A 57,671-nucleotide genomic window follows, 5' to 3' on the forward strand; every position below is an offset into this window, starting at 1 on the left:
AGCACTTGGTATTCAAAATATCGTTCTGGCTGGGTTTATGACCCATATGTGCGTTAATTCAACCGCACACGGTGCATTTAATTTAGGTTATGCCGCCACTATCATTGCCAGCGCGACTGCTACCAGACCACTGATGAGTACAAATGGCAGAGTTTTAAGTGCTGAAGAAGTGCATCTGGGTGCGCTAGCTTCTACCCGAGATTTATACGCAGTTGTGCTAGATGACATTGACGCGCTATTAAATCAACCTAAATAGGTAAAGACCTAGTGAGCTAAGACAAGTCAGCTAAGACAAGCCAGAGAAGAGTAAGTCAGCTAATTTATATTAAATATAAGATATATAAAAAATATCACTGATGACCTAATTTTTGCTTGATTTGCTAGCCTCTAAGGTTTATTGTTGAGTTCGGGCTTATCTTCTAAACCCCTTTGTTTATAAGGGGTTTGCAAGTATAAGCTGGCTTTTAAACATAATAAAAACAGCAACGAAGTAATGCGGTTTTACAGATAGAAATACTATATTAACTACAGCAAAACTAGAGGAGTCAGCATGAGTTTAGATCTACTAAAAGGCCTTGGCGTTAAAATACCTTACAAAGCCAAATATGATAATTTTATTGGCGGCAAATGGGTAGCCCCAGTCAAAGGTGAATACTTCGATGTTATTTCGCCGATTACAGGTAAGCCTTACACACAAGCGGCACGCTCAAGTGCAGAAGATGTTGAACTCGCATTAGATGCGGCTCACGCCGCAGCTGACAAATGGGGTCGTACAGCACCAGGTGAGCGTGCTAACTTGATGCTTAAAATTGCTGATCGTATGGAGGCTAATCTTGAGCTTTTAGCAACGGCAGAAACAATCGATAACGGCAAACCAATTCGCGAAACAATGAATGCCGACATTCCGTTAGCGATTGACCATTTCCGCTATTTTGCTGGCTGTATGCGCGCTCAAGAAGGCAGCTTGAGCGAAATCGACGAGAATATGGTGGCTTACCATTTCCATGAGCCTATTGGCGTTGTTGGGCAAATTATTCCTTGGAATTTCCCTATCCTGATGGCCGCTTGGAAACTTGCTCCAGCAGTAGTTGCCGGTAACTGTGTGGTAATGAAACCTGCAGAATTTACGCCTGTTAGCTTATTGATTCTCATGGAAATTATCGCCGATATCTTACCTCCAGGTGTCATTAACGTAGTTAACGGCTATGGTCGTGAAGTAGGTGCTCCACTTGCTAACAGTCGTCGTATCGGCAAAATCGCATTTACCGGCTCCACTGTCACTGGCCGCGTCATTGCCCAGGCAGCTGCATCTAATTTAATTCCAGCCACGCTGGAATTAGGTGGTAAATCACCAAACGTGTTTTTTGAAGACATTGCTGATGCTGACGATGACTTCTTTGATAAAGCAGTTGAAGGTTTAGTATTGTTTGCCTTTAACCAAGGTGAGGTATGCACCAGCCCATCACGTGCGCTTATTCAGGAATCTATCTACGATAAGTTTATGGAACGCGTTTTACCGCGTGTTGCCGCAATTAAACAGGGCAACCCGCTAGACCCTAATACTATGATTGGTGCACAAGCCTCTCAGGATCAATTAAACAAGATTATGTCTTACATGGATATAGGCAGACAAGAAGGTGCGAAAGTGTTGATTGGTGGCGAGCGCAATGTGCTTGATGGCGCGTTTGCTGAAGGTTACTACATTCAGCCAACATTGCTTAAAGGCCATAACAAGATGCGCGTATTCCAAGAAGAGATTTTTGGCCCAGTGCTAGCTGTTACAACATTTAAAGACGAGGCTGAAGCCCTTGCAATCGCCAACGATACTGTGTTTGGTCTGGGTTCTGGCGTTTGGACTCGTGATGGCAGTCGTGCTTACCGCATGGGTCGCGGTATCAAAGCAGGCCGCGTATGGACTAACTGTTACCACGCCTACCCTGCGCATGCAGCATTCGGTGGCTACAAAGAGTCTGGTATCGGTCGTGAAACACACAAAATGATGTTAGACCATTACCAACAAACCAAGAACTTATTAGTAAGTTATAGTCCTAAAAAGCTAGGCTTCTTCTAAATATTGAAATATTAAATTAGCAGCGTAATATTTAGAAGCGTAATATTAAGAGGCGGTTTTCACCGCCTCTTAATTTTTAGCACTTTAATACCTTTGGAACGGGAGATTTAAGTAATGGCTGAACGTGTATCTGCAACCCCTGCCGCTATTGAGTTAATTCACAAACTTACCGCCCAACATGGTCCGATTCTATTTTTACAATCCGGCGGATGCTGTGAGGGAAGCGTTCCCTTATGTATGCCTGCCAATGAATTCAAACCTGGCGCTTCAGATGTAATCGTAGGTGAAATTGAAGGCGCGGTATTCTACATGGGACACAATCATTTTCAATTCTCAGAAAATACACACACCATATTAGATGCTATGCCAGGATCCAGCGGTTCATTTTCATTAGATTGTGGCACTGGCATGGCTTTTATTACGCGAGGACGCTTGTTTACCGACGACGAATTAAAAAGCCTTCCTCCAGTGATTACCTACGGTCTCAACTAAAAAAATTATGATTTAAATAATACCAATCTATTCAAACAACTCCGGCTTGGCAACGCCATAGCCCTGCGCGTAATCAACGCCTATCTCTTTCAATATATTGATAATTTCATTATTCTCGGCAAATTCAGCGATAGTATGTAAGCCCATCACATGACCCACATTATTTATGGACTCAACCATCGCACGGTCGATTTTATTATTAACAATCGCTTTAACAAACATACCGTCAATCTTAAGAAAATCCACTTCCAAATTTTTCAAATAAGCAAAAGAAGATAAACCACTACCAAAATCATCGAGTGAAAAACGGCAACCAATTTCACGCAAGGCATGCATAAATTGTCGCGCCTTGTTCAAATTAGCAATCACTGATGTCTCAGTAATTTCAAAGCAAATACGACTTGTATTTACCTTATGTAATTTAATCTGCTCAATGACATATTCAAGAAACCCTTCTTCAGACAATGTCTGGCCTGAAAGGTTAATAGCACATACATAAGGAAAACTGGCTCCTTTGCGTGCAATGATAGAAAGTGCTTCGCCTACTACCCAACGGTCAATTATAGGCATCAGGTGATAACGTTCTGCCGCAGGCAAGAAGTAGCCTGGCGGGTAATAGCTACCATCCATCGCCTGCATGCGAATCAAAAGCTCACAATGAAGCTCAGCGCCTGCTGTCAGGCTTTCCATACGCTGAATATATAAAACAAACTGTTTTTTCTCTAACCCTAGATGAATACGAGACACCCACTCAAGCTGGTTATTATGCTCTTTGATATCCTTGTCATCTGAACGATACACATGGATACGGTTACCGCCTTCTTCTTTTGCTGTATAGCAGGCAGAGTCTACTGTACTTAATAATTCACTTAATGTGAGGTTATGGCTTGGTGAAATTTCTGTCAGCCCGACACTGGCACCAATCTTGAATACTTTATCATCGAAAGTAAGACGATATTCTCTAACTACTTGTAGCAAGCCATCAATGATTTCATGGGCTTTATCTAAATCGCAACCCATTAATAGCAGTGCAAATTCATCACCACCCAAACGTGCTAGTGTATCAGAGCTACGCACTTTAGCTTTAATATGATTCGATAATTGTTTTAACAATACGTCGCCAGCCATATGACCACAGGTATCATTGACAATCTTAAACTGGTCCAAATCGATATAGGCGAGACAATGAACACGATTTTCTGTTGCCGCATCATCAATGGCTTCCTGTGTCTTACGGTCGAACTCATAGCGGTTGATGAGTCCCGTCAGCTGATCATGCCTAGCTTGAAACGATAATTGATTTGACAGGTTTCGCAGCATGGTGACATCATGCAGCACGGTAACGATAGCGAAGGTATTGCCGTCACTATCATATAACGGGGACGCCGACTTGCGAATAACGAACTCTTCCCCGTCCACGCGTACAAGCACCACCTCTTCCTGAGCACTATATGAATCTGTTAGCCACGTGCTGTTCACTGGTGTGGTTTTGTCCTCCGCCATCAAGCGAAATAATGACTGCAATGTCTTAGTCTTCACCTCACTTAAAATCCACACCAGTCAGTCGTTCTGCGGCTGCATTCATGTACAGCACAAAGCCAGCCTCATTGCTGGTAATCACCGCATCCGCAATACCTTCAAGTGTCACTTGGGCACGATCTTTTTCTAACTGCAATTCATATTGCGAATCTTCGATACGTTCCAGCATGCCATTGATACCATGAGACAAGCTCGCCAATTCATCTTGTCCGTTTAGCTTTCTCACACGCGCTTTTGTATTTGCTGACTCGCCAATACGTTTTACATCCTCACTCATACGTTCTAAGCGAAGCAAAACCATTCTATCGAAAATCCAGCTGATGCCGGCCAACATGAGGGCAATGATTGAAGTGGACCAAGACAGAAAGCTCAGGGTGTATTCACCTTGTGCAAATATTTCGCGGCCGCTCGATGTCGCTACAACAAGATTAGCATGTTCATCCACGCTCTTCATCATTGCGTAACCTGCTACTTGCGTGTCGCTTAAAGGCTTAACTACAACAGCATTATTTGCCAGTATTTGTTGCATATCAGCAAACCTGTCTTTTAACATCGGCTGAATCGTGAGCTTCGCGCCTATTATTTTTTCTACATGCGCTATCAGAGATTGGTCTAAATGGCGCACCATAATCAGTGTACCGCGGCGACGCAAGCCATTTCCACCGCTAGGCAACACATCAGTAGCAGAAACGATACAGATGCCCTCTGGTGTCCAGAAAAAACCCGACAAATGATCTTTAGATGGATCTAAAAACAAGCCACCTTTACTTACTGCTTGCTCTAATAGTTTTGGAATTGGCCACAACTTTCCAGTAGAAAAATCAAAGCCTCTTTTGTATATAGCCTCGCCCTCTGAATTTACGAGTACGATGGCCTTTACTTTAAGGTTAGCAAATGTTTCATTGGTGTAATTGGACTCGATATAGCGCGAATCTGGCTGCACCATGTATTGATAGGTGTCGTCCCAGCGCCCATACTCACTCACTATGCCGTCTAACTGCTGAGTCTGCTCTTTCAAAAGCGTGATCGCACTATTGACCTGAATGACAGTTTTGTTTGATTCTAGCTTGGAATAACCATCAAGCAACACCATTCTTGCAGCAAGAAATAATATTGTGAACAGCAGAATCATGCCTGCCGCTACAACCACCAACATCTTGACTCGCAGTCCTGTAAAGTGTTTTTCTGCCATTTAATTTACCAATGAGTGACTGTAATTAGTGAGACAAAACCGCCAGTCATCAGCGGGTTTAGCATATCTTTAATTTAATGAATTACTGACTAGTTCGTATATCGATGTTTAATTAATTGATGCTTAATAATTAGAAACCTAAACTATCAAGCAGATCATCCACCTGCTCCTGACTGGCCACCACATCCACAGCATTCGGGTCAATCTGCGGACCATTCATCAATACCGCATTTGTATCAGCCTCTTTTTTAGTGGAAGTAGGCGAAAAATCAATCAATACTTGTACCAGCTGCTTTTCCAACTCTTGCGCGAGTCCAGTAATTTTTTTAATTACCTGTCCCGTCAAATCCTGGAAATCCTGAGCCATCATAATATCCATCAACAGCGCTTTGGTTTCAGTGGTATTTTTTCCAGTCAAGGTTAAAAATGCCAACGTTTCATCGGCAACCTGGTTATATTCGGTTTTTAATGAAGGCTTAACTATTGCTTCATTCCAGCGCTGCTCAAGTGTCATGGCTACAGCAGCCAATTCGGTTTGTAAAGGAATCGCCGCGTCGGTAGCATTCAGTACACGCTCTGCAGCTTGCTCTGTCATGCGCGCTACATAGGCAAGGCGATCGCGAGCATCTGGAATATCCGTGGCCACCTGTTCCAGTATCTTTTCTAATCCTAATCCCCGTAAACTGTCATGCAGCGTTCTCGTAACATGGCCAATCCGGTTAAGCATCTCATCATTAGGATTCATTGCTGGCATAGATTCAACTTTTATCACCTGTTGCTGTAAAGACTCGCTATTCATCACTAAGCCCCCGCTTTTTCAAGCTTCTCAAATATTTTAGATAACTTCTCATCCAAAGTAGCCGCTGTAAATGGTTTAACTACATATCCATTAGCGCCTGCCTGAGCAGCTGCGATGATATTTTCTTTTTTAGCTTCTGCTGTCACCATCAACACTGGGATTTTCGCCAATTCCGCATCAGCACGAATATGCTGTAATAAGGTCAGACCATCCATGTTAGGCATATTCCAGTCTGAAACAACAAACTCAAAACCGCCACCTTTCAATTTGCCTAGGGCGACTACGCCATCTTCTGCCTCATCAACATTGGTATAGCCCAGCTCTTTAAGCAGGTTACGCACTATTCTGCGCATGGTAGAAAAATCATCTACCACAAGAAATTTAGTATTTGGGTTAGCCATGCATTACTCCATTAAAAATAGTCGTTCTTAGAATTCGAAATCAGCATCGAATACATCAAATGACTCATTCTGATTCTTTCATCGTTGATTATTGCTTACTTTGCCTCAAGTTTTATTCGAGATTAGCGGCACAAAAGCTTCGCTTTTCTAAGCTACACACGCAATGCGCGAGCACACTTTCATGGCTACACTCGCAAAGCGCGAGCGCTATTTGCCACTAAATAATTCAGCACCAGCTTTGGCAGATCATTCAAATGCGCCACTTCATGAACCCCGCCATGCGCTACAGCTTCCTTAGGCATGCCATATACCACGCAACTTTCCTCATTTTGTGCAAAGTTATAAGCACCTGCATTTTTCATTTGCGCCATTCCTGCAGCGCCATCCTTGCCCATTCCAGTTAAAATTACACCGATAACATTTTTGCCTGCATACTCAGCGGCCGATTCAAATAAAACATCTACAGAAGGTTTATGGCGATTCACAGGTGGAGCATCACTCAACTGAGTCACATAATTGGCACCACTTTTAGCGAGTAAAAGATGTTTATCCCCTGGCGCGATATAGGCATGTCCAGGCAAGATACGCTCGCCACCTGCGGCTTCTTTTACAGAAATCTGACACAGCGAATCCAGTCGGTTTGCAAAAGATTTAGTAAAGCCGGCTGGCATATGCTGTGTAATCAAAATGCCTGGGCAGTCTGATGGCATCTGCAATAAAAATGATTTAATCGCCTCAGTACCACCTGTCGAAGCACCAATAATGAGTAATTTCTCACTACTCACTAAGGGGTTGCGTAATAGAACTGGCGATACATTGCCATTCTCTGGCGTTGCATGGCGTGATACTCTAGAAATTCTGGCTTGAGAAGCGGCAAGAATCTTATCTGCAATAATATCGGTATATTCACGCATACCATCAGAAATAGACATTTTAGGCTTGGTCACAAAATCAATCGCCCCAAGCTCAAGTGCACGCATAGTGATTTCTGAACCGCGCTCAGTCAAAGTTGAGACCATCACAACTGGCATCGGCCGAAGGCGCATTAACTTTTCCAAGAAGTCCAGGCCATCCATCTTCGGCATTTCCACATCCAAAGTCAGCACATCCGGGTTAAGCTGTTTAATCATGTCGCGCGCAATCAGTGGGTCTGGCGCGGCACCAATGACTTCCATATCAGGCTGACTGTTAATAATCTCGGTTAACAGACTACGAATCAATGCCGAGTCATCAATGACCAGTACTTTAATTTTCATTTTATTATTCTCCCAACGCATGAATTTCAATGAGCACACAAGGAAATGCAAGACGAATGGCTGCAGATATAACAATCAGTTCAGCGAAGCCAGTCAACATAGTATTCATATGAGCACTCATACAATTCATCAAAACAAATCGATTTCACCGCCTACATCACTGACTTTCAGTTTGCTTGCATAAGCCTCTTCGCGTTTGACTAATGTGTCGTTGTGCATATTTTTCAACTTTTTAACCAGCACCCTGCCTGTTTTTGGGAAGTAGTAAACTTTTCTAGGATAAATATCCAGCAGGTCCTCACTAGTCACTCGAATACGCTCTTCTTTTAAAAACTTGCGCACGAATATAGCGTTACGATCACCTACATTCATCGTTGTAAAGCTTTTCAGTACATTCCCACCGCCAAAAATCTTGGCTTCCAGATTCTCACGGCGTGCGCCATTACGCAGTAACTGGTTAATCAATACTTCCATTGCATAAGTGCCGTAACGCATAGATTCTGAAACCGGGCTGTCTTTATCGGCAGCTGCGCTATCTGGCAGCATAAAGTGATTCATGCCGCCAATGCCTGTAATCGTGTCGCGTATACAGGCAGAAACACAAGAACCCAGCACCGTGACAATGACCATGTCTTTATCGGTGAAATAGTATTCACCCGGTGATATTTTGGCCGCATTGCAATCAAAAGTACGGTCAAAGTAGAGCGTGGTAGAAACTTCTTCTTGTAACATACTCATACAATTCTTTCTTTAACCTGATTTGAAGTGCGTTTAGTATTTTTACCATCGCTTAATTCATATACAGTTTTCCCACGCAGATGAAAATCATTCGATACATAAAGGAAGTTTTCTGAATGTCCGGCAAACAATAAAGCATGCGCTTTCATCAACGGCACAAAGTGACTTAAGATTTTGGATTGCGTAGGTTTGTCAAAATAAATCATCACATTTCTGCAAAAAATCACATCAAACTGATCATTTAATGACCACTGTTCATCCAGTAAATTTAGCTGATCAAAAGTGATTAAACTGCGTAATTCGTTGCGTACACGCACTGAACCTTCATGTGCGCCTGTGCCCTTCTGAAAGAAACGTCTACGACGCTCGTCTGACAATTTGCTTACTCTCTCATACGGATATACGCCTCGAGCAGCAGTTGCTAATACATTGGTGTCAATATCCGTTGCTATAATTTCAACTGGCGGCTTCATGGTGCCAAACGCTTCGCAAGCTGTCATGGCGATGGTATAGGGCTCCTCACCGGTAGAAGCAGCAGAACACCAAATGCGTATAGGTTTTTTTAGATTAACAAGGTGCTCGGCAAGTATGGGAAAATGGTGTTCTTCACGAAAAAATGATGTGAGATTTGTAGTCAGCGCATTAGTGAATGCCTCCCACTCAACCGGGCTATTCTCACTTTCAAGATTATCAAGATAAGTCTTGAATGAATCAAAGCCGACTGTACGCAAACGACGGCCAATACGGCTATAAACCATATCAGACTTTGCTTCTGACAATGAAATACCTGCGTGTTGATAAATGAGTTTACGGACTCTGGAGAAATCATTTGGGGTGAAATCGAATTCACGTTCCTCCTGGCGTTTTTCTGTTAGCATCTTTTATCACCATATAATCGTAGAGACCACTTCGCTAGCGTCACAAAACGAATCCCATAAGGCTTTTAGCCCTACCGTGTTAATAATTCGAAAATAGCTGTCTTCAGAAAACAGCAAAGCAATTCCAGCACTTAATACATAAGCTTTTTCTCACTAGGAAGTAGCGTGATATCTACCGCGTTACTTCCTATGCATATAATAGAAAATTGTCGCTAATCTGTTGCTCTTCTTTTTTTCGATTCAGCATCTTTAACTGCAAACGGATGTATCGACTCTTTATAAGTCTTAAGTAATTCGGCAGCTTTTGGCTCGCGTGCAACCGCGCTTTTAATAGCCTGCTTAGTCGCTCTATAGTTCCATTCCTGCACCCTGTCATCCATGTCCGCTTTATGACAAATGAACACACCTACGCAAATAAATACGTCATCGGCTTCCTCAACCGGAATGGTGCCATCAGCCACACAGTCCATCACTGCCATGGCAATGCCACGCTGAGCCGGACCAAACATTTGCGTAGACTGTTTACTATTTCTAATGGTTACTTTGTTGAACATCACAGTATTAGGCTTCACCATCATGTTTGGAGCGACGATAGCCAGCAAGCCATTCACACCTTCTTTTTGGTCAGTTAAAGTGCGGCAAAATGCATCTTCAGCGGCACTGCCGCGCGGCCCCATAATAAGATCAATATGCGCTACGTTTTTCAAATCTAAACCACTACCATCTGGACGATCTTCAATTACTAATGCTTCACCAATTAAAACACGATCAATAACAGCCATTTTTATTCTCCTGAATATCAAAACTTACTGCTTATAGAATCAGCATCGCCAGTCAGCTTTGCTGTTGGTTTGCAAGATAAAAAGCATCTGCAATAAAATCATTATGCTCCAATTTGCAGTCTATTTTGATATAAAACCATCATATCTAATGTCAGTATCTGCAAAGGTATTGTCATCACTTTTTTGAAATTTCATCAATTGCAAAATTTTCAAAAACTACAGACATTTAATACTTATAACAGCACAACTAACGCTCCTTGTTTACATGTTGAATTATGTAGGCAGCGCAATCATTCGAATCTATTGAATAAACAGGTAAAAACCGTTTAAATCTCTGATGTCTGAAATCATATAGCCATGAACTTCAGGGTGGGAAAGAAACACTAAACTTGAAATGACTAGTAAAGCTTGTCCAAGCTCAATGAATAGTGTGTGCATCATATGACTAGCAAGGCCCATCAAATCGTCTTGACAAATGTGCCAATTTTTTTACGTGAATTTTTAAAATCAAAACATACCTTGAGTACTCACCGTGCATATAATCAATGTGGCGAATATCCCGCATGTCACAAGAATGGCATATATCGTTTTAATAAAGTAATCCATGAACAACCTCCCAATATTGTTGGTAGTCAACTTAGCTTTTCACCAATTAAAAATTAGCGAATCACGTAAAAGTGTTATCGGCAATAAATATGAATACTTAAGTATTTTTTAGATTTTTTAGGAAATGGTATATGAACATAGCGTTACCAATATATTTAACACCATACTTAGTATTCGACAGGGGTTTTAAGTCATCATTTAGGTATTTGAAACATGTTCAAATTTGAAGGGAAGAGTAAAATCACTTTCAACATTTTCACTCCGCTGCAAATAACTTTAGTGAGATTACTTTGAGCGCACAAAAACAAAAAAGGGGCAGTTCATATCTGCCCCTTCTTCTTACTTACTATTTTTCTTACTGCCTATTTTTCAAATTTGCCGCTATTCGCAGCCTTAAAGCATTAAGCTTAATAAATCCGCCTGCATCTTTTTGATCGTATGCACCTTTATCGTCTTCGAAAGTAGCAATCGTAGAATCGAACAATGAATTTGTCTTGCTATCACGCCCCGTTACAATCACGTTGCCTTTGTACAACTTAACGCGCACCCAGCCGTTAACAACTGTTTGTGTATGGTCTATCAATGTTTGAATTGCGATACGTTCTGGACTCCACCAGTAACCGTTATAAATCATGCTGGCATAACGTGGCATTAAATCATCTTTTAAATGCGCCACTTCGCGGTCTAAAGTAATTGATTCAATCGCACGGTGTGCTTTGAGCATAATCGTGCCGCCCGGTGTTTCATAACAGCCACGTGATTTCATGCCCACGTAGCGATTTTCAACTAAATCCAACCTACCGATACCATGCTTGCCACCGATTTTATTCAGATGAGCCAATAGCTCATGAGGCTTCATCGCCTCGCCATTCAAACTGACAGGGTCACCATTCACATATTCAATATCCAAATATTCCGCCGCATCAGGAGCCTTCTCCGGACTCACACTCCAACGCCACATCGATTCTTCAGCTTCTGCAGCCGGGTCTTCTAAATGACGGCCTTCATAAGAAATATGTAACAAGTTAGCGTCCATACTGTATGGGCTGCCACCTTGCTTATGTTTCATGTCCACAGGAATACCATGCGTTTCTGCATAGGCCATAAGCTTTTCACGGCTTAATAAATCCCATTCACGCCATGGTGCAATAATATGAATATTTGGATTTAGCGCATAAGCACCCAGCTCAAAACGTACCTGGTCATTACCTTTACCGGTTGCACCGTGTGAAATGGCATCTGCGTTAGTTTCACGTGCAATTTCAATTAAGCGTTTTGCGATTAAAGGGCGTGCAATTGAAGTGCCTAACAAGTACTCACCTTCATATACTGTATTTGCACGAAACATTGGAAATACAAAGTCACGCACGAACTCTTCACGCACATCATCGATATAAATATCTTGTTCTTTTACGCCGGCAGCTTTGGCTTTTGCACGCGCTGGCTCCAACTCTTCGCCCTGACCTAAATCAGCTGTAAATGTGACGATTTCACATTGATACTCATCTTGCAGCCATTTTAAAATGACAGATGTATCTAAACCGCCTGAATAGGCTAATACAACCTTCTTAATTTCTTTTTTTCCGTTTTTATTTACAGTACTCATTGCTTAAATTTTTCCTAATAATAAATATTCCATTAATGCTTTTTGAACATGCAATCGGTTTTCAGCTTCATCCCACACCACAGATTGCCCGCCATCTATAACCTCTGCAGCCACTTCCTCTCCACGGTGTGCGGGTAAGCAGTGCATGAATAGCGCATCTTTTGCCGCAACACGCATCATGTCGGCATCCACTTGCCAATCAGCAAAATCGCGCAAACGCTCTTCATTCTCAGCCTCAAAACCCATGCTGGTCCATACGTCCGTGGTCACTAAATCCGCACCCTTTGCGGCCTCCATGGGATCAGCGAACTCTTCATAATGATCATGGCCATACAGATTGGCGCGTTCAGCTTCAACCTCGTAGCCTGGCGGGGTAGAAACATGTACATTAAAATCAAGTACCTCTGCCGCTTGTAGCCATGTGTTGCACACATTGTTACTATCACCAATCCATGCCACCGTTTTGCCCTGAATCGAACCGCGATGTTCGATGAACGTAAATATATCCGCCAAAATCTGGCATGGATGATATTCATTCGTTAAGCCATTAATGACAGGGACTCGAGAATTAGCCGCAAATCGCTCGATAATTTCTTGCTCGTAGGTACGAATCATCACGACATCACTCATACGTGAAATGACTTGTGCCGCATCCTCTACAGGTTCACCCCGGCCTAATTGTGAATCACGCGTATTCAAATAGATGGCAGAGCCGCCAAGCTGCTGCATGCCAGCCTCAAACGAAAGTCTGGTGCGAGTACTGGCTTTTTCAAAAATCATCACCAATGTGCGGTCTTGCAACGGCCAATATTGTTGATAAGCCTTGAACTGACTTTTAATTAATCGCGTACGTTCAAACACATATTCGAGTTCGTCACGATTTAAATCATTGAATTGTAAAAAATGTTTTATTGCCATAATGTTTACCGCACTGGTTTTTATTGCTTTAGATTTCTAAGCTTCAATTTTAATCAAATTACCTAACTTGCCTTATGCTAATTATTGTACTGCCATTTATCGGCAATATAACTAGTTGTTTAAGAAAGTCTTAATCAGCGCAGCTAATCGGCGAACCAACTCATTCGCTTCAGCCTCATTCATGATTAATGGCGGCAACAAACGCACCACTTTATCCGCTGTTACATTAATCAACAGTTTTGCTTCCAGAGCCATTTTCACCAAATCACCACATGGTCTATCCAGCTCAATCCCTATCATTAATCCTGCATTACGAATGACCGTTACGCCTTTAATATCTTTAAACTCAGCTTCAAAACCTGCACGGATCAGATTGCCTATTTTTTCGGAATTTTCGCGCAAACCTTCTTCTTCAATAATGCACAAAGTTGCTAAACCAGCCGCAGTAGCTAATGGATTGCCGCCAAAAGTTGAGCCATGCTTACCATAGGTAAACACCTCCGCTGCTTTACCACTGGCTACACAAGCCCCAATCGGCACACCTGAACCTAAACCTTTGGCTAAAGTCATGACATCCGGCTTGATGCTGGTATGCTGAAATGCGAACCAGGTACCAGTGCGGCCAATACCTGTTTGGACTTCATCTAGCATTAGCAGCCAGCCATTTGCATCGCAAATTTCGCGCAAAGTTTCCAAGTAAGCACCTGCGTCTTTGGGAATGTTAATGCCACCTTCGCCTTGTACTGGCTCGACCAGAATGGCGACAACATTAGAGTTGCGTGAAGCCACTTGTTTAACAGCTTCAATATCGTCAAATGGAACGCGGATAAATCCACTCACTAGCGGCTCAAAGCCTGCTTGCACCTTACGGTTTCCCGTAGCTGAAAGCGTTGCCATGGTTCGGCCATGAAATGACTTATCCATCACAATGATTTCAGGTGTTTTTATGCCTTTATTATGTCCATAAAGGCGTGCCAGCTTAATTGCAGCTTCGTTAGCTTCACAACCAGAATTGCAAAAAAACACTTTATCCATGCCTGAAATTTCGCACAACTTATCCGCCAAAGCAGCTTGCTCAGCAATGTTATAAATATTAGAAACATGGATGAGCTTGGCAGCTTGCTCGCTTATGACTTTCACCAGCTTCGGGTGCGCATGACCCAAGCCATTCACAGCCACACCTGCAAGTGCATCTAAATATTTTTCACCTTTGTCGTCCCACAGCCAAATTCCCTCGCCTTTTGCAAAAGTAACTGGTTGGCGCATATAAGTATTCATTAAGTGATTTGACATAGAGGTTTACTGTGTATTTTTATGTGGAATTTAAAATTAAGCTTATCCTTGCGAGAGTAGCCGAAAACCTTGGTATTGGCAAGTTTTAGCAAGTAAAACTAGGCTGCTAATACCAATAAATATTACAATTATCACTTGAAAAAAATGGGAATTTAAGCAAAAATCGCCTCCCATTTAAATTTTTATATGCCTCGCGTTATTTATGGCTGCCAAGCCCTCACTTCCCCTTCAACACACACCACAAGCACAGTTACCTCCTGCCTGGTATGTCGACCCAAACATTTATACGTTAGAAGAATTGCATTTATTTCCTCAAGCGTCTCATTACCTTGGTCATGCTTTGATGGTGCCTAATATAGGCGATTATCATGTATTAGACTGGACAGGTAGTGCAAAAAGCCTAATTCATCAACAAGATGGAATAAGCGCGATAAGTAATGTATGCAGACATAGGCAAGCCATTATGCTTAAAGGTAGAGGACACACCAAAAATATTGCATGCCCCTTACATCGCTGGACTTACGATCTTGAAGGCAAGTTATTAGGTGCACCGCATTTTGATAAAAACCCCTGCTTACACTTACAACAAAAATCTCTGCAAAACTGGCAGGGATTACTGTTTGATAGTAAACGCAACATCGCACAAGATTTAGTCAACGTTGGATGTAAACATGACTTTAATTTTACCGACTATATGCTTGATCGCATAATGGTTGAAGAATACAACTTCAATTGGAAAACCTTTATTGAGGTCTATTTAGAAGACTATCACGTAGGTCCTTTCCATCCCGGGCTCAATCAGTTTGTAGATTGCAATGCGCTAAACTGGGAATTCGGTGCTGAATATAGCGTGCAAACAGTAGGCTTTAAGCAATCTCTAACTAAATCCGGCTCACCTGCATATCAACAATGGCAACAACAAGTCGCAAAGTATCATGCGGGAAATACGCCAAAATATGGTGCGATTTGGATGGTCTATTACCCGTTTCTGATGATTGAATGGTACCCTCACGTATTAGTAGTATCACATATCATTCCACGCGGTGTAGATGCATGTAGCAATGTGGTTGAATTTTACTACCCTGAAGACATCGTTCTGTTTGAGCGAGAATACGCCAGAGCACAACAAATTGCATACAATGAAACGGCAGAGGAAGATAATGAAATCTGTCAGCGCATGCACGATGGTCGACGCGCTTTATTCACGCAAGGCATTGATGAACGCGGCCCTTACCAACACCCAATGGAGTCTGGTCTTGAACACTTTCACCTATGGTATCGTAACCAACTTGAACAATACCTTGGTTAAACATTCATTTTGAAGCTTTCGAACTTACCACCACTCAACCCAAAACTTCCTAATTTAGGTAGTTTATGGATGTTAGTTGCCGCCCTGGGTTTTGCCATCATGGGCGCCTTAGTTAAAGTTGGCGCTCAAAAGTTTAGTGGTGGCGAGCTTGTTTTTTACCGCTCAATATTTGGGTTGTTGGTCATATGGCTCTATATTGCAGCAAATAAATTACCATTAGCCACGCCTGTTATGTACAAGCAAATGTCGCGTGCGCTGGTTGGGTTCGCCTCCCTTGTTCTTTTTTTCTATGCAATTGCACATTTACCTCTAGCTACGGCAATTACACTTAACTATACATCACCTTTATTTTTGGCTGTTTTCACACCTTTTTTGCTCCATGAAAAACCTAAAAAAACCTTATTCATTAGCCTGATTATTGGTTTTTTCGGCGTTAGCCTGTTACTTAAACCCAGTTTTAATAGTGCTGACTGGCTGGCTGGCAGCCTAGGTTTACTCTCTGGCGTCGGGGCTGCTTTGGCTTATGTCCATGTAAAACAATTAGGCAAAGCCAATGAACCAGACTGGCGCACGGTGTTCTATTTCACTCTTATCTCTACGATAGGTGCTGGCTTGTGGATGCTTTTTGCCAGTTTTCATCAAGTTGAATGGCAGGATTTACCTGTTTTATTAGGTCTAGGGCTATCTGCCACCATTGCACAATTAGCGATGACGCGCGCCTACCGGACTGGCAATACGCTTGTTGTGGCTAGTTTAGCGTATGTCACAGTCTTGCTGGCAAGCTTATTCGGGGTTATATGGTGGCAAGAGCACTTGAGCTTTGATGCGTGGATTGCAATCGCTTTAATTATTCTGAGTGGTGTAATTAGCATCCGCGCCACACCATGAATAATGGCGGCATATATTAAGCTACATCAATTAGGCATCCAGCAATCCGCTACGCATCGCAATCAGCGCGATTTCAGCGGAATTATTTGCATTGAGTTTTTGTTTGATATTGTAAAGATGCGTGCCTACAGTACGCGGACTTAAAAACAAAGTTTCAGCAATTTCATTAGTTGTTTTACCTTTTGCCAGTGCCATAAATACTTCAAATTCGCGCGGGGAAAGCACATCTACGGGGTTTTGGTCACCCGACAACTGCTGTATTGCCATTTGTTGCGCAACACTAGCCTCTAAGTATTTTTTTCCTGTCGCCACGACACGAATCGCTTTAATCATTTCTTCTGCCGCACTGCGCTTGGTTAAATAACCCATTGCGCCTGCGTTTAATACACGTTTGGGATGTACTGAATCTTCATGCGCTGACAGCACCAAAATTTTAGCCGAACTGTCTTTAGCCAAAATGCGTTCAATTGCTTCTAATCCGCCAATACCTGGCATAGTAATGTCCATCACTACCACGTGCGGCCTGTGTTCCATAAATCGCTGAATAGCTTGCTCGCCACTTTCAGCCTCGGCAACCACTTTAATATCTGCATCCGACTCTAGCAGCATTTTGAATCCCATGCGGACTACCGCGTGGTCATCCACCAGCATCACGTTTATTAAACTCATTATATTGTGTCCATTGTCAAAATTTAAGCGCGTAAATCTATGTGTTTACTGCTTGCGGAATATTAATATAGAGAGCAGTTCCAAGATTCGGTTCAGAAACTAAATTAAAACTACCATGAAAACCCTGCACTCGCTCACGCATCCCAAGTAAACCAAAATGCTGTGACTGATCCACCGCCTCTATGTCCATACCGACTCCGTCATCTTTAATTGTAAGCGAAATAGTCACCAACTTGGACTTGCTTGCATCTGCCAGTTTATTTGCATCTGATAACACAGTAAGTTTAATATCAATCGTATTCGCCCGCGCATGCTTTAGCGCATTATTAATGGCTTCTTGCACAATGCGGTAAATATTGATGTTGAGCGTTTCTCCAAGCTGATCAACCCCCCCTTCCAAGCTTAAGTTAATCTTCATTTCCGGATGCAAATTTTGCCAGTAATTTACCGCATCACACAACGTTTCCGAGAGACCAAGATTATCTAGCGCCCCAGGGCGCAATTTACGAACAATGTTGTGCATGCCGTCATAAATTTGGTTAGCTGCTGACACAATAGTTTGTGCGTTATTTGCAATGTCAGGCGATTTTTCTCTAGTTTTGTTCACAATTGCCACGGCAAAGGTTTTAATCGCAGTGACGTATTGCCCAAGTTCATCATGCAACTCTCTGGCCAAACTACGGCGCTCATCTTCAATATGGCTCTGAATAAGCTGGGTGAGCTGGCGATTTTCTTCTAACTGCCGCTCTGCAGCAAGCGACTCTGCCATGCGGTTTAGGCTATGTCCTATGCGGTCGAATTCTGGCAGTTTGAACGCAGGTAAACGCGTACTTAAATCGCCGCGCTCCATGCGATTGATAGACGCCAAAATACGATTAACAGGTCTAAGCGAATGGCTCAGCAGTGCATAAACCATTACATTCAATAATACGAAGAAAACTAAACCCACCCACATCAGCTGGCTAAATCCTGACCAAGCTTCGCGAATTGAACCAGCCGCACTGGACGACACAATTAAAGTGCCATAACGAAATTTACGTTCAACGATTTCCGTTTTTGGCTCAACCAACTTAGCAAACCACACAGGTGGATACACATCACTTTTGAATGTAGATGCTGGAGACTCGTAAAGCACTTCGCCACGCATATCGTAAAGCGCAATATGGCTACTGCGCACATACCCGAGAGATTGCAAAAAACTTTGCAACACTTTATGAGTTGGACCATATTCAGGGTTAAGAGCGGAGCTAACAATCACAGTATCCAACAACTGCACCGTCACGCGACTGGCGGCTTCTACCCGCTCACGAATTGAAGTTTGAGTTTCATTTACCAATATCGTACCAACCACCAATATAAAAGCTAAGGATAGCAACGTAATCAATAAATTTAGACGGAATTTTAAGCTCATGTGCATAAAGGGGCTAGATTGTAACGGGCGATGTTGTCATGACAAGTTAACATGTGTAGAGTTTAACAACTTTAATCAAATCACAATATAGTGTTATTCATGATATGAGAAACATATGAACACAGAATTCATCATAGAGGCAGCCAAAGCCATTCAGCAATCAATTTTAGCTAATGAACATACTTTGGAGTCGCTAGACCGGGCCATTGGCGATGGCGACCACTACATCAACATGAAACGCGGTGCCAATGTGATTGTTGAAATAGAAGCTGAATTAGCACCACTAAAGCCGAGCGAGGCGCTTAATAAAATCGGCATAAAACTACTCAGCACCATAGGCGGTGCTTCTGGCCCATTACTTGCCAGTTTTTTTATAAGCATGGCCAAAGTGCTTGAATCACAAGCACACGAAAATCAAGGGCTGAAAGAAAATGGTGACGAATCCACGCTAAAAATTGCCACTGCATTTGCAGCAGGTGTACAAGCCATTATTCAGCGAGGCAAAGCTAACCTTGGCGAAAAAACCATGCTCGATGTACTTATTCCAGTTTCAAATCAATTTGTTTTATTAACCACGCAGAATTGCGATATTAAGCTGATTTGTGCCACGCTCATTCATACTGCCGAACAAGGCATGCTGGCGACCAAAGATTTAATCGCCACAAAAGGCCGTGCCGCAGGGTTAGGTGAGCGTGCAATTGGCCACATCGACCCTGGAGCGAAAAGCTGCCAACTGATGATAGAAGCCGTATGTAAACTTTCTTTAAAAGAATTAAATGGATAAGCATATGAAAAAATTTATCAATAAAATTGATAACATCCTTATCGAAAGCCTTTCTGGTTTTGCAACAGCGCATAGCGATTTAGTAACCCTGCATTTAGACCCGAATTTCTTAACCCGCAAAAACAAAGCACAGAATAAAGTAGCTGTCATTTCTGGTGGCGGTTCAGGTCATGAGCCTCTGCATGCAGGATATATTGGCTATGGCATGCTGGATGCCGCCTGCCCTGGCCACGTATTCACATCACCCACGCCAGACCAAATGCTAATGGCCGCTGAAGCCGTGCATGCGGATAAGGGCATATTATTTATTGTTAAAAATTATGCAGGCGATGTGATGAATTTTGAAATGGCCGCAGAAATGTTGCCGTTCGAATCAGCGACAGTATTAACAAGTGACGATTGCGCGGTCATCAACAGCACCTACACCACAGGGCGGCGCGGTGTTGCAGGCACTGTCATCGTAGAAAAATGTGTAGGCAGCTTGGCAGAAACTGGCGCTGACTTACAAACCTGTAAGGCACTAGGCGACAAAGTGAATAACCGCACAGCCAGCATAGGAATAGCGTTAACCAGTTGCACAGTACCAGCCGCTGGTCGTCCCACTTTTGACATTGGCGATACGGAACTTGAAATGGGTGTAGGAATTCACGGCGAGCCAGGTCGTAGACGTGAAACCATGCGTGAGGCCGACGAACTTGTTAGAGATTGCGTAGATGCAATTCTGGCTGACTTTAAAGCTAGAGATTTAGACACTGCCAATAATAGCGAAGCCTTGCTGCTCATTAATGGCTTTGGTGCAACGCCCTTGATGGAGCTTTATTTAATCTACAACACTGCAGCTAAATTATTCAGTCAACACAGCATTCAGATTTCGCGCTCATTAGTGGGCAACTACACCACTGCCCTGGATATGGCTGGCGCCTCGGTAACTTTATGCTTGCTGGATGATGAAATCAAACGGCACTGGGATAGCCCTGTGCATACGGCGGCATTGAGGCATGAAAGGTAATCCTACAATTTAACTATAGCTCATATGGGCTATAGTTAAATTGACATGCACACCATAAAATGAAAAAATGAACCTATATTTCTATCTTTAAACCTCATAAGGAAAATAGCCCATATGAAATCATCTCTGGAATTAAGTCAATAGTGATGCTACAACTTCGCTTCAGCGCATCAAAAATACATGCCTTTCACAGCTGCCACACCCAATATAGAAGTGCTCTTCGTAGGAATTGCGTTGGCAACACCAACTGATTTTATCTCTAATTATTGTGAGTTGTCAGTTTATACTTTAACAAAAGGATTTTAAATAATGAATAACACACTCAAATCTTTATCATTAGCAATACCGTTAATACTCGGCTTTTCTAGTGGGACTGCAAAAGCAGAATGGGTCGAACTTGGTAACATTGACTCAGGGTACTCTTTCTATAGATCATTTAATCTGGATACCAGTGATTATGTTAGCGAAGAGAACATCGCCTCAAACTCAGTGACTTTCACTCTTTTAAACACTCAAACCGTTACGTTCTATGCAAACAGTTTTACTTTTCCTAGCCTAAGCACCGAATTCCGTCAGATTGACCTGCTGGATCAAGGATTGCAGAATGGCAACTTGCATGGTGTTAATTATATTGATGGTATTGGTGACTACTATGATGGATTAAACGGCCAAGAGGCAAGGTTTTTTAAAACACTTGGGCCAGGTGATTATCAGGTGAACTATAAGGTACTTGGTCAAGAGTTAGGCTATTCTGATAGCCGAGTGGTAGGCAAAGCCGCTCAAGGTCTGGGGAATTATCGTTTAGGACTGAGTATTGGCGGATTAATCTCACCGAACTTACCAGACGGACCCGCTGTATCACCAGTTCCAGAACCTGAAACTTATGCGATGCTACTTGCAGGCTTAATATTAATTGGCTTTACCGCACGCCGTCGTGATAACACTGAGCGTTTAAACTAAACTCACGCCCAATAAAACCAGTACTGCACTTGCTGGTTTTATTGGGCGTGCTACTTATATTTGGCGGTACTTAATATTTAGTGATGCTTACTAATTGTCAGAGTAGCAATTGGGTGTTTTTTACTGCCGATTCATCACAAATCAAAAATCATACAAAATAAAACATTACGCTTAATGAGCAAACCTATTCCGCAATGCTTCTAAATTAAGCTCTTGCAAAATCGCATCTAATCTAGCCTGAGCATTCTTGCGAGGCTGACCTGTATATCTAGCAATAATCAGCTCATTTTTCATGGAATGCTCCCAGCCGACTAACTCCGTCACCGTCACTTGGTAACCAGCAGCTTCCAACTGCAAGCAACGTAAGACATTGGTAATCTGGCTGCCAAATTCGCGGGTATGAATAGGATGGCGCCAAATTTCGCTTAATGGTGTTTTACTAAAACTTTCATTTTTATGCTGCCTTAACACTTCTGCTACTTCTGCCTGACAACATGGCACGAGCACCATGTATTTTGCTTGTTTTGTTAAGCCGAATTGAATGGCGTCGTCGGTGGCGGTGTTGCAGGCATGTAATGCTGTAATAATGTCCACTTTAGCCGGAATAGCACTTGAAGTCACTGACTCTTCCACAGTTAAATGTTCAAAACGCATACGTGTAAAGCCTAAATGCGCTGCCAGATTTTTGGATTTTTCCACCAACTCTGCCCGAGTTTCAATGCCTATCACTTCGCCAGAGCTTAATTGCTTTAGCAGTAAATCATACAAAATAAAACCCAGGTAAGACTTACCCGCTCCATGATCTACTAATGTGGGGTTAGGGTTATAGGTCAATACATCGTTAAACAGAGGCTCGATAAAATTCACCAGGTGATAAACCTGTTTGAGTTTGCGGCGGCTATCTTGATTAAGTTTGCCATCGCGCGTGAGTATATGCAGCTCCTTGAGTAGCTCAATGGATTGATTGGGCTTGATGTCTGATTTTAAATTTTCAGGTATTTGCATACGAGCATTTTAAGCGATAAACCATGCGCCAAAGATAAACTAAGATAAAAACTTGATTAGTAGTACTAAATGTTAAAATGCCTAACAATCCGCAATGTTTAATGCCTCGAAAATTGAAAATGTTTATACAAGACGAGGCGCGAAATTATTTTGGGTGCGCCGCATATGGGTTATATGCAAGCAACCAAAATCATTGAGCAACGAAGTATTGCGACATACGACTTTGCAAGTCCTTTCACGCACGAATAATGTGCTTTAGCACATATATTCTGCGGGGATGCCAAGCACTGGTATAGGGCTTAGCAAATCGGAGTACCCTTGTGGTACAACATTTTTGATTTTGAGGTGATAAATGGCAATTCAATGGTATCCGGGTCACATGACCCAAGCACGCAAAAAAGCCGAAGAAACAATGGAGTTTATGGACATTGTGATTGAGGTGCTAGATGCGCGCGTGCCGGAGGCGAGCCATAACCCCGTAATTAACGAAATGCGGTTGTTTCGCCAGCGCCCTAACTTAAAAATACTCAATAAATCTGACTTAGCAGACCCTAAAGCCACAGAAGCTTGGCTGAATTACTTTAACCGTCAACCCAATACTAAAGCGGTTGCGCTTTCATGCAAAAAACCGGGTGAGGCGAATAAAATTTTGAAGCATTGTTTAGCACTTACACCGCATCGTGGCACGCATTTAAAGCCATTACGCATGATGATTATGGGCATTCCTAATGTGGGTAAATCAACGCTGATGAATGCCCTGCTCAACCGCCGTGTAGCTAAAGTTGGCGATGAACCCGCTGTGACTAAAAGCCAGCAACGCTTTGACATTAGTGAAACCATGAGCATTACCGATACACCAGGGATGATGTGGCCAAAAATTCAGTATGAAAGCGACGGCTACATGCTTGCCGCCAGCCATGCGATTGGTCGCAATGCGGTGATTGATGAAGATGTTGCAATCTTCTTGGCCAACAACCTACTTAAAACCTACCCCACGCTTATCAATGCACGCTACAAACTCGATACCATGAAACATGAAGGTGGGTTCTTAGATGTGTTAAAAATGGACGGTGTAGATTTACTCGAAGCCATCGCTAAACGCCGCTCATACAAACGCCACGATGGTTTATGGGACATGGAAAAAACCGCAGTCGCATTTTTAACTGATTACCGCAGCGGCGCGATTGGTAGAATTAGCTTAGAAACACCATTAAGCCGTGATGCGATGAAGCAAGCAACACTTCCTGTGGAAACTAGTGATGAAGAGATTACTGATTCAGAAGAAACTTCAGATTAAAGTACCTGATTATTCTATTTTTTGGTCAATTGCTTACTAAACGCAATATCGAGCTTGCTCACACGTTTTAGCGTTTGCGGACCATAAGAATTTACGAACACCACAAACTCATCCATCATCATCGGCTCGCACAATCGGGTAGATTCCCCTGCGCCTGTAGCTAACACCAAGCTAAACATAGCGCCGCTATTCATAGTCATGGAATATTGCTCGTTACCGCTGCGTTTTTTAAGCCTGTCAATCGCAGCACTGGCTTTGGTTGATCTAGAACCAGACCTCATAAAACTCCTTTGATTACGCTATCAACATTTATCATGCGATTATGACATGCTTTAAATCAGCACACATTAATCGTTAAAATTTGATAGCTAGTTATTGGCTTAAACGCTAAAATCACACGCTTAAGTTTTACACCAAAGCCCTCACATATATTAGTTCATGCATGTTAAATTCCCTTAATTCGCCGCAGCGCGAAGCAGTTAAATATCTCGATGGTCCTTTGCTTGTACTGGCTGGCGCTGGTAGCGGTAAAACACGCGTTATTACGCAAAAAATCAGTTACCTGATTGATGAAGCGGGCTATTCCGCAAAAGAAATTGCTGCCATCACTTTTACCAACAAAGCTGCGCGTGAGATGCAAGAGCGAGTGGGAAAACTGATGCAAGGAAAAAACATCAAAGGTTTAACAATAGCCACCTTTCACTCGCTTGGCTTGCAAATGTTACGTGCTGAAGCAGCACTACTTGGCTATAAACCACAATTTTCGATTTTAGATTCATCGGATAGTTTTAAAATTCTGGCGGACATTTTAGCCACTACAGACAAACAGCTACTCCGTAAAACACAGTGGCAGATTTCAGCATGGAAGAATGCGTTTATCAATGCTGACCAGGCAAAAGCACAGGCTGATGAAGAACTCACCCATGCTGCGGCCAAGGTCTATCAACTTTATCAGCAAACGCTGAAAGCCTATCAAGCTGTAGATTTTGACGACCTGATTAAACTGCCTGTCGAGTTATTTGAACAACATGAAAGTGCGCTTAATAAATGGCAGCGCAAGTTGCAATATTTGCTAATTGATGAATACCAAGACACCAACGCCTGCCAGTACAAACTGGTAAAAATGCTTACAGGCGTGCGCGGGCAATTTACAGCTGTAGGCGATGACGACCAAGCCATTTATGGCTGGCGTGGCGCTGATGTAGAAAACCTACGTCAATTGACCGAAGATTTTAGCAAGCTTAAAGTCATCAAGTTAGAACAAAACTACCGTTCAACCGTGCGAATTTTGCGTGGCGCCAACGCAGTGATAAGTAATAATCCAAAATTGTTCGATAAGAAACTCTGGAGTGACCTAGGCACAGGCGATTTAATCCAAGTATCGGCTGCAATGAGTGAAGAAGCTGAGGCAGAGTCAGTGATTATGAAACTGCAAGCACATAAGTTTGAACATAGAACCAAGTTTTTGGATTACGCGATTTTGTATCGAGGCAACCATCAAGCCCGCATATTCGAGCAACAATTACGCAACCATAAAATTCCTTATACAGTCTCTGGCGGGCAATCATTTTTTGATAAAGCCGAGATTAAAGACTTAATCAGCTATTTACGCTTGATTGCTAATGAAGATGACGACCCTGCGTTTATCCGCGCAGCAACTACACCTAAAAAAGGTATCGGCAATACCACACTGGAACGCCTTGGTGAATTTGCCAGCGCACACAAAATTTCATTGTTTGCTGCGGCATTCGAAGGTGACTTTCAAAGTGAAATTGGTAATAAACAATTAGATGATTTACTCAATTTTTGTCAATATATCAATAAGTTACAAGACAGAGCCGTGCGCGATCCCGCAGGTGAAGTATTAAACGACTTACTGACCACGATTCAGTACGAAGCATTTTTATATGACTCTGAAGAGCCTCGCGCCGCTGAAAGCAAGTGGAGCAACGTGATGGACTTTATTGGCTGGCTGAGCAAAAAAGGTGAAGCCAGCACAGAGTTTGGTAACGAAAATGATGGCAAAAACTTACTTGAACTCACACAAATGGTCTCGCTCATGAGCATGCTGGAAGGCCGCGAAGATGGCGAGCCGGACGCCGTCAAATTATCCACACTGCACGCCTCCAAGGGCCTGGAATTTGGCCATGTATTTTTAATAGGTTGTGAAGAAGGCATATTACCGCACCGTGAAAGCATTGATTTAGGCGCAGCAGACCCGACTAAAATCGAGGAAGAACGACGCCTGATGTACGTGGGCATTACCCGAGCGCAAAAATCACTGAACATTTCATGGTGCAAAAAACGTAAGCGTGCCGGTGAAATTCAAATGTGTGAGCCAAGCAGATTTATATCAGAATTACCAAAAGACGATGTACGCCACTTTGGAAACCCGTTTAATGACCCAGAGGCAAGCAAAGATTTTGGTAAATCAAAAATGGCGAATATTAAAGCCATGCTCAGTAAATAACAGTTAAGCAATCCATACAAAATAGAAAGTTAATCAATTATGCCCTATATCACCTTAGATAATGCCAGCCTGGCTTTCGGTCATCATGCCCTCCTCGACCACGCCGCATTTCAATTGGATGCTGGAGAGCGTGTAGGTTTGATTGGGCGTAATGGTGCAGGAAAATCAAGCTTATTAAAAGCCATAGCGGGTACGATTAAATTAGATGAAGGTACGGTTTGGCGCGCACCGAATGCACGCGTGGTTTATGTGCCTCAGGAACCTGAACTGGATACGACGCATACCGTATTTGAAGCAGTGGCTGAAGGCCTAGGCGCATTGCAACAAACCATTATTGATTACCACCAAGTAACGCACGACATGGGCATGGCAGATGCCGATATTGATGCGCTAATGACTAAAATGCAACATTTACAACATGATTTAGACGTACAAAACGGCTGGGCGGCTCAGTCGCGCGTTGAGACCGTGTTAAGCCGCCTAAACCTAGATGCTGATGCGTTAGTTTCAACGCTATCAGGCGGCTGGCGCAAACGTGTGGCGCTGGGCCGTGCGCTGGTGGCAGAGCCTGAAGTGTTATTGCTGGATGAGCCGACCAATCATCTGGATTTAGAAGCGATTGAATGGCTAGAAGAACTCTTGCTTAGCTTTAACGGTTGCGTGCTGTTCATTACCCACGATAGACGCTTCTTGAATCGGCTCGCTACCCGCATCACCGAATTAGACCGTGGCAAACTCACAGACTTTGTGGGCAATTTTGCAGATTATCAAATTAAAAAAGAAGAGTTAATTGCCGTTGAAGAAACGCACGCAGCTAAATTTGACAAATTTTTAGCACAAGAAGAAGTATGGATACGCCAAGGGATTAAAGCGCGCCGCACACGTAACGAAGGCCGCGTGAGGCGCTTGGAAGCTCTACGCCTGGACCGCGCCGCACGCCGAGAACGTCAAGGCAACGTTAAACTGAATTTAGATGCAGGAGAGCGCAGCGGAAAACTGGTGGCAGAACTTGAAAATGTTTCGAAATCATACGGCGATAAGGTGTTGATTAAAAACTTCAGTACGCGCATTTTACGCGGTGACAAAATTGGCTTGCTCGGCCCTAACGGTATCGGCAAAACTACATTACTTAAACTGATTTTAGGCGATATTGAGGCCGATAGCGGGAAAATTGAGCGCGGTACTAAAATCAATGTAGCGTACTTTGACCAAATGCGTGAGCAACTGGATGAAGAAGCAACACTGGCAGATACCATTAGTCCGGGTTCAGATTTTGTAGAAATTGGCAATGAACGCAAGCACGTCATCAGTTATCTGGAAGATTTTTTATTTCCACCGCAACGTTCACGTTCTCCCGTTAAATCACTCTCCGGTGGTGAACGTAACCGTCTGCTTTTGGCACGCTTATTTGCCCGTCCAGCTAACGTTTTGGTGCTAGATGAGCCTACTAATGACTTGGATATTGATACGCTAGAGCTACTGGAAAGCTTGCTGCAAGAATTTTCTGGCACATTATTCTTAGTCAGCCATGACCGCGCATTTTTAGAGAATACCGTCACCCAGGTGATTGCATTTGAAGGCAATGGCGTACTGACCGAATTCGGCGGCGGCTATGACGATTGGCAGCGTTTTACACAACAACGTTTAGAGGAAAAAAAAGCCCAGCAAGCACAATCTGCAAAACCGAACACTAAACAAAATACACCGAGCCAAACAAAACCCGCGTCAAAGCTAAGTTTTAAAGAAGAAAAAGAGTTGGCTGATATTCCAGTGCAGATTGAGCAATTAGAATCCGAACAAGCCAATATCAACACTCAACTTGCAGATGGTGAACTTTATAAAACACAGGCAACACTTGTTAAGAATCTGCAAGCCAGACTCGTTGATATTGAAAACCAGCTAGAAGACCTGCTCGCCAAATGGGAAGTATTAGATGCCAAAAAGAGTTAAAGCCATCCAATTTTAAATTTAGCACGGCCAAAATTTGCGTATAGCCTGTAGAATGACTCGTTTAAAAATCGCGCGGCTAATCAACGCAATGTCATGTAGTGTTTTTTTAAACACTTAATTGCAGCGGAGTAATCCCATGCCCCAACTACATCGCCAATGAGTAATAAGTAGAACTGCTTTAAACAAGTCTATGGTCAAGTACAGCACACCATCTTTGTTCACAGGTACCTTCAGGTTGGCAATCAGCCTGCTTATCCTCACCACATTTATATTTAGCATTTACGTCTGGTCTGAAAAGCAGATTGATCGTGCCAATGATATTCGAATCCAATCGTTTTTATTGGCAGATGAACTGCGTCAGTCATCCGATGACCTGACACGCATGGTCAGGACTTACGTCGTCACTCGCAACATCAACTATAAAAAATACTACCAAGACATCATTGATATTCGAAACGGCAAAAAAGTACGGCCTGAAGGCTATCAAAGGGTTTATTGGGACCTTTTTACTACCAATGGAAAACCTCCCCGTTTAGACAGCACTCTTGCTATTCCATATTTGGAGTTAATCAAAAAAGCTGGATTTACCGATGCTGAATTCAATAAATTATCAGAAGCGATGGCTCAATCTGACGCGCTAACGAAAATTGAACGCGAGGCAATGCGGCTAACTGAATCAACCGGACCAAAATCAGAAGAAAATAGAAATAAAGCGCTGTTAATACTTCATGATGAAATGTATCACAAAGCAAAAGCCTCCATCATGAAACCTATTGATGAGTTTTATTTGTTAGTAGAAGCACGTACGCATGAATCCGTCAGTAAAGCTGAGTTTCAAGCGACTCTTTTACGGATACTGTTCGCACTTTGTGGTATTGGTTTCATCGCTATTCTATGGCGTAGTTACGTTTCATTACAAAACACGCTTGGTGTCTCTGTAGATGAAGTGCATAAGCGTATTGCTATGATAGGCAGAGGTGATTTTGGCAATCCTATCCAATTATCTGACACACAATTAGACAGTGTGATGGGATGGCTGGAAGAGACCAGAAAAAGCTTACAGACAGCTTACGCCAAGAATGAGAAGCTCTCCAATCTATATACGGCGCTCAGTCGTTGTAATGAAGCAATTGTTCGTTGCTCCAGTGAGCAAGAACTGTTTGAAAATATCTGCAAAACTACCGTTGAGTTTGGAAAGATGAAAATGGCCTGGATAGGCCTGATTGATGAAAGTAGTCTGCGAGTAAACCCCGTTGCATGTTATGGGCAAGGTACAGAATATTTAGAAGGCATACAAATTTCAATCAACAAGAACGAGCCATATGGACTGGGCCCAACGGGTACAGCCATTCGAGAGAATCAACCCGTTTGGTGTCAGGATTACCAAAACGACCCGCACACTGCGCCCTGGCATGTTCGAGGTTTGCAGTTCGGCTGGAAAGCTGCCGCCTCTCTTCCGATTATTCGTAAAGGCCTGCCTATTGGAGCACTGACGCTTTACTGTGAAGAAGTTGATAGCTTTGACGAAGAGGCGCGAAACTTATTGAATGAAATGATTTTAGACATTAACTTCGCACTGGATAACTTTGACAAAGCATCTTCATTGCGAAAAAGTGATGAGCGTTTAAAGCTAGCGCTGCGTTCTACTATTCAGGGTATTTATGACCTCAACGTGCAGACAGGCGAGGTTACCGTCAGTTCAGAATATGCCAGCATGCTAGGTTATGAGCTCGGCGACTTTCATGAAACCAACACTTCCTGGCTGGAGAGAATACACCCTCAAGACCATGATCGCGTAGCACAGGCCTATACAGACTATATCAGCGGTCTAATTTCCGAATATCGAGTGGAGTTTCGCCAAAAAACCCGCTTGGGTGATTGGATATGGATTCTATCTCTTGGCGCGATAGTAGAAAACGATGCCGAGGGCAACCCGCTACGTATGGTAGGAACCCATATCGACATTACAGCGCGTAAGCACATTGATGAGTCTTTGCTTAAACTCTCGCTGGCGGTTGAACAAAGCCCTAGCACTATTGTGATTACCGATCTAGACGCAAATATCGAATACGTCAATATCACATTCACAAAAATTACCGGATACACATTAGATGAAGTAAAAGGCAAAAACCCACGGATGCTGCAATCTGGAAAAACGCCAAAAGCCGTTTACGAGGATATGTGGGCTCATCTAACCAGAGGCGAAACATGGAGAGGCGAGTTAATCAACCGCCGCAAAGATGGGACTCATTACGTTGAATCGGTATTGATTTCCCCTGTGCGGCAAGCGGATGGAAGGATAACCAACTATCTGGCTATCAAAGAAGATATCACTGAAAAAAAGGATGCAGAAAATCGTATTGAAAGATTAGCGCATTTTGATCAGCTGACGGGGCTGCCGAATCGCAACCTGCTGAACGACCGCTTCAAATATGCGCTCAGCCTCGCTCAGAGAAGTGGCGATCAGATGGCAGTGATGTTTATTGACCTTGACCACTTCAAGGTCATCAATGACACACTGGGGCATAGCGTCGGGGATCTGTTACTCATGGAAGTAGCCAAGCGGCTCAAATTTTCTTTGCGAGAAGAGGACACTGTTTCACGCCTTGGAGGAGATGAATTCATCCTCATACTACCTGGCACAAATGCAGATGGGGCAGCACTTGTTGCTGCAAAAATTTTAGGGGTGGTGTCCAAGCCTTACCAGATTGAACTCCATGAATTGGTCACTACATTATCAATCGGCATTGCCATGTATCCTCACGATGGTACTGATTGGGAAAACCTATCCAAGAACGCAGACGTTGCAATGTATCGCACTAAACAAGAAGGACGGAACAGCTTTCGCTTCTTTACTCAAGAAATGCAGGCAAACTCCATGCGTAACTTGCAGCTCAGTAACGCCCTGAGACATGCGCTGGCAAGTAACCAATTACAATTGTTTTACCAGCCACAGTTATCAATAGACAGCGGACTAATAACCGGCGCTGAGGCCTTACTACGATGGCAACATCCAGAGCTAGGGTGGATTTCACCCGCTGAGTTCGTACCAATCGCTGAAGAAAGCGGTCAGATTATTGCGATTGGTGATTGGGTACTGAGAACTGCAGTTAAACAATTAAAAGACTGGCTGGATGACGGGCTACCCCCTATGGTAGTAGCAGTCAATCTTTCTGCAGCTCAGTTCCGTCAAACCAATCTCCCGGATTTGATTACCGGCATTTTGCATGAGTTTGAATTGCCTCATGAGTATCTGGAAGTGGAGTTAACCGAATCGGTCGCCATGGATGACCCATTGGGAGCAATTACGATTATGGACAATATCTATAATCGAGGCATTCGCATGTCGATTGATGATTTCGGAACAGGGTATTCTTCATTGAGTTATCTTAAGCGCTTCAAAGTTTATAAACTAAAGATTGACCAGTCTTTTGTACAAGACATCAGTAACGATATAGGTGACAAAATGATTGTTGCTGCCATTATCAGTATGGCAAAAAATCTTGGCATCCAGACTATGGCAGAAGGTGTGGAAACTGCGGAACAGCTAGAATCTCTAAAAAACCAAGGGTGTAATGAAATTCAGGGATATTACTTTAGCCAGCCACTTCCAGCAGAGCAATTTGAAGCATTTGTCAAAAACCACTACTCAGTTTGAGCGCCTTAAATGCTATCTTTGACTTAACTATAATGCTGAGTAAATTTCTCATATATACATTCAAGTAAAAATAGAGAATGGTCTCCCCGACAGGACTTGAACCTGTAATTGACCCTTAGGAGGGGTCTGTGATATCCAGTTTCACCACAAGGAGCATTATGCAATTTTACACGAGTTCAGAACTCAATTCTCGTTTGCTTTGAAAAGAGAATATTCAAAATTAATTTGTAATGGTGCTAACATGACTAAATGCTAGTTTAGTACTCGCAATGTTTTATTTAAAAGATATATGACACTTAAGTTATTTCTATATATTGCCGTTTTGCTACTCGCCGTTTTTGGCTACCGCAATTACGCAACTGCATCCAGCCAATTAAAAATTGGAGATGACGCGCCCAATTTCACGTTAAATGACGCTCAAGGTCAAACGCATTACTTATCAGATTATGCGGGCAAATATCTAGTACTCTATTTTTACCCTAAAGATGACACTCCTATTTGCGCAAAAGAGGCATGTCATTTTAGAGATGACATGGCGAAGCTTGAGCGGTTAGGTGCAAAAGTGGTGGGAGTCAGTTTGGATGATAGTGTGTCACATGCCAATTTTGCTAAAAAATACAGCTTACCCTTCCCGTTATTATCTGATACAGATGGTAAAGTTGCTGATAGTTATAACGCCCTTACCAATTTTTATATCGTAAAAATTAGTAAACGCTATACTTTTTTAATTAATCCTGCAGGTAAAATTGCTAAAATATACAAAAGTGTAGATACTTCTAAGCACTCGCAAGAAATTATAGACGATCTGAAAGCCATACAAAGCAAACCATGAACTCATTAGAGAATTGACTTAAAAACTTTAACTCTAAAAACAACAATGAATTACAGCCAATCTATCCCTTTATATGTTGCTTTATTAATCATACTGATACCTTTGGTTGCGGTAGGCTTTTACTATATTCAGTTAAAAAAGAGCGAGGAACTTTGGAAGTTTGCTTTAGAAGGTGCTGGCGATGGTGTATGGGATTGGGATATACATAATGATGTTGCCAACTTTTCCAGTCAATATAAAGATATGTTCGGTTTTAATGACATTGATATTAATACCAGCATAAAAGAATGGAATAACCGCATTCACCCTGAAGATGCCCTGTCAATGACTAAGGCTATCGATAGCTATCTATCAGGCAAATCTGATAAATATGTTCATGAGCACAGAGTCATCTGCAAAGACAAAAGTATTAAATGGGTGCTCTCACGCGGGATGATTGTTAAACGCGATAAACATGGAAAGCCGCTACGCATGGTTGGTACGCATACCGATATCACCGCACGTAAATTACTTGAAACCAGGCTAGAAAATTTGGCGCATTTTGATGCTTTATCAAATGTGCCAAATCGCACATTATTTAACGACAGGCTTAAGTTAGCTTTATCTTATGCAAAGCGCGAAAGAAAGATGCTTGCAGTCATGTTTATTGATTTAGACTTATTTAAAGAAATCAATGACTTATATGGACACGAAACTGGCGACATCGTCCTGAAAAAAGTATCAAGGCAACTGGTTTCTTGTGTTCGCGAATCAGACACCGTTGCGCGTATGGGAGGTGATGAATTTGTTATTTTACTTCCTATTATTGATAGTGAAGAAGATGCAATATCAGTCGCTCATAAAATTATAGAGTCGGTAGCCCAACCTATTAAGGTAGAAAAAACGCATTTGCATGTCACCTGCAGTATTGGTATTGCCGTCTACCCTCATCATGGTAAAGATGAAAAACTATTAGTCATCAATGCAGACATGGCTATGTACCAAGCTAAAAAAAGCGGTAAAAACCAGGCCAAATTTTTTGAAGAAGCGATGTTGCAATAAACACTTTATAGTACCAATCACATCGTACCTTGGTGCTGCCAGCTACAGAAGCTACAGATATGTATTATTTCTATAAACCTCTAGTTGCTGATAAGTACATCGCATTCTGCCGCATAAGCCACACCCTTGCTGACGCTTCCAAGTAGAAAGTCTTCTATATCATTTTTCTCATGTTTACCGATAACGATTAAGTCTGCATGTTGCGCTTTTGCGTGTGCACAAATACTTTCTGGAGGATAACCTGTCAGTATTTTTCTGGAAACCCGCTCACCAAGTACCTGTTCGGTAAGTATCTCATTAAGTCGCTTATCCGCATCAATAAGGGCTTGGGTGCGATATTTTTGTAATAACACTTCGTTCATGCCAGCTTTATACATGTGCGCTTCTTGGTTAGTATCGAAAATGAGCAAGGCTTCAATGTGAGCCTCTGGCGCAACAATGCGGGCAAGTGCGGGCACGTCTGCCGCCCCTAATGAAAAATTCACGGCAGCAATCACTTGTTGGTAGGCTGGAATCATTGCATTCTTGTTTTTAACAATTAACATCGGGCATTTTGCAACACGCAGCAAGCGTGACGATGTTGAACCTAGTAATTTTTCCAATAAAGAATGCTCGCCCTGCGCACCTGCCACTATGAGCCCAGCCTTTACAGAGTTTGCATAGTCGGAAATTTCAGCATGCGCACGCCCTATACGGGTGGCGGCATGTATCGGGATGCCAAATCGCTCACGTAATTTACTGGCCAGCGTTTCGATCTGTGTCTTAATCAGCTCTTGTTGCGCTTGCTGGTAGTGTGTTTGAAAACCAAAAGAGAGCTCTGAGCCAACATACAAATCCAGCGGATGTATCACATGGACGAGATGCAACTCTGCACCTAAGTGCTTGCTAATCAAGGCCGCACGGAGAACCGCCAAATCTGCTTCTGCAGAAAAATCGGTACCTGCGACTACATGGCGAATGGGTTGCATAGCGTTCTCCTTATTGATGTATTTTGGACTAACTTAAACTTCTTCACGCGGTATTTTACTACGCATCAGCAATTCCAGAAAATCTCCTGGTACCGGGAATACAATCGTATTGGTTCTATCGCCAGCGATGCCGCTCAAGGTTTGCAAATACCGTAGCTGCATAGCTTGCGGCTTGCGCGCTAGAATTTCCGCCGCAGCCAGCAGTTTTTCCGAAGCCTGAAATTCGCCTTCAGCATGAATCACCTTGGCGCGACGCTCACGCTCGGCCTCTGCCTGCTTGGCAATGGCGCGCACCATGGTTTCGTTGATGTCAACATGCTTGATTTCGACATTGGAAACCTTAATGCCCCAGGCGTCGGTCTGAGCGTCCAAGGCTTGCTGGATATCCAGATTGAGGGTTTCCCGCTCGGCCAGCATCTCATCCAGTTCGTGCTTACCCAGCACCGAACGCAGCGTGGTTTGGGAAAGCTGGCTGGTGGCATTCATGTAGTCTTCTACCTGCATAATCGCCTTGGCTGGATCGACCACGCGGAAATACACCACCGCGTTGACCTGAACCGAGACATTGTCGCGCGAGATGACATCCTGACTCGGCACATCAAACACTACTGTGCGCAAATCTACCCGCACCATCTGCTGGATACCCGGGATAAGAATGATTAACCCCGGCCCTTTTACTTTCCAGAAGCGGCCGAGTTGAAACACTACACCACGCTCGTATTCGCGCAAAATGCGCACGCTGGAAGCGATTAGCGCAAAGACCAACATCAAGGCCGTCAGGCCGCCTAGTTCAAACATGGTCATTCTCCTTTAATCTATCGGTTTTACTTCCAAAATCAAATCATGCCGTGCTGTGACCAGAACTTTTGACCCGCGAACGAGCGGCATGCTACTGCGTACTTGCCAGAGTTCACTATGCACGCGCGCCCAGCCTTCGTTTTGCATATCATCAAGCACTTCGCCCTCGGCACCCAGCAGCTCCTCGGACCCTGTTACCACTGGCCGTTTACGGGCACGTATTGCCATACCAACGATAAGGAAAATAAACAGTACAGTAGTGGCAGCTATCGGCACGATTAGCGCCCAGGAAATGCCATAACCTGGTAAATCAGTGTCAATCAGCATTACCGAGCCTATAATAAAAGCAACAACTCCCCCTAACCCCAGCACACCAAAGCTGGGCAAAAATGCCTCCGATACCATAAGTGCAACACCAAGAATAATCAACGCCAGCCCCACATAGCTAATCGGCATGAGTTGTAGCGCAAACAAGGCAAGCAACAGGCAAATTCCGCCCATCACGCCAGGAAACCCCATACCAGGGTTGGAGAATTCATAGATTAGCCCATAAATGCCTAATAGCATCAGGATGTAAGCGATGCCAGGGTCGCCGATTACCGATAGCAACTTGCTGCGCCAGTCAGGTTCGATGCGGGTAACGGTGAGGTTGACAGTATCCAGAGTGATTTCACCGCTGGATAGCTTTACCTTGCGACCGTGGATTTGTTTCAGCAGATCGTCGACATTTTCTGCCACGACATCAACTACCTTGGCCTGCAGGGCCGCTTCGGCGGACAGGCTCACCGCCTCGCGTACTGCACGTTCTGCCCAGTCTGCATTGCGTCCACGTAACTCAGCCAGACTACGTATATAGGCAGCGGCATCATGCACGGCTTTTTTTGTTTTTGCGTCCTGGAGTACACCTTGGGGTGCTACCTGCGTTGCATCCTGAGATGGGGAAGTAGACGCAGGCTTCTCGCCCGACTTGTCTGGTGTGGCGGGTTTTTCAGGCGGAGCGCCTCCGCTGGGGGCTAATTCCACCGGCGTAGCCGCACCTAAATTGGTGGCTGGCGCCATGGCCGCGATGTGGCTGGCATAAAGAATATAGCTGCCTGCGCTGGCTGCGCGCGCACCTTTGGGTGATACATAGGTCGCCACGGGAATAGGCGAGGCAAGAATGGCCTTAATGATGTCACGCATCGAGGTGTCAAGACCACCTGGTGTATCCAGCTCAATTACCACCAAGCGCGCCTGAGCATCCACAGCCTTATTAATACCGCGCACCAGATAATCTGCACTGGCTGGGCTAATGGCACCTTTCACGGTCAGCACGTGTACGCTATCGGCTTGGACTGGCAGGGCGTACAGCAAAAAAAGGAAAACCCAGATAGTTAATTTCAAAATGGTGGCCATGCACCCCCCCTTTTTTTAATGTGAAGCCTTGCACTAAAAGTGTTGTAATCTATTTCGATTCTCTTCCAGCTCTTCACCTTTGCCACCATAAGCTAGGCACAAAGCATATATGCCTTTTCCTCAAATACATTACGTTTATAAACACGCTTTTTAAATTGTAGCCTCATAGCGGCATTTCATCACTACGTGCTAACACGTGTAGTAAGCACTGCAATGACTGACTACAATTAAAAATGGGGCTGGATTATGCAGGCGCTTCCGTAGCCCATTAAGTTAGGAATGTGAAAAGTAGAATATAAATCATACCAAATTTGCAAATCACTTTAACTAAGGAGTAACAATGAAACACCATGCTCTAGGCTTATCTCTATTATTGTTGGCGGGCTGTTCCACACAAGGGAGTGATGCTAGTTCTGCCTCCAAAAACACAGTCGTTAAAGAAAAAGCTCAAGCCTGCGCTACCTGTCATGACCCTAATTTAAAAACGGGCTTTGCAGATGCGCCGCCACTTGCTGGTCGATCTTATGATGAATTAGTGGCAGCAATACAAAAAGTACGTGACTATAAGGCGCCACAGCCGTCGCTAAGGCATGACTTGAGTGATCAGGACGTCAATGACGTCGCTACTTACTTCTCTAACCTTAAATGATTATTTTGTAGCGGCGTAGATAAAAAGCACTCAACCTATGCCGTTGCAAAAATCAGCACTCAAATCACTAAGATTTCACTGGCACCACGTGTACAATCGCTCGGCCTAGGTTATGGTAGATTTTGCCCTTTCGAACAATCGGCCACCATCCATATAAAAAAATCTGCATTGGTCGCCACATGGCAACCCAGCCACCAATGAGCAAACTTTCCTTCAGCAATCTGAGAAAAGTGTTGTTCGCGAAATTGGCAGCAAGGATGTCTGCACCAAGCAGGCACATTGTCAGAAAACCTAGTCCTATCAGAAGGCTGATACGGCCTTCCAGTAAGAGTTGGTGCAAGTTGAGCTTGGACCGTACCGACTTGTACTCAAAGTAGTTATGAATAGCCTCGGTGACCAGCGCAGTGGGGTTTTCCTGTGGCATTTGCTCTATGTGGATAATGATTTTGAAGTGACTGCCCTGCGGAAACTCAAGCGCCCAACTTTCCAGAAACTCTTCCGCATCGGTATCAAGGTTGCGGTGATGGAAAGGCGTCGGATCCATCGAGTTAAATAGCTCCGAAAGCTTGACTATGCGGAGCTCAATCTGGTGAACGGGTGGATGTTTTTTATTCATATACGTTGTGTTCGATATAACCAGCCATGTCGTACCAGCCATTTTTCAATTTCCACTGCAATAAATACAACACTTGATAAGGCAATACAAACAATCAGTTCATTCATGCTTAGTGGTTCAGTTTTAAAAATAGTGTTAAATGCAGGCACGTAGATAGTGGCCATTTGTAGCATAAATGTCACTATTACAGCTGCGGCCAATGGGAGATTAGACAAAATCCCTATGCTAAACAGCGACTCTTTTTCTGAGCGTATCGCCATCACGTGCGCTAATTGAGAAAGTGTTAGCACGGTAAACGCCATGGTTTGCCAGTGTGAAGACCCTGTGTGGTACGCCCAAGCCTGTGCGAATAAAGTAAGTCCCGCCATGAGCAGCCCTACCCATATCATGTGCTGCCACATGCCATGTGAAAACAAACTCTCTTGCGGTGGGCGTGGTGGACGGCGCATCACGCCGCGTTCGGCGGGTTCAGCTGTGAGTGCTAAGGCGGGCAAACCATCGGTCACCAAGTTAATCCACAATATATGGGTGGGTAGCAGGGGTATTGGTAGCCCTAAAAAAGGCGCTAAGAAAATAGTCAATACTTCTGCGGAGTTGGTGGTTACCGCATAGCGAACGAATTTACGAATATTGTCATACAGACGACGACCATAGCGAACCGCGTGAACGATAGTAGCAAAATTGTCATCGAGTAACACCATTCGTGCGGCTTCGCGCGCCACATCAGTCCCACCTTTGCCCATAGCAATGCCAATGTCAGCGGCTTTGAGTGCAGGGGCATCATTGACACCATCGCCAGTCATCGCGACGATTTCTCCCTTATCTTGCAGCGCACGCACGATTTTAATTTTCTGCGCTGGATCAACGCGCGCGTAAACCCGCACTAGTTCAACTTCCGCTTCGAATGTTTTCTCATCCAAGTTGGCTAGTTCAGCACCGGTCATCACTCTACCGTCACTGTCTGCCAATATGCCAAGTTGGTATGCAATCGCGCGTGCAGTGGCTGGGTGGTCACCCGTAATCATCACTGGCGTAATGCCTGCCGATTTGCATAGTGAAACCGCTTCTTTTGCCTCGCTACGCGGTGGGTCAATTAACCCTGCGAAACCGAGAAAAATAAGGTCACGTTCCAGCTCGTCTGGCTGTTCTCCATCGGGTAATGTTTTCCAATGACGATAGGCGAATGCCAGTACGCGCAAGCCATTGGCTGCCATGGCTTCAGCCTGTTGCAACAAAACAGCTTGGTCTATCGCCTGTTCACCACTTGATGTAAGCATATTTTCACATTGTGATACCAGCGCTTCTGGTGAACCTTTGGTATAGGCAATAACACCATCTGCTGTGCGGTGGAATGTGGTCATACGCTTACGTTCAGAATCAAACGCCAGTTCTTTTAGCCTGGGCGCATCATGTTCTAATATGACTTTGTCCCAGCCCGCATCTTTGGCAACGCGTAAAAAAGCAGCCTCCGTCGGTTCGCCTTGTATTTTTCCATGGCTATCAAGGTGTGCGTCATTACTTAATGCCAACGCGTGAAACAAGGTAATCCACGGATTACCTTTGTTTTCGATTAAAGTCTTCTCATCCTGCCATGTGGTACAAAGTTCACCATCCGCATACAGGGTGGTCACGTGCATTTTGTTCTGCGTCAGCGTGCCCGTTTTATCGGAACAGATAAAAGTCACTGAACCCAGCGTTTCAACGGCTGGCAAGCTTTGAATCAGCGCATGCTGCTTGACCATTTTATGCGCGCCCAAAGCGAGTGAAATCGTCACTACTGCTGGCAATGCCGATGGGATGGCCGCCACAGCCAAACTCACTGAAGTCATAAACATGAGTAGCAGCGGTTCCCCGCGTGTGATGCCAATAATAAACACCAACACGCAAATAGTAAGTGCCGCGAGTGATATCCACTTACCAAAGCCAGCCAGACGTTTTTGTAACGGCGTTTTGCTATCGTCACCTTCGCTTAGTAAAGTGGCGATTTTACCCAGTTCGCTTTGCATGCCGGTGGCGATGACTAGACCGCGTCCACGCCCATAGGTCACAATCGTGCCTTTATAGGCCAGGCAAGTTTTATCGCCTAAAGGCGCGTCAACCACAGATAGCGGATGGATTTGTTTCTCAACTGCGACGGATTCGCCTGTGAGTGCTGACTCATCTATCCTGAGTTGCGCCGCCTCAACGAGTCTGAAATCTGCTGGCACCACGTTACCAGCTTCTAGTAGCACCACATCGCCCGGCACAAGTTCGGACGCGTTTACGGTTTCCACTTGCCCATCACGCAACACGCGCGCGCTGGCTTCAGACATACGCTTTAACGCTGCCATTGCACGCTCTGCTCGAAATTCCTGTACAAAGCCAACGGCCGCGTTAAGAATCACGATAACGATGATAAAGATGGTGTCGCCAATATCACCCACAAAGCCAGAAATAATGGCCGCCACAATGAGCACTATAATCATGAATTCAGTGAATTGGTCGAGTAGCATACGCCAAGGTGAACGCCTGCGCTTTTCATGCAAGGCATTTGGTCCGTGGCGAGCTGTACGCTCCGCCACTTGTGCCGCATTTAATCCAGTTTGATGATTGGTTTCAAGGTTTTTTGCAACCTCATTAGCTGTTAGTGTGTGCCAATGATGATGATGATTTTTCATGTTTGCTTAATCCAATGCATTCAGAGTCCTCGATTTAGCCAGCGGCTTAATACTGGCCATGTGTGTGGAAGGATGATCAGCGCGACGATAGCCGCAGTTAGGTTAAATAAAGTATGCACCAGCGCTACTTGTTGGTCAGCGGCAATATCCAGCGTAAGAATAACACCGATCACTGGTTGTAGAAGTGTGGCAAATAACAGCACGCCGAGTATATTGAAGCTGGTATTGAGTAAGGCAAGTTTGCGTGAAAGCGTGTCTAACGCAGCGCTTGCCAGTAATGCCGTTGATGTAGTACCGATGTTAGCGCCAGCTATTAGCCACACTGCTACTTCTGGCGCGATGAGGCTTTGCTGTACCGAGAGTACTGCCAGCCCGGTGACGACAGATGATGATTGCACTAAAGCTGTCAATAAGGCTGCAAACAGCAAAGCCAATACAGGTGACGAAAGTAGTTCATGCCAATCAGCCAGTGCTGGGCTATTAGCTAGTGGTGCCAGTGCCTGCGAGATTAAATCTAACGCTAAAAACACCAGCCCAAAATAAAATAGCACCTTGCCATAGGGGCGCCATGGTCTAGGTCCAGCGAGTGACCATAGCCCACCGAGTGTCACGAATACTGGTCCCAATCCTACAATTTTATATGCCACTAGCCAAGCGGTAAGTGTTGTACCCACGTTGGCACCAATCATGACGGCAAATGCGCCTCTGTCAGTCAACGTGTGCTTATGCGCCAAGCCCATGGCCATCGCTGTAACAGCCGATGACGATTGTACCAGTGCCGTGCAGACGCTACCCACGATTGCACTATATACATCGGTACGCGTTAATTTGCGGAGTATTTCGCGTAGGCGTTCTCCGCCTAGGCGCGTTACCTCCTCCGAAAATGAAGCCAAGCCATGCAGAAACAGCATAATGGCGGCAACGATAGAAAAAATCCAAGTGAGAAATGGTGTCATAAAAGTTGTTTTACCTCCATTTTATTGAGCATGTTTACTGGCCGTGTTGAAATAGAATCCATGTATTGAGGATATAGAACAACAGTAAGCCTAGGCTAATCCAAGTAAGTTTTAATAAAGCAGGCCGTTGCGGGCGGAAAATAAAGCCAACGATTGCGAGCGTACTCATCATTACCGCCGTAAATGCTGTGAGCGCATGACTGCTATCAACGTTACTGAGTAGGGCGCCTTTAGTGTAAAACAGGTCATCTACTGCCAAGTAAATGATGTTGAATAAATTACTGCCCAATAAGTTGGCAATGGCCATATCCAGCGCACCGATGCGTAATGCTGAAATTGTGACGACTATTTCAGGCGCAGAGGTTACGGCGGCCACTAGCAATGTGCCAACGAAGCTTTGCCCCCAACCCATTAATTCGGCAATATCTTTAGCCACAAAAGGCAACCAGGTGCCTGCTGCGACCACGGCTAGCGCTGCTAAAGTGAAGCCTGTAATCGCTTGCCGTAAGGTGGTATGTGGATAGCGTTCTATGGAGGCTTCGGTGTATGCGTCCAGTGTGCGCTGTTCGTAACGATGTACGGCACGTATCGCCACAAAATAGGTCAGCACAAAAAATGGTGTATACAGCCCGATATGACCTATTACGGGGCTGATGCCTGCATTATCGAGCAGTAAGCTGAACCCTGCAAAAGCAATCATTAGTGCGCCCAATGCGGCGGATAAAATATGCCCTTGTGCAGCACGACTATAAATAGTTTCGCGCTGATAAAGCGCATCCAGTATGACCAGAAAACCGAGATTGAATACTGTACTGCCCAGTGCATTGCCGACAGCGATATTGGGCGCATCGGCCCACGCCACAGCAGAGATGCCTGTGATGAGTTCTGGTAAAGAGGTGGCGGTCGATAATAAGATAAGCCCCACCCATGAGGCGGACATGCCGGTTTTTTCAGCAATAATGTCGCCATAACGTGAGAGAAAATAACCAGCATAACCAATGACGGCAAGGCAAACAGAAAATTTCAGCCAAAGTATCATAATAGTTGGTTACTCAACATAATTGTTAACCTTGCGATTTCAGCTTCTTCATCGGCTGGGATGATTAAAACTGTTTTTGATGATGCGGTACTTATTGTAGTTAAGTGCGCCTGATTGGCTTCTTGGTTCAAGTTGAATCCAAGAAAACCCAGTGGCTCGCAAATTAAAGTTCGAACGTGCGCAGAATGCTCGCCAATACCGCCAGTAAATATCAGTGCATCAATACCGCCGGACTTTGCGGCATAACTGCCTATGGCAGCACGCACTTGGCGCGCGAAGTATTCCACCGCAAACTTAGCCGCTTTGCTACTACTTTTTACCAACACCGACATTTCGCTACTTTCACCATCCGACAGGGCTAATAATCCCATTTGCTGATAAACCAATTTGGACAGCTCTGCATCGCCATAACGCTTGGCGAGCTCTAACATCACACCAGGATCCATATCGCCGCCTCGGGTTCCCATTGGGATTCCGCCAGCGGGGCTATAGCCCATACTGGTATCTACCGAGCACAAGTTTTCCATTAAACATAGGCTAGCACCGTTACCGAGATGCGCTACAACGATACGACCTTTAGCAGCTTCACCCAAGTATTCAGGCAATTGACGAGCCACATGCGCGTAGTTAATTCCATGAAAGCCATAGCGGCGTAGTTTGAGTGCCTGCGGAATCGGCAAGCGGTAGGCTATCTCTGGCAATGTCGCATGAAAGGCTGTGTCAAAGCAGGCAATCTGTGGGCAGTTGAATTGCTTGGCACACAAATCTACGCCAAGCAAATTGCTTGGCATGTGCAACGGTGCAAGATGGGTAATACTTTCCAGTCGCGCACGCTCCTCCTTATCAATCAGTCGCACGGCATCTGTAACGTCTCCGCCATGTACAAATCGATGCCCAATCAATGTTGGCTGTGCATTACCTAAGTCACTCAGTAATGCATCAAATGCATTTGCATGATTTTGAAAATGGTCCTGACCAATATGTTCATAGCGAAAATCCCGCCGCTCGTCATTAGCTAAAAATAAACTTGCCTTAAGGCTGGACGAGCCACTGTTAATCGTCAGTATGCTTATCACCTTGTTACTTTTTAAATTGTTGCTATTCAATTTTTTTAGTTCAGCTTTGTTTAGGTCGGCTTTGTTTAGGTCGGCTTTGTTTAGTTCGGCTTTGTTTAGCTCGGCCACGTCCAGCTATCTTCCTCTGGCAAATCAACACCGTATTCATAAGCATATTGACGGCACTCAATCTGCCTGTTGCGTAATTTTTCCTGAACATGCGCACCAATTATCTGCAGGCTAGGAATGCGGTTAATAGCGTCAATGGCCAAGCTAAAACGGTCAATCTCGTTCTGAATCGCCAGCTCCAACGGTGTGTTAATACTTCCTTTTTCCTTATAACCGCGCACATGCAAATTATCGTGATTGGTGCGACGATAAGTAAGGCGATGAATCAGGTATGGGTAGCCGTGAAAATTAAAAATAATCGGCTTATCCACTGTAAACAAACTATCAAAATCACAATCAGAAAGACCGTGCGGGTGCTCATTTTTTGGCGTCAGTTTATAAAGATCGACTACATTGATAAATCTAATCTTAAGCTGTGGAAAGTGTTCTCGCAGCAATACTGTGGCTGCCAATGCCTCTTTGGTGGGAATGTCACCGGCACATGCCATCACCAAATCAGGTTCGGCGCCTTCATCATTACTAGCCCATTCCCATATACCAACACCCTTGGTGCAATGCGTAATGGCCGCATCCATATCCAGATACTGTAGATGCTTCTGCTTGTCGCAAACGATAACGTTGATGTAATCTGTGCTGTTCAGGCAATGATTGGCCACGGATAGCAGGCAGTTCACATCTGGCGGCAAATAGATGCGCGTTACTTCCGGGCTTTTATTCACGACAATATCAAGAAAGCCTGGATCCTGATGGGTAAAGCCATTGTGATCCTGCCGCCAGACCGTAGACGTAATCAGCAAGTTAAGTGAAGAAACTGGTGCGCGCCAAGGCACTACTTTAGACATGGCTAGCCATTTAGCATGCTGATTGAACATAGAATCAATGACATGCACAAAAGACTCATAAGTAGAGAAAAACCCATGTCGTCCCGTGAGTAAATAGCCTTCTAACCAGCCTTCTACCGTATGCTCGGATAGCATCTCCATCACCCGTCCATCTGGCGACAGTTCTCCACCATCGGCATCTTCTGGCAAATAGTCGGCTAGCCAGGTTTTTTTGCTGACTTCGTAAATATCATCTAGTTTATTAGAGCTGTTTTCATCAGGCCCAAACACACGAAAGTTATGCATATTTTGACGCATAATATCTCGCAAAAACTTGCCTAACGGCTTTGTATTTAGGGCTGACACCTTGCCTGGGGCATCCAAAGCCAGTGCATATTCATTAAAGTCCGGCATTCGTAAGGCCTTGCGCAACAAACCACCATTGGCATGCGGGTTAGCACTCATTCGGCGGTTACCAACTGGCGCGAGGGCTTTGAGTTCTGGCCGAAACTTGCCAGTGTCATCAAACAAATTTTCTGGCTGGTAACTGCGCAACCAAGATTCTAATTTTTTTAAATGTTCCGGGTTGTCTTTAATGTTGCTCATAGGCACTTGGTGGGCGCGCCAAAAACCTTCCACCTTATGGCCATCCACTTCTTTTGGTCCAGTCCAGCCTTTCGGGCTACGCAACACAATCATCGGCCAACGTGGACGCGTGGGTTTACCGCTGTCGCGTGCTTCTTTCTGTATGCGCTGTATTTCGTTTACACATATTTCCAGCGTGGCTGCCATCGCCTGATGCATGATGTCAGGATCACTGCCTTCTACAAAGTAAGGCGTCCAGCCGTATCCAATAAATAAGTTTTCCAGTTCTTCATGTGAAATGCGCGAAAGAATGGTCGGATTATTAATTTTATAGCCATTAAGATGCAAAATAGGCAACACTGCGCCATCACGGATGGGATTTAGAAACTTATTAGAATGCCAGGAAGTGGCAAGCGGGCCTGTCTCGGACTCACCGTCACCCACCATCACAGTCACCAACAAATCGGGGTTGTCATAAGCCGCGCCAAAGGCATGAGAGATGCTATAACCTAACTCGCCGCCTTCGTGAATCGAGCCTGGCATTTCAGGTGTGCAGTGACTGCCAATTCCACCAGGAAATGAGAACTCTTTAAAAAACTGGCGCAGACCCTGTTCATCCTCACCCTTATTTGGATAAACCTCGCTGTAAGTGCCTTCCAGATAAGCTGGGCCGAGTACGCCTGGTGCGCCGTGACCAGGGCCTGCAAGAAAAATGGCATTCAAGTCATACTTTTTTATCAGGCGATTTATGTGAATGTAAGCAAAACTTAAACCGGGGCTTGAGCCCCAATGCCCCAGCAAACGCTGCTTGATATGCTCTGATTTAAGCGGTTCTTTTAGTAATGGATTGCTACGCAGATAAATCATGCCAGCAGACAGATAGTTGCTGGCACTCCAATATTTGTGAATAGCATCCAGCTCTAGCTCAGATAATGGCTTAATCGTTTGCAGGGTAGTCATCTGTCAGTCTCCTATACAGTTCATGTGGCTGATGTTACCTATCACCTATAAGATTAACTTGCGATAAATCAATGATACTCTAGATTATACAAACAACTTTTGCATATTTATGACTATTGAATGCTATCCATTTCTTTTGGTTTACGGCTAGCAAGCAGGCTCAACATGATGCTAGTGCCCAATACCGCTATCACCACACCTAGCGATACCGCAACTGGAATCTTGAACCAATCGACTATCAGCATTTTAGTACCCACAAAGATTAATACCACAGCCAGGCCATATTTGAGCAAATGGAATCGATCGGCCATATCTGCAAGTAAAAAATACAGTGCACGCAAACCAAGAATGGCAAAGATGTTGGAAGTAAAGACGATAAACGGGTCGCTGGTCACAGCAAAAATAGCCGGGATACTATCCATCGCAAATACCACGTCTGAGATTTCAATCAGCACTAGCACCAAGAACATAGGTGTGAACCAACGCACACCTTTATCAACAATCCAGAATTTATCACCGTGATAACCATCAGTAATACGCACATGACTGCGCAGCCATTTCAATAGTGGGTTTTTAGCAAGGTCAGGCTCATGGTCAGCGAAAATAAACATCTTAATACCAGTAATCAGTAAAAATGCTCCGAACAAATACAACACCCAATGAAACTGTGCAATTAACCAGGCACCCAGCAATATCATCAAAGCGCGCAACACAATCGCACCCAGCACGCCATATACCAGTATTCGTTTCTGAAATTCCAGTGGTACGGCAAAATAGCTGAAAATCATGACAAAAACAAAAATGTTATCCATAGCCAAGGTTTTTTCCAGCAGATAGCCTGTTAAATACTCCATCACCTTGGTATCGGCCACATCACGACCAGCGGTGTGATCCAGCCATCCCCATAGCACACCGCCAAATAACAGTGCTAGCGTAAACCAGACCAATGACCAAACCAGCGCTTCTTTTGCACCGACTTTATGTGCACCTTTGCGTCCTAATGCAACCATATCAATAGCTAACATGGCGACCACAAACACGCCAAAACCTACCCACATCCACCAAGAACCTATTGTTTGTAATTCGCCCATCAATTTCTCATTCCTTTATTTGTCATTGTAATTTTGATTAGATTAACTCAGCCTTATCATCTGTTACTTCTTCTTCCAAATGCGCGGCCCACTCACGCCATACTGCCCATATCACCGCAAGCACAATTGGGCCTATAAACAAGCCAACCAAACCAAAAGCCAAAAGACCGCCTAGCACTCCAAACAGCACAAACAAAAATGGTATCGGGCTAACGCTGCTAATAAACAAAGGGCGCAGAAAGTTATCTATCTGGCTAACCACCACCGCACCCCATATCCACACGCCAATGGCAGCGCCGGTATCCCCTTGTAGCAATAGCCAGAGCCCTGCCGCTCCCCAAGCTAAAGGTGTGCCAAATGGAATGAGTGCTAATATCATGGTCAGAACACCAAACATCACCGGCGATGCCAACCCGGCAACCCAATAACCTAATCCAGCGACTATGCCTTGCACTAAAGCCGTCAATAAAATACCGTAAACGACGGCACGCGCAGTCGTGCCAACTGCGTGCAAATAATCATGTACTTGCGCGCCAATAAATCGTTCCAGCACATGGCGCAGTTCTCGAACAATACGTACGCCATCGCGGTAGAAAAAAAACAAAATCACTATTACAAAAATCAGTTTCACCAAATTTTTCCCTACACCACCCGCCAGAGTGGTGAGGTCATTTGTATGCGCAGCAAGCCACGCTTTAATGACAGACGAAACACCTTGTGGATTAGCCACAAGAGTGGCTTGTTGATGCACCAGCCAATCACCCAACCAAGGCAGACCGCGAAATGCTTCAGGCACCGGTGGAGGATTAGTCAGAAAATCTTGCAGCACAGGGTAAGTGTTACTCAGCTCTTGCTGTGCCAGCCAAACCAGCCAGATTAAAGGCAGAAACAGCGTTAACGCGACTAACGCTGTTGAAAGGCTCGCTGCCAGCGTGTCACGGTTTTTGCACCAACGACGAATCCTTGAAGCCACAGGCCAAGAGGCATAAGCCAACACCCCCGCCCAGGCAATTGGCGCTAGAAACGGCGTAACCACCATGAACGCAAGTAATAATAATCCACCCAGCGCAAGCCATGGCACAATGCGGCGACTAAAAGGCATGTAGTCTTTCAAACCATCTCATTCAAATTAAGTCTATCAAACAGCTTCTTTCTACCCTTATTTATCTTTGCTTGCATGGTTACCGCCAGCAATACGATCCATGACTGCAAACATGACACCTGAGAATACCAGAGTCAAATGTATACCCACCAGCCAAGCTAATTGGTAATTACCATTTTCAGAGGCCAAAACTTCTTTCACATTGATAAAATATTTCAGCAGTTCAATACCTGAAATGGCCACAATAGAACCTATCAATTTCAGCTTCAGGTCAGCGAAACTCACATGGCCCATCCAGTCTGGCCTATCTTCATTATCGCCGGTATCAATTTTAGAGACGAAATTCTCATAACCCGCAAAAATGATAATTAGCAGCAAGTTGGCAACCAGCGTGATGTCTACAAGAGTAAGTATTCCGAGCAAAGCTGCGCTGCTGTCACCAGAAAACACCACCGGCAATATTGCAAAAAACGCTTTACCAAACTTTACCAATAACAATCCAATACCCGCAATCAGGCCAATATAGAAAGGCACCAGTAGCCAGCGACTAGCGAACATAAAGTGTTCAATAGCGTGTTCAATACGTTTCATTTTTGTGTTTTCCTGCATAAGCACTTTCTATAATAAGTTTACGTGCTACTACGCAACGCGGCAATTCGCTCTTCTAAACTAGGGTGCGTGGTAAATAACTTTTTAAAACCGCTTGCCCCGCCGCCTGATATACCCGAAGCCGCCATTTGTTCAGGCAATACTGAAGGTTCATGCTCGGCTTGTAGACGCTCTAATGCAGCGATCATTTTTTTTGAGCTAGATAGTTTTGCCGCACCCGCATCCGCCCGGAATTCACGCTGGCGTGAGAACCACATTACAATAATTGATGCCAATATGCCTAGAACGAATTGAGCAATCATCATGGTGACAAAGAATGCTGGGCCAGTACCTTTTTCAGTTTTGAATATAATTTTGTCCACTGCATAGCCGATGACACGCGAGAGGAACATGACAAAAGTATTCACTACGCCCTGAATCAAAGTCAGCGTCACCATATCCCCATTGGAGATATGCGACACTTCATGCGCCAGCACCGCTTCGGCTTCATCTTTGCTCATTTTGTTGAGCAAACCGGTAGAAACTGCTACAAGCGAGCTATTTTTGGTCATCCCCGTAGCAAAAGCGTTAACTTCAGGCGAGTCGAACACAGCGACTTCCGGCATTTTAATTCCCACCATATCTGCCTGTGCACGCACCGTTTTCATTAGCCAGATTTCCGTCGGTGTACGTGGTTCTTCTATCACCACTGCACCAGACATGCGTTTAGCTGACCACTTGGACATCGCCAGCGAGATGAAAGCACCGCCAAAACCCATAATCGCAGCAAAAGCCAGCAAGTTACCTAAATCAAGGCCGTTCTCATTCAAATACGGCTCTACGCCTAGTATGCGCATGGTGACAGAAAGCACCAGCATAATGGCAATGTTAGTAGCTAAAAAATAGATGATACGTTTCATTACAAACTCCATAATATAAAATATTGAGGCTTAAAATTAAATTGCGCTTACCTCAGGCCGAAATTTTTACAAATATTAAACTTAATTATTCTTCATCAGCTAACTTGATGGTGGCAGAATCATGTGAATATTGACGCAAACGCTCAAGGCGTCTCACTAGAGTGCGCTCACAGCGGTCACTTGCACGATCAATAGCAACATAAAGATCAGCTTCAGTATCTTCTATCACAATGTTATTTTGACCAACCAACGCAAGGTTAATCTGGCATCTTTTATCAATACCACCTCGTGGTCCATTAATGTCCGCCAAACTCACCCTTGCATGAATGATTTGCCCATCGTTACGATCAAGCGCAAATTGCATGCGCTGAGTAGTGTAGTGTCGAATACCCTCAGTGATGGAAAAACCGTTTGTTTGAATATCAAGTTGCATCATTGTCTCCGTATGTAAAAAATGGTCGCGCTTAATACGGATGTATATTAGATGAATCAATATATCATAAAAATATGTAATATACTGATTGATAGCTCGTAAAAAAAGGATGATTAATAGGCAATGCTTAACTACAAACAACTACATTACTTTTGGCGTGTAGCCCGCTCTGGTAGCATTGCACGTGCCAGCGAGCAGCTGGATCTTGCGCCTCAAACGCTCAGCGGTCAGATTGGCCTGCTGGAAAATTCGTTAAAGACCACACTGTTTCGCAGGGTTGGACGAGGCTTAGAATTGACCGAGACCGGTAGATTAGCATTGTCATACGCAGAAGAGATTTTTGAAATTGGCGCAGAAATGGAACAAGCCTTGAGCGGCGGCACCGTCAAGCTTCCAACACAATTTCGCGTCGGCATTGCTGACGTGATGCCTAAATCAATTGTTTACAAACTTCTAGCCCCAGCAATGTCACTGGCAGAACCTATTAAAATTATATGTAAAGAAGATAAGCTAGAGCGCTTACTGGCTGATTTGGTAATACACCGTTTAGATTTGGTGTTGTCTGACCGTCCAATGCCAGCTGACATCAACATCAAAGGTTACAGTCACAAACTAGTTGAATGCGGGGTAAGTTTTTTTGCAACGCCAACATTGGCTAAACAATATAGCAAAGACTTCCCCGCCAGCCTTAATCAAGCCCCATTATTGGTACCAAACCTAGATACAGCAATGCGAGGAAGGCTTATACGCTGGCTAGACATGCAACGCATACGCCCAAGAATAGTAGGTGAATTTGACGACAGCGCACTAATGAAAGCCTTTGGACAGGCGGGGATTGGAATCTTTACTGCGCCAACTATGATTGCCGATGAGGTAGAACACCAACATGGGGTAGTGTCGATAGGCCAAACAAATGAAATACTTGAACGGTTTTACGCCATCTCTGTTGAGCGCCGCTCCAGCCATCCAGCTGTCATTGCAATCAACTCAGCCTCTATTTAGCTGGCAAAACTTACCTAGACTGGTGCAAATTTACCCATTAAGAAACGGATACGCGAAATAAAAAAAGGCACTTGAATCAAGTGCCCAGTTTTATACAGGATTGGTGCCCGGAGCCGGAGTCGAACCGGCACACCCATAAGGCGAGAGATTTTAAGTCTCTTGTGTCTACCAATTTCACCACCCGGGCGGATAGCAGGTCTACATCAAATTGCGGAGCGTATTCTAACACTTTACTTTGCTTTTTTATAAGCAAAAATATGCTTTTTTATATAAATACTGCAAAAATTAACAAAAAGTTTTACTTGACTTGATACAAACCAAAAAAAGCGGAAACCTAGGCTTCCGTTCAGGTCACCAGGAAGATAATTTATTTCTACTGGCGAATCAACTCAACACGACGATTTACAGCATTTCCTTCTTTAGGATCATTCTCGGCGATTGGCTGACTGAACCCATAACCTTTTGCGGTTAGACGGTTAGCATCCACGCCTTTTTTCACCACATACTCAAGCACTGCTTTTGCACGCTTTTCTGATAATGCCTGATTATAATCAGCTTTTGAAGTGTCGCGCTGATCTGTATGTCCTGCGATTTCAACACTTGAATCACCCCATTCTTTTAGCGTGATAATTGCATTATCTAAAACCGGATATGATACTGCTTTGATTCTGGCGCTGTTTATCTCAAATTGAACATCTGGCACCACCTTATTGGCAAGTGGTTTAATTTCTATTTTTGCTGGTTCTGGTGTTTTAAGTGTAGTTAATGTTGAGCTTAATGGTTTTGCATTGGCCAAAAGTTCAGCTTTATCTACAACAACTTGGACTGGTGCTATTGCTTGGCACACATTTTCATTGTCCATATAGCTTTCACGCTTGTATTCTGGCAAACCACCGCGAGCCGCACCAATTTTATTTAACAACTCACCTTGTCCAGCGTATGTTCTGGCGTATGCCGTTTGAATATCAAATTGTGTGTTGGTTAATGATCGTTTTGCTTGAAAGTATTCATTTTCAGTATCTAACAAATCCAGCAACGTGCGCTGACCGATGTCGAATTGTTTACGATAGGCTTCACGCGCATTTTCGATAGAGTTTTTATGGTTTGTACGATATTTTTCTTGCTCTTTAAGCTGCTGAATATCGTTGTATGCAATTACCACAATCTGACGCGTATCTACACAGGCTTTATCACGCAAGTCTTTGGAGTTGTTTAACTTTTCTGCAGTCATTTTAACTGCGTTCTGATCAGAAAAACCATTGAATAAATTGAAATTCATGGTGAGTTCAAGCAAATCAGCGGCACTTGAGCTGTAACGACCATCTGAACTTACGCCTAGATTTTTACGTGCCTGCAAATCCAACTTGGGCATATAACGCGCTTCTCTCGTTTTTATCTCATTTTTACTTGCCTGAATGTCTTCAATGGTTGAAAGCAAGTCAGGATTTTGATTGTAAGCCACTTTTAATGCTTCAGCTGAAGTGGGTTCTACACCTGCATTAAAAAAAGTAGGTGCTTCTAAGGTTTCTGGCGGCAATTCGCCATACAATCTTTGTAAGCGTGCCGTTACATCGTGCAAATTGGTTGTTTCAGTCAGTAAGTTGGCTTCTGCTAAGGCCAAACGTCCTGAGGCTTGCTCTAGGTCAACTTTTCGAGCAACACCCGCATTGACACGCTCTTGAATACGATCAAAAAGTTGTTTGTGTACGACATAGTTATCTTTTGCAAACTGACTTAGCTCGCGATAGCGCATTGTGTCGATATAAGCACGCATAAATTCAAGCGTGGTGTTTTGCATGGTACTTTGTAGCTCGTAATAACGCACACGATTGGCGTGGCCCAAACGCTTAACTTCATTACTAGTAGCAAAGCCATCAAAAATCATTTGCCTTAACACCAGTTCATTATTAAAGCGGGGAATGCTTGTACCATCAGCCGGTTTGAGTAACTCCTCCTGCTTTCTGTAAGTTGAGACTATATCGGCTTTAGGTAAAAAACCACCGCGCACGACATCTTGTTCAAACCCGGATTCTAAAAAACGGTGATATCGCGACTGCACTTCAGGGTTTGAAGTGACGGTTTTCTCAACCATTTCTTTCAAGGTAACGAAAGGCTCTGCGGCATAAGCAGCATTACTTAGCGCAACACCTGCGCCGGAAGCCAATACTAAGGCAATTAATTTGTATTTAAAATTATTATTCAAAACATTTTTTCCTTAAAAACTCACGCAATTTCGGACAACTATCAGACATACTCACAAGTATAAAAACTACATCACTTAAAACTTTAATTATCATCAAAGCCAAATTCACGCTGAATGTTACATTCATTGAGTTATTTAATCAATAAACACTTGTTTTACTTGAACAATATCCTTGATTATTAACAATAATTTACAGTTTCTAGCATGCATCCTAATTTGTAAGCCTTAACATTAAGCGTCACTCAAAGTGAGTTAGCTCAAACTTTACAATATAGCCAGCACGGAATATTCTAAGAAATTCTATATTTGCATCCTGCTCATTTATAAATTCAGAAGAAATCTGTTGGTTTAGTATTTAAGTTGCATGATAATAGCTGTCCTACTTAAATACATCCTTCATTTTAATGTCATCTCCTACTGGCAGTAAAACCAAGCTTTCTGCACTCACCTTAGCTGCTTTAGGCGTGGTATTTGGTGATATCGGCACCAGCCCTTTGTACACCATTAAAGAGGTGTTCTCCGTTAGCACCCATCCTGTACCGCTGACTGAAGCCAATATGTACGGCATTCTGTCACTGATTGTTTGGGCGCTCATTATGGTGGTATCTGTAAAATATGTAGCTTTTATCATGCGGGCTGACAACCGTGGCGAGGGCGGCATTATGGCTTTACTGGCTCTAGCTAGCCAAAGTGCCGCAGGCGATCTAAAAAAACAACACATAGTAATGTTGTTAGGTATCTTAGGAGCGTGCATGTTTTATGCTGACGGCATGATTACTCCTGCCATTTCGGTGCTATCAGCGATAGAAGGTTTAGAACTGGCCGCACCAATACTACACCCAATGATATTGCCAATTACGCTGATAGTACTGTTCGTTTTGTTTTGGGCACAAAGCAAAGGTACAGCATTAGTCGGTGCCTTTTTTGGCCCAGTGATGCTACTTTGGTTTGGTACTTTGGGAGTTTTAGGTATACAAGGCATTATGCAACACCCTGCCATTTTGCACTCGCTCAATCCAATCTATGCTGTTCAATTTTTCGCAGTAAGTCCGTGGATTGCCTTTGTGGCTTTGGGTGCCGTGGTGCTTGCGGTGACTGGCGCTGAAGCATTATATGCAGACATGGGGCATTTTGGTCGAATTCCCATTCGTTTAGCTTGGTTTGGTTTTGTACTGCCCGCATTAATTCTTAACTACTTTGGACAAGGTGCACTGGTATTATTAAATCCTGAAACCATCAAAAACCCCTTCTACCTGCTTGCACCTGAATGGATGCTATATCCACTCATCGTATTAGCAACGCTAGCCGCGGTAATCGCCTCACAAGCGGTCATTACCGGCGCATTTTCCGTCTCTCGCCAGGCCTTACAGCTTGGCTATTTACCCCGTATGCATGTAGAGCACACGTCTGAAAGCCAAGAAGGTCAGGTTTACATGCCTCGTGTAAACTGGCTTTTAATGCTTGCCGTCATGGCGCTGGTGTTGAGTTTTAAATCATCAGGTAATTTGGCTGCGGCTTACGGAATTGCGGTAACAGGCGACATGGTCATCACCACATTACTAGCTGGCTTTGTATTCCGTCATATATGGGGCTGGAGCAAGCTACGTACTGGCGCATTGGTTGCCATGTTTTTAACGGTTGATGTTGCCTTTTTTAGTGCAAACGTACTAAAAATACCAGATGGCGGCTGGGTACCGCTTGTCATAGGCATAGTCATTTTCACCTTAATGCTGACCTGGAAAACAGGACGTGCCATGGTGTATACAAGGCTTAAAAATGAAGCAATGGAATTAGACCCTTTCATCGAAGCCATAGGCGCACATCCGCCTACACGTGTGCCTGGCACAGCGATATTTATGACCCCTAACCCGGACGGTGTGCCTCACGCCATGCTGCACAATTTAAAGCATAATAAGGTGTTACATGAAAGAATGGTGATTCTAACGGTTAAGTTTTTAGACTATCCACACACATTGGATGAAGAGCGTGTCAAATTAGAAATTCTTCCGCATGAGTTTTATAAAGTAACCGTGCAATATGGCTTCAAAGATGAGCCTGATTTACCACGCGACCTATTGTTATGCGCAGATAAAGGGTTAGTATTAAACGAAATGGATACTTCATTTTTCATAGGCAAAGAGAGTCTTATTGCTAGCGGCAAATCCGGCATGTCCTTTTGGCGTAAAAAAATCTTCATTGGCTTGTTCAGAAGTGCTGAAACCATTACCAATCAATTTAAACTACCGCCTAACCGCGTCATAGAACTTGGCTCTCAATTAAAAATTTAACTTTATCCATTTTTCTCATTCAACCATTTTTAATGCTAATTCGTTAAATTAGGCCCGCACGCTTTAGATTTAGGAGATATTTCATGAAAAAAATAACGCTTATTTTATTGACTACCTGTACTTTGCAAATGACTGGCTGCGCTACTACGACTAAAGATAGCGTCTCTGGCGTACATCGCACACAGCTCATGCTACTGCCGGCCTCGCAAGTAGCTGACATGTCTACTCAAGCTTATACACAGACTCTACAAGAATCGCAAAAAAAACATACCCTCAATACAGACAAGGCGCAATTAGAGCGCGTGCGCGGCATTTCAAACAAACTCATCGCTCAGGTTGGCATATTCAGACCTGATGCAGTGCAATGGAAATGGGAAGTTAACGTAGATAAAAGCGATCAGGTAAATGCCTATTGCATGCCTGGCGGTAAAATTATGGTGCTCACTGGCTTGATTGACCAGCTAAAAGCCACGGACGATGAATTAGGTGCAGTCATTGGCCACGAAATTGCACATGCCTTACGCGAGCATGGCCGCGAGCGCATGTCGCAAGCCTATGTTCAACAATTTGGCTTGCAAGCCTTAGGCGCAATATTAACCAAAGGGTCAAGTGCTGCCGTTGGCAATGCTTCAGTTCAGGCGGCAGGCTTGGGTAGTCAATTATTCTTTGCCTTGCCAAACGGCCGGGAGCAAGAACGTGAAGCTGACAAAATTGGTTTGGAGCTTTCAGCGCGTGCTGGCTTTAACCCTGAGGCAGCCATCACTTTATGGCAAAAAATGAGTGCTCTAGGCGGCGCTAAACCACCCGAGTTTTTTAGTACCCACCCTGCCAACGATAGCCGAATTGCAGAATTACGCGCTCTAGTACCAAAAGTAAAACCTCTGTACGAAGCATCAAAATCTAAATAACTATTCATCTTCAGCAGGAAGATTAATAGCGCGTGCGGATTTTTAAATCCGTCACGCGCTTTGTTTTTGGCGAATGCGCTCTTTAGGTTAAAATAACGCTTTTATTAAATTCACTAAATTTTGAGAGTATTATGGATCCACGTCAAAGTATTATCGAAGCGGCTTTTGAAGACCGTGCCAACATCAACCCGAGCAACGCATCTGCTGAAATCAAAGCGACAGTCGCTTCTTTAATTGCGGATTTAGATGCAGGAAAATTGCGAGTGGCTTCGCGCATAGGCAACAGCCAAAACTGGGAAACACATCAATGGCTGAAAAAAGCAGTTTTGCTCTCATTCCGCCTAGATGATAACGTTTTGCTTGAAGGTGGCTGCACCAAATACTTTGACAAAGTGCCGCCAAAATTCGCCGATTACACTGAAGAAGACTTTAAGGCTGGTGGCTTCCGCGTAGTGCCTAATGCGATGGTGCGTCGCGGTTCATTCATAGGCAAAAATGCGGTGCTACTTCCTTCGTATGTAAATATCGGCGCGTATGTGGGCGAAGGCACCATGGTAGATACTTGGGCAACGGTAGGCTCATGTGCGCAAATTGGTAAAAACGTACACCTGAGTGGCGGCGTGGGCATTGGTGGCGTACTAGAACCTATTCAGG

Annotated in this window: 49 protein-coding genes and 2 tRNA genes (2 of these 51 running past the window's edge); 19 read left to right on the forward strand and 32 right to left on the reverse strand. The window is 44.0% G+C overall.

Annotated elements, in window-relative coordinates; all coding sequences use genetic code 11:
* The 3 genes from Q8J82_RS07360 to Q8J82_RS07370 all read left to right on the forward strand — a co-directional run.
* Positions 1-256, forward strand: the end of a protein-coding gene (locus tag Q8J82_RS07360; RefSeq protein WP_304891507.1) for a cysteine hydrolase family protein. It extends 356 nt beyond the left edge of the window; only the last 256 of its 612 coding nucleotides appear in the window; its start codon lies off the left edge, out of view; it ends in the stop codon at positions 254-256.
* Between the two features lie 294 nt (positions 257-550).
* Positions 551-2,071: an aldehyde dehydrogenase family protein gene (locus tag Q8J82_RS07365; protein ID WP_304891508.1), complete on the forward strand. Its 1,521-nt coding sequence runs from the start codon at positions 551-553 to the stop codon at positions 2,069-2,071.
* A 114-nt stretch (positions 2,072-2,185) separates the two neighbouring features.
* Positions 2,186-2,563: a DUF779 domain-containing protein gene (locus Q8J82_RS07370; RefSeq protein WP_304891509.1), complete on the forward strand. Its 378-nt coding sequence runs from the start codon at positions 2,186-2,188 to the stop codon at positions 2,561-2,563.
* Between the two features lie 27 nt (positions 2,564-2,590).
* Here the strand turns inward: Q8J82_RS07370 and Q8J82_RS07375 are convergent, their stop codons facing one another.
* From Q8J82_RS07375 to Q8J82_RS07425, 11 genes are all read right to left on the reverse strand, one after another.
* Complete coding sequence (locus Q8J82_RS07375) at positions 2,591-4,102, reverse strand: EAL domain-containing protein (RefSeq protein ID WP_305328040.1); 1,512 nt, start codon at positions 4,100-4,102, stop codon at positions 2,591-2,593.
* A gap of 1 nt (position 4,103) precedes the next feature.
* Positions 4,104-5,294, reverse strand: coding sequence for a CHASE4 domain-containing protein (locus Q8J82_RS07380; RefSeq protein ID WP_305328041.1), 1,191 nt, complete (start codon positions 5,292-5,294; stop codon positions 4,104-4,106).
* A 130-nt stretch (positions 5,295-5,424) separates the two neighbouring features.
* A complete protein-coding gene (gene cheZ, locus Q8J82_RS07385) occupies positions 5,425-6,093 on the reverse strand; it encodes a protein phosphatase CheZ (protein WP_305328042.1) in 669 nt (222 codons plus the stop codon).
* 2 nt (positions 6,094-6,095) lie between these two features.
* Positions 6,096-6,494 (reverse strand): chemotaxis response regulator CheY, encoded by a 399-nt coding sequence (cheY, locus tag Q8J82_RS07390; protein WP_304891286.1) that lies wholly within the window; start codon positions 6,492-6,494, stop codon positions 6,096-6,098.
* Positions 6,495-6,679: 185 nt separating this feature from the next.
* Entirely contained in the window at positions 6,680-7,750 is a 1,071-nt protein-coding gene (locus Q8J82_RS07395; protein WP_305328043.1) for a chemotaxis response regulator protein-glutamate methylesterase, read from the reverse strand.
* Positions 7,751-7,879: 129 nt separating this feature from the next.
* Complete coding sequence (cheD, locus tag Q8J82_RS07400; protein WP_304891288.1) at positions 7,880-8,488, reverse strand: chemoreceptor glutamine deamidase CheD; 609 nt, start codon at positions 8,486-8,488, stop codon at positions 7,880-7,882.
* Complete coding sequence (locus Q8J82_RS07405; RefSeq protein ID WP_304891289.1) at positions 8,485-9,366, reverse strand: CheR family methyltransferase; 882 nt, start codon at positions 9,364-9,366, stop codon at positions 8,485-8,487. The genes cheD and Q8J82_RS07405 overlap by 4 nt, the downstream gene beginning before the upstream one ends.
* Positions 9,367-9,578: 212 nt before the next feature.
* Positions 9,579-10,148, reverse strand: a complete 570-nt coding sequence (fae, locus tag Q8J82_RS07410) for a formaldehyde-activating enzyme (protein ID WP_304891290.1) — start codon at positions 10,146-10,148, stop codon at positions 9,579-9,581.
* A gap of 961 nt (positions 10,149-11,109) precedes the next feature.
* A complete protein-coding gene (locus Q8J82_RS07415) occupies positions 11,110-12,360 on the reverse strand; it encodes an argininosuccinate synthase (protein WP_304908344.1) in 1,251 nt (416 codons plus the stop codon).
* A gap of 3 nt (positions 12,361-12,363) precedes the next feature.
* The gene (gene argF / locus Q8J82_RS07420; RefSeq protein WP_304891664.1) at positions 12,364-13,278 is read right to left on the reverse strand and encodes an ornithine carbamoyltransferase; all 915 of its coding nucleotides are present in this window, start codon (positions 13,276-13,278) and stop codon (positions 12,364-12,366) included.
* A 111-nt stretch (positions 13,279-13,389) separates the two neighbouring features.
* A complete protein-coding gene (locus tag Q8J82_RS07425; RefSeq protein ID WP_305328044.1) occupies positions 13,390-14,571 on the reverse strand; it encodes an aspartate aminotransferase family protein in 1,182 nt (393 codons plus the stop codon).
* A 202-nt stretch (positions 14,572-14,773) separates the two neighbouring features.
* Between Q8J82_RS07425 and Q8J82_RS07430 the strand changes: the two genes are divergently transcribed.
* Positions 14,774-15,880, forward strand: a complete 1,107-nt coding sequence (locus Q8J82_RS07430; protein WP_304891018.1) for an aromatic ring-hydroxylating dioxygenase subunit alpha — start codon at positions 14,774-14,776, stop codon at positions 15,878-15,880.
* A 9-nt stretch (positions 15,881-15,889) separates the two neighbouring features.
* On the forward strand, positions 15,890-16,768 hold the full coding sequence (locus Q8J82_RS07435; protein ID WP_304891019.1) for a DMT family transporter: 879 nt from the start codon (positions 15,890-15,892) through the stop codon (positions 16,766-16,768).
* Positions 16,769-16,798: 30 nt separating this feature from the next.
* On the opposite strand, the gene Q8J82_RS07440 is transcribed toward Q8J82_RS07435, so the two are convergent.
* Both Q8J82_RS07440 and Q8J82_RS07445 read right to left on the reverse strand, forming a co-directional pair.
* Positions 16,799-17,437, reverse strand: coding sequence for a response regulator transcription factor (locus Q8J82_RS07440; RefSeq protein WP_304891020.1), 639 nt, complete (start codon positions 17,435-17,437; stop codon positions 16,799-16,801).
* A gap of 37 nt (positions 17,438-17,474) precedes the next feature.
* Complete coding sequence (locus Q8J82_RS07445) at positions 17,475-18,848, reverse strand: histidine kinase (protein WP_305326708.1); 1,374 nt, start codon at positions 18,846-18,848, stop codon at positions 17,475-17,477.
* 115 nt (positions 18,849-18,963) lie between these two features.
* Here Q8J82_RS07445 and dhaL point away from each other — a divergent pair, with 115 nt between their 5' ends.
* From dhaL to Q8J82_RS07460, 3 genes are all read left to right on the forward strand, one after another.
* Positions 18,964-19,632 carry a dihydroxyacetone kinase subunit DhaL gene (dhaL, locus tag Q8J82_RS07450; protein ID WP_304891022.1) on the forward strand — a complete coding sequence of 223 codons (669 nt, stop codon included), beginning with the start codon at positions 18,964-18,966 and terminating at the stop codon, positions 19,630-19,632.
* 4 nt (positions 19,633-19,636) lie between these two features.
* The gene (dhaK, locus tag Q8J82_RS07455; RefSeq protein ID WP_304891023.1) at positions 19,637-20,641 is read left to right on the forward strand and encodes a dihydroxyacetone kinase subunit DhaK; all 1,005 of its coding nucleotides are present in this window, start codon (positions 19,637-19,639) and stop codon (positions 20,639-20,641) included.
* 309 nt (positions 20,642-20,950) lie between these two features.
* Entirely contained in the window at positions 20,951-21,601 is a 651-nt protein-coding gene (locus Q8J82_RS07460; RefSeq protein ID WP_304908371.1) for a PEP-CTERM sorting domain-containing protein, read from the forward strand.
* Between the two features lie 171 nt (positions 21,602-21,772).
* Here Q8J82_RS07460 and Q8J82_RS07465 read toward each other — a convergent pair whose 3' ends face one another.
* Positions 21,773-22,606 carry an SAM-dependent methyltransferase gene (locus tag Q8J82_RS07465; RefSeq protein WP_304890871.1) on the reverse strand — a complete coding sequence of 278 codons (834 nt, stop codon included), beginning with the start codon at positions 22,604-22,606 and terminating at the stop codon, positions 21,773-21,775.
* A gap of 352 nt (positions 22,607-22,958) precedes the next feature.
* Here Q8J82_RS07465 and ylqF point away from each other — a divergent pair, with 352 nt between their 5' ends.
* Positions 22,959-23,903, forward strand: coding sequence for a ribosome biogenesis GTPase YlqF (gene ylqF / locus Q8J82_RS07470; RefSeq protein ID WP_305328045.1), 945 nt, complete (start codon positions 22,959-22,961; stop codon positions 23,901-23,903).
* A gap of 14 nt (positions 23,904-23,917) precedes the next feature.
* Here the strand turns inward: ylqF and Q8J82_RS07475 are convergent, their stop codons facing one another.
* Positions 23,918-24,184, reverse strand: a complete 267-nt coding sequence (locus tag Q8J82_RS07475; protein ID WP_305328046.1) for a hypothetical protein — start codon at positions 24,182-24,184, stop codon at positions 23,918-23,920.
* Between the two features lie 161 nt (positions 24,185-24,345).
* Here Q8J82_RS07475 and Q8J82_RS07480 point away from each other — a divergent pair, with 161 nt between their 5' ends.
* From Q8J82_RS07480 to Q8J82_RS07490, 3 genes are all read left to right on the forward strand, one after another.
* Positions 24,346-26,373 carry a UvrD-helicase domain-containing protein gene (locus tag Q8J82_RS07480; protein WP_305328047.1) on the forward strand — a complete coding sequence of 676 codons (2,028 nt, stop codon included), beginning with the start codon at positions 24,346-24,348 and terminating at the stop codon, positions 26,371-26,373.
* A gap of 39 nt (positions 26,374-26,412) precedes the next feature.
* Complete coding sequence (locus Q8J82_RS07485) at positions 26,413-28,323, forward strand: ATP-binding cassette domain-containing protein (protein WP_304891837.1); 1,911 nt, start codon at positions 26,413-26,415, stop codon at positions 28,321-28,323.
* A gap of 190 nt (positions 28,324-28,513) precedes the next feature.
* Positions 28,514-31,981, forward strand: coding sequence for an EAL domain-containing protein (locus Q8J82_RS07490; RefSeq protein WP_305328048.1), 3,468 nt, complete (start codon positions 28,514-28,516; stop codon positions 31,979-31,981).
* Positions 31,982-32,059: 78 nt separating this feature from the next.
* On the opposite strand, the gene Q8J82_RS07495 is transcribed toward Q8J82_RS07490, so the two are convergent.
* Positions 32,060-32,135: transfer RNA gene (locus Q8J82_RS07495), tRNA-Arg, on the reverse strand.
* A 135-nt stretch (positions 32,136-32,270) separates the two neighbouring features.
* On the opposite strand from Q8J82_RS07495, the gene Q8J82_RS07500 reads away from it, so the two are divergent.
* Positions 32,271-32,813, forward strand: coding sequence for a peroxiredoxin (locus tag Q8J82_RS07500; protein ID WP_305326700.1), 543 nt, complete (start codon positions 32,271-32,273; stop codon positions 32,811-32,813).
* 45 nt (positions 32,814-32,858) lie between these two features.
* On the forward strand, positions 32,859-33,854 hold the full coding sequence (locus tag Q8J82_RS07505) for a sensor domain-containing diguanylate cyclase (protein ID WP_305326699.1): 996 nt from the start codon (positions 32,859-32,861) through the stop codon (positions 33,852-33,854).
* An 80-nt stretch (positions 33,855-33,934) separates the two neighbouring features.
* On the opposite strand, the gene Q8J82_RS07510 is transcribed toward Q8J82_RS07505, so the two are convergent.
* From Q8J82_RS07510 to Q8J82_RS07520, 3 genes are read right to left on the reverse strand one after another with little or no spacing between them, the layout of a single operon-like run.
* Positions 33,935-34,822: a universal stress protein gene (locus Q8J82_RS07510; RefSeq protein WP_304891979.1), complete on the reverse strand. Its 888-nt coding sequence runs from the start codon at positions 34,820-34,822 to the stop codon at positions 33,935-33,937.
* 33 nt (positions 34,823-34,855) lie between these two features.
* On the reverse strand, positions 34,856-35,620 hold the full coding sequence (locus Q8J82_RS07515; RefSeq protein WP_304908366.1) for a slipin family protein: 765 nt from the start codon (positions 35,618-35,620) through the stop codon (positions 34,856-34,858).
* A gap of 12 nt (positions 35,621-35,632) precedes the next feature.
* Positions 35,633-37,015 carry a nodulation protein NfeD gene (locus Q8J82_RS07520; protein WP_305326698.1) on the reverse strand — a complete coding sequence of 461 codons (1,383 nt, stop codon included), beginning with the start codon at positions 37,013-37,015 and terminating at the stop codon, positions 35,633-35,635.
* Between the two features lie 340 nt (positions 37,016-37,355).
* On the opposite strand from Q8J82_RS07520, the gene Q8J82_RS07525 reads away from it, so the two are divergent.
* Positions 37,356-37,664, forward strand: coding sequence for a c-type cytochrome (locus Q8J82_RS07525; RefSeq protein ID WP_304908364.1), 309 nt, complete (start codon positions 37,356-37,358; stop codon positions 37,662-37,664).
* A 67-nt stretch (positions 37,665-37,731) separates the two neighbouring features.
* Here the strand turns inward: Q8J82_RS07525 and Q8J82_RS07530 are convergent, their stop codons facing one another.
* The 11 genes from Q8J82_RS07530 to hpf form a co-directional block, all read right to left on the reverse strand.
* A complete protein-coding gene (locus tag Q8J82_RS07530) occupies positions 37,732-38,208 on the reverse strand; it encodes a hypothetical protein (protein ID WP_305326697.1) in 477 nt (158 codons plus the stop codon).
* A gap of 68 nt (positions 38,209-38,276) precedes the next feature.
* Positions 38,277-40,937: a calcium-translocating P-type ATPase, PMCA-type gene (locus Q8J82_RS07535; RefSeq protein WP_304908362.1), complete on the reverse strand. Its 2,661-nt coding sequence runs from the start codon at positions 40,935-40,937 to the stop codon at positions 38,277-38,279.
* A gap of 20 nt (positions 40,938-40,957) precedes the next feature.
* Positions 40,958-41,893 (reverse strand): Na/Pi cotransporter family protein, encoded by a 936-nt coding sequence (locus Q8J82_RS07540; protein ID WP_304889893.1) that lies wholly within the window; start codon positions 41,891-41,893, stop codon positions 40,958-40,960.
* A 34-nt stretch (positions 41,894-41,927) separates the two neighbouring features.
* Positions 41,928-42,932 (reverse strand): sodium:calcium antiporter, encoded by a 1,005-nt coding sequence (locus tag Q8J82_RS07545; protein ID WP_304908361.1) that lies wholly within the window; start codon positions 42,930-42,932, stop codon positions 41,928-41,930.
* On the reverse strand, positions 42,929-44,116 hold the full coding sequence (locus tag Q8J82_RS07550; protein ID WP_305328049.1) for an acetate/propionate family kinase: 1,188 nt from the start codon (positions 44,114-44,116) through the stop codon (positions 42,929-42,931). Before Q8J82_RS07550 ends, Q8J82_RS07545 begins: the two co-directional genes overlap by 4 nt.
* Positions 44,104-46,482 carry a phosphoketolase gene (locus tag Q8J82_RS07555; RefSeq protein ID WP_304889889.1) on the reverse strand — a complete coding sequence of 793 codons (2,379 nt, stop codon included), beginning with the start codon at positions 46,480-46,482 and terminating at the stop codon, positions 44,104-44,106. Before Q8J82_RS07555 ends, Q8J82_RS07550 begins: the two co-directional genes overlap by 13 nt.
* Before the next feature lie 113 nt (positions 46,483-46,595).
* Positions 46,596-47,573 carry a TerC family protein gene (locus Q8J82_RS07560; protein WP_304889897.1) on the reverse strand — a complete coding sequence of 326 codons (978 nt, stop codon included), beginning with the start codon at positions 47,571-47,573 and terminating at the stop codon, positions 46,596-46,598.
* Between the two features lie 37 nt (positions 47,574-47,610).
* Positions 47,611-48,687, reverse strand: a complete 1,077-nt coding sequence (locus Q8J82_RS07565; protein WP_304889887.1) for an AI-2E family transporter — start codon at positions 48,685-48,687, stop codon at positions 47,611-47,613.
* Positions 48,688-48,732: 45 nt separating this feature from the next.
* Complete coding sequence (locus Q8J82_RS07570) at positions 48,733-49,266, reverse strand: TIGR00645 family protein (RefSeq protein WP_304889886.1); 534 nt, start codon at positions 49,264-49,266, stop codon at positions 48,733-48,735.
* A gap of 38 nt (positions 49,267-49,304) precedes the next feature.
* Positions 49,305-50,183 carry a protease HtpX gene (gene htpX, locus Q8J82_RS07575; RefSeq protein ID WP_305328050.1) on the reverse strand — a complete coding sequence of 293 codons (879 nt, stop codon included), beginning with the start codon at positions 50,181-50,183 and terminating at the stop codon, positions 49,305-49,307.
* 85 nt (positions 50,184-50,268) lie between these two features.
* Positions 50,269-50,619: a ribosome hibernation-promoting factor, HPF/YfiA family gene (gene hpf / locus Q8J82_RS07580; protein ID WP_305328051.1), complete on the reverse strand. Its 351-nt coding sequence runs from the start codon at positions 50,617-50,619 to the stop codon at positions 50,269-50,271.
* Between the two features lie 120 nt (positions 50,620-50,739).
* Between hpf and nhaR the strand changes: the two genes are divergently transcribed.
* Positions 50,740-51,618 (forward strand): transcriptional activator NhaR, encoded by an 879-nt coding sequence (gene nhaR / locus Q8J82_RS07585; RefSeq protein WP_305328052.1) that lies wholly within the window; start codon positions 50,740-50,742, stop codon positions 51,616-51,618.
* Between the two features lie 101 nt (positions 51,619-51,719).
* Here nhaR and Q8J82_RS07590 read toward each other — a convergent pair.
* Both Q8J82_RS07590 and Q8J82_RS07595 read right to left on the reverse strand, forming a co-directional pair.
* A tRNA-Leu gene (locus Q8J82_RS07590) sits at positions 51,720-51,805 on the reverse strand.
* A 186-nt stretch (positions 51,806-51,991) separates the two neighbouring features.
* Complete coding sequence (locus Q8J82_RS07595) at positions 51,992-53,821, reverse strand: TolC family outer membrane protein (protein ID WP_305328053.1); 1,830 nt, start codon at positions 53,819-53,821, stop codon at positions 51,992-51,994.
* A 404-nt stretch (positions 53,822-54,225) separates the two neighbouring features.
* Here Q8J82_RS07595 and Q8J82_RS07600 point away from each other — a divergent pair, with 404 nt between their 5' ends.
* From Q8J82_RS07600 to dapD, 3 genes are all read left to right on the forward strand, one after another.
* The gene (locus tag Q8J82_RS07600) at positions 54,226-56,109 is read left to right on the forward strand and encodes a potassium transporter Kup (protein ID WP_305328054.1); all 1,884 of its coding nucleotides are present in this window, start codon (positions 54,226-54,228) and stop codon (positions 56,107-56,109) included.
* 83 nt (positions 56,110-56,192) lie between these two features.
* Positions 56,193-57,017 carry a M48 family metallopeptidase gene (locus Q8J82_RS07605; protein ID WP_304890277.1) on the forward strand — a complete coding sequence of 275 codons (825 nt, stop codon included), beginning with the start codon at positions 56,193-56,195 and terminating at the stop codon, positions 57,015-57,017.
* Between the two features lie 131 nt (positions 57,018-57,148).
* Positions 57,149-57,671 carry the 5' portion of a 2,3,4,5-tetrahydropyridine-2,6-dicarboxylate N-succinyltransferase gene (dapD, locus tag Q8J82_RS07610; RefSeq protein WP_305252124.1) on the forward strand. The gene runs 305 nt beyond the window's last position, so 523 of the gene's 828 nt are visible here — the first part of the coding sequence; it begins with the start codon at positions 57,149-57,151; its stop codon lies beyond the right edge, outside the window.

Origin of the sequence: Methylotenera sp. (assembly GCF_030684185.1) — a bacterium.
GTDB lineage: Bacteria > Pseudomonadota > Gammaproteobacteria > Burkholderiales > Methylophilaceae > Methylotenera.

What these genes read in the sequence shown, in the direction of transcription:
- Q8J82_RS07365 (WP_304891508.1), top strand. Translation starts at nt 551, where the DNA reads ATGAGTTTAGATCTACTAAAAGGCCTTGGCGTTAAAATACCTTACAAA.
- Q8J82_RS07370 (WP_304891509.1), top strand. Translation starts at nt 2,186, where the DNA reads ATGGCTGAACGTGTATCTGCAACCCCTGCCGCTATTGAGTTAATTCAC.
- Q8J82_RS07380 (WP_305328041.1), bottom strand. Translation starts at nt 5,294, where the DNA reads ATGGCAGAAAAACACTTTACAGGACTGCGAGTCAAGATGTTGGTGGTT.
- cheZ (WP_305328042.1), bottom strand. Translation starts at nt 6,093, where the DNA reads ATGAATAGCGAGTCTTTACAGCAACAGGTGATAAAAGTTGAATCTATG.
- cheY (WP_304891286.1), bottom strand. Translation starts at nt 6,494, where the DNA reads ATGGCTAACCCAAATACTAAATTTCTTGTGGTAGATGATTTTTCTACC.
- Q8J82_RS07395 (WP_305328043.1), bottom strand. Translation starts at nt 7,750, where the DNA reads ATGAAAATTAAAGTACTGGTCATTGATGACTCGGCATTGATTCGTAGT.
- cheD (WP_304891288.1), bottom strand. Translation starts at nt 8,488, where the DNA reads ATGAGTATGTTACAAGAAGAAGTTTCTACCACGCTCTACTTTGACCGT.
- Q8J82_RS07405 (WP_304891289.1), bottom strand. Translation starts at nt 9,366, where the DNA reads ATGCTAACAGAAAAACGCCAGGAGGAACGTGAATTCGATTTCACCCCA.
- fae (WP_304891290.1), bottom strand. Translation starts at nt 10,148, where the DNA reads ATGGCTGTTATTGATCGTGTTTTAATTGGTGAAGCATTAGTAATTGAA.
- Q8J82_RS07415 (WP_304908344.1), bottom strand. Translation starts at nt 12,360, where the DNA reads ATGAGTACTGTAAATAAAAACGGAAAAAAAGAAATTAAGAAGGTTGTA.
- argF (WP_304891664.1), bottom strand. Translation starts at nt 13,278, where the DNA reads ATGGCAATAAAACATTTTTTACAATTCAATGATTTAAATCGTGACGAA.
- Q8J82_RS07425 (WP_305328044.1), bottom strand. Translation starts at nt 14,571, where the DNA reads ATGTCAAATCACTTAATGAATACTTATATGCGCCAACCAGTTACTTTT.
- Q8J82_RS07430 (WP_304891018.1), top strand. Translation starts at nt 14,774, where the DNA reads ATGGCTGCCAAGCCCTCACTTCCCCTTCAACACACACCACAAGCACAG.
- Q8J82_RS07440 (WP_304891020.1), bottom strand. Translation starts at nt 17,437, where the DNA reads ATGAGTTTAATAAACGTGATGCTGGTGGATGACCACGCGGTAGTCCGC.
- Q8J82_RS07445 (WP_305326708.1), bottom strand. Translation starts at nt 18,848, where the DNA reads ATGAGCTTAAAATTCCGTCTAAATTTATTGATTACGTTGCTATCCTTA.
- dhaL (WP_304891022.1), top strand. Translation starts at nt 18,964, where the DNA reads ATGAACACAGAATTCATCATAGAGGCAGCCAAAGCCATTCAGCAATCA.
- dhaK (WP_304891023.1), top strand. Translation starts at nt 19,637, where the DNA reads ATGAAAAAATTTATCAATAAAATTGATAACATCCTTATCGAAAGCCTT.
- Q8J82_RS07460 (WP_304908371.1), top strand. Translation starts at nt 20,951, where the DNA reads ATGAATAACACACTCAAATCTTTATCATTAGCAATACCGTTAATACTC.
- Q8J82_RS07465 (WP_304890871.1), bottom strand. Translation starts at nt 22,606, where the DNA reads ATGCAAATACCTGAAAATTTAAAATCAGACATCAAGCCCAATCAATCC.
- ylqF (WP_305328045.1), top strand. Translation starts at nt 22,959, where the DNA reads ATGGCAATTCAATGGTATCCGGGTCACATGACCCAAGCACGCAAAAAA.
- Q8J82_RS07475 (WP_305328046.1), bottom strand. Translation starts at nt 24,184, where the DNA reads ATGAGGTCTGGTTCTAGATCAACCAAAGCCAGTGCTGCGATTGACAGG.
- Q8J82_RS07480 (WP_305328047.1), top strand. Translation starts at nt 24,346, where the DNA reads ATGTTAAATTCCCTTAATTCGCCGCAGCGCGAAGCAGTTAAATATCTC.
- Q8J82_RS07485 (WP_304891837.1), top strand. Translation starts at nt 26,413, where the DNA reads ATGCCCTATATCACCTTAGATAATGCCAGCCTGGCTTTCGGTCATCAT.
- Q8J82_RS07490 (WP_305328048.1), top strand. Translation starts at nt 28,514, where the DNA reads ATGGTCAAGTACAGCACACCATCTTTGTTCACAGGTACCTTCAGGTTG.
- Q8J82_RS07500 (WP_305326700.1), top strand. Translation starts at nt 32,271, where the DNA reads ATGACACTTAAGTTATTTCTATATATTGCCGTTTTGCTACTCGCCGTT.
- Q8J82_RS07505 (WP_305326699.1), top strand. Translation starts at nt 32,859, where the DNA reads ATGAATTACAGCCAATCTATCCCTTTATATGTTGCTTTATTAATCATA.
- Q8J82_RS07510 (WP_304891979.1), bottom strand. Translation starts at nt 34,822, where the DNA reads ATGCAACCCATTCGCCATGTAGTCGCAGGTACCGATTTTTCTGCAGAA.
- Q8J82_RS07515 (WP_304908366.1), bottom strand. Translation starts at nt 35,620, where the DNA reads ATGTTTGAACTAGGCGGCCTGACGGCCTTGATGTTGGTCTTTGCGCTA.
- Q8J82_RS07520 (WP_305326698.1), bottom strand. Translation starts at nt 37,015, where the DNA reads ATGGCCACCATTTTGAAATTAACTATCTGGGTTTTCCTTTTTTTGCTG.
- Q8J82_RS07525 (WP_304908364.1), top strand. Translation starts at nt 37,356, where the DNA reads ATGAAACACCATGCTCTAGGCTTATCTCTATTATTGTTGGCGGGCTGT.
- Q8J82_RS07530 (WP_305326697.1), bottom strand. Translation starts at nt 38,208, where the DNA reads ATGGATCCGACGCCTTTCCATCACCGCAACCTTGATACCGATGCGGAA.
- Q8J82_RS07535 (WP_304908362.1), bottom strand. Translation starts at nt 40,937, where the DNA reads ATGAAAAATCATCATCATCATTGGCACACACTAACAGCTAATGAGGTT.
- Q8J82_RS07540 (WP_304889893.1), bottom strand. Translation starts at nt 41,893, where the DNA reads ATGACACCATTTCTCACTTGGATTTTTTCTATCGTTGCCGCCATTATG.
- Q8J82_RS07545 (WP_304908361.1), bottom strand. Translation starts at nt 42,932, where the DNA reads ATGATACTTTGGCTGAAATTTTCTGTTTGCCTTGCCGTCATTGGTTAT.
- Q8J82_RS07555 (WP_304889889.1), bottom strand. Translation starts at nt 46,482, where the DNA reads ATGACTACCCTGCAAACGATTAAGCCATTATCTGAGCTAGAGCTGGAT.
- Q8J82_RS07560 (WP_304889897.1), bottom strand. Translation starts at nt 47,573, where the DNA reads ATGGGCGAATTACAAACAATAGGTTCTTGGTGGATGTGGGTAGGTTTT.
- Q8J82_RS07570 (WP_304889886.1), bottom strand. Translation starts at nt 49,266, where the DNA reads ATGAAACGTATTGAACACGCTATTGAACACTTTATGTTCGCTAGTCGC.
- htpX (WP_305328050.1), bottom strand. Translation starts at nt 50,183, where the DNA reads ATGAAACGTATCATCTATTTTTTAGCTACTAACATTGCCATTATGCTG.
- hpf (WP_305328051.1), bottom strand. Translation starts at nt 50,619, where the DNA reads ATGATGCAACTTGATATTCAAACAAACGGTTTTTCCATCACTGAGGGT.
- nhaR (WP_305328052.1), top strand. Translation starts at nt 50,740, where the DNA reads ATGCTTAACTACAAACAACTACATTACTTTTGGCGTGTAGCCCGCTCT.
- Q8J82_RS07600 (WP_305328054.1), top strand. Translation starts at nt 54,226, where the DNA reads ATGTCATCTCCTACTGGCAGTAAAACCAAGCTTTCTGCACTCACCTTA.
- Q8J82_RS07605 (WP_304890277.1), top strand. Translation starts at nt 56,193, where the DNA reads ATGAAAAAAATAACGCTTATTTTATTGACTACCTGTACTTTGCAAATG.